Here is a 50,781-nt window from a genome sequence, read left to right as displayed (position 1 = left end):
ACGCTGGGCCACAGCGACATCGAAGTGGATGGCGACGGCGTTGCGCGCGGGCTGTACCTCACGGCCGGAATCGGGTCACCGCATTGGCCGGCGCTCGGCCTGGCGCTGGGCGCCCCCCCGGGGCCCCCGCCCCGCCGGGTAGCCCCCCCCCCCCGCCCCCCCCCCCCCCCCCCCCCCCCCCCCCCCCCCCCCCCCCCCCCGGCCCGCGGGGGGGGCGGCCGCCCCGCTCACAGCACCTTGAGGTCGAGCAGCTTCTTCGCCGGGCTTTCATCGATCAGCGCGTCGCCGTACAGATCGTGGTCGTCGCTTTCGGTGATTTCCACGTCCACGAACTGACCCACGCGCAGACGGGCCTCGTCGGCATTCTGGATGTGCACCAGGCCGTCGATCTCCGGTGCGTCGGCCTTGGAACGGGCCACGGCGATACCGTCTTCAATCGCATCCACCAGGCACTGCTGCACGGTGCCGATCTTGGCCTCCAGACGCGCGGCGGAGATCTCGGCCTGACGGGCCATGAAGCGGGCAAGACGCTCCTGCTTCACTTCTTCGGGCACCGCGTCGGGCAGGTCGTTGGCCGTGGCGCCGGTCACCGGCGAGTAGGCGAACGCGCCCACGCGGTCCAGCTGCGCCGCGTCCAGGAACGACAGCAGCTCCTCGAACTCGGCCTCGGTCTCGCCCGGGAAGCCGACGATGAAGGTCGAGCGCACGGTGATGTCCGGACACAGCTGGCGCCAGCGCTGCACGCGCTCCAGGGTCTTGTCGACCGCACCCGGGCGCTTCATCAGCCGCAGGATGCGCGGGCTGGCGTGCTGGAACGGAATATCCAGGTACGGCAGGATCCGGTTCTCGGCCATAAGCGGCACCACGTCGTCCACATGCGGGTACGGGTACACGTAGTGCATGCGGGTCCAGGCGTCCAGTTCGGACAGGCCTTCGCACAGCGACTTCATGCGGGTCTGGTAGGCCTTGTCGCGCCACATGCGCTCGGCGTACTTGACGTCCACGCCGTAGGCGGAAGTGTCCTGCGACACCACCAGCAGTTCCTTGACGCCGCCACGCACCAGCCGCTCGGCCTCGCGCAGCACTTCGTCGACCGGGCGCGAGACCAGCTTGCCGCGCATCGAGGGAATGATGCAGAAGCTGCAGTGGTGGTTGCAGCCTTCGGAAATCTTCAGGTACGCGTAATGCCGCGGAGTCAGCTTGATCCCGTAGTCCGGGACCAGGTCCACGAACGGGTCATGCTTGGGCGGCAGCGCCGCATGCACGGCCTCCATCACGCTCTGGTAGTCCTGCGGCCCGGACACGGCCAGCACGTCCGGATACGCCTCGCGGATCTGCTCCGGGCGCTTGCCCAGGCAGCCGGTGACGATCACCTTGCCGTTGGCGTTCATCGCCTCGCCGATCGCGTCCAGCGACTCGGTCACCGCCGAATCGATGAAGCCGCAGGTGTTGACCACCACCACGTCGGCCGAATCGTAGGAAGGAACAATGTCGTAGCCCTCGGCCCGCAGCTGGGTGAGGATGCGCTCGGAATCGACGAGGGCCTTCGGGCAGCCAAGGCTGACGAAGCCGACTTTGGGGTTCAGCTGGGACATGGAATCGCGGGACTCTGGGGGCCTGGGCCCACGCCGGAATGGCGGGGGGACCTGGGGCCGGAAACGGCGGCAAGTATACCGACGTTGGGCCCCCAGCCCTGAATGCATCGGCTGCTGCGGCAACGCCAACCGCCAACCCGTGCACGCCCGCGACACCCCGCTAACCTGCGCCGCACGGATAATGAGCGCCTGAACCAACTGGAGTCTGGCAATGGGTGAGTGGGTCACGATTGATACGCATCACGGTCCGGTCCGGGCCTGGCAGGCCACGCCGCAGGGCAAGCCGCGCGGGGGCCTGGTGGCCATCCAGGAGATTTTCGGCGTGAACGCGCATGTGCGTGAGGTGGCCGAAGGCTACGCCGCGGAAGGTTACGCCGTGCTTGCCCCCTCGTTCTTCGACCTGATCGACGGCACCGAGGCCGATCCCGACAGCCTGCCCTACGACCCGGACGGCGTGAAGCAGGGGCTGGAGCATGTGAACGCGCTGGGGGTGGAGAAGGCGCTGGAAGTGGTCCGGGCCGCCGCCTCGCGGCTGGCGCCGGCGGGCAAGGTCGGCACGGTGGGCTACTGCTGGGGCGGCAGCATCGCCCTGCTCGCCGCGTTGCGCCTGGGCCTGCCGTCGGTGAGCTATTACGGCGCCCGCAACGTGCAGTTCCTGGACGAAACGCCCAAGGCACCGGTCATGTTCCACTTCGGCGCCCACGACAAGAGCATCCCGCCGGAGGCCATCCAGGCCCACCGGGAGAAGCTGCCCAAGATGGACACCTTCGTCTACCCCGCCGATCACGCCTTTAACCGCAGCGTCGGACATGCGTATGATCCGGACAGCGCCGAGCTGGCGCTAAAACGCACCCTTGCCTTCTTTGCGGAGCATCTTGGATGAGCGATTTCGAACTGGATTCACGCCTGGCCACCAACAGCGTGTTGGTGGACCAAGGCCCGTTGTCGCAAGTGCGGCTGATGAACGACGAACGTTATCCCTGGCTGGTGCTGGTGCCGCGCGTGACCGGCATCACCGAATGGCTGGAGCTGGACGGCAACCAGCAGGACCTGCTGCGCACCGAATTGAACCGCTGCTGCCGGGCGCTCAAGGGCACCGACGGGGTCGAGAAGATCAATTTCGCCACGCTGGGCAATATCGTGCCGCAGCTGCACTTCCACGTGGTCGGCCGGCATGTCGGCGATCCGGCATGGCCGGCGCCGGTATGGGGCAATGGCCAGCCTCGCCCCTTCGATGCGGCGGTGCTGCAGGAGCGTGTGGCGATGTGGAAGGAACGGCTGGGATACTCGCCCCAGACCTGATTGGCCGTCTCCTTGAGAGCGGCAAGGCGGGCGGCAGCAACTGCCGCCCGACTCAACCGCAGCCTCCGTCTTTCAGGCGAAGGGCCTGAAACCGGTTGTCTCCTCCGCCAGGAACCCCGGCGAATTGCCACGGCAATACATGCCGTCGGGATCGGTGTAGTGCACGCCGTACATCGCCAGGTCGTTGAACATCTTGTTTCCTGCGGCCAACGGGCCGCGGTTTTCCATGGTCAAGGTACCCGCAGAGAGCATGTAGGCCCTGAAAACGGCCGCCACATCTATTTTGTCCTGGGTGGCCCACTTTCGGGCAATGGCGTCCTGCAACGGCGTGCAGCTGGCGAGGAACGGATCGACCGGGATCACTGGAAGCTCCGTGACCGACTGGGGGGCATCCTGGCTTGCAAGCCCGTTGCCTCCAAGAAACTTTGAAACGCCACCCGCGGGATCGGCGTCGCCGTCAGGCGCATCAGCGCTGAACCACAGGCCCTTCAAACTGTTGGCCAACAGCCCCGCCTGGACAACGTCGACCCCATCGCCCAGCGTGTCCAGCAGCTTCATGTTCTTGGAGCGTACCGCACCCCGTGCCAGCGGCTTCAGCGAGCGGGACAGGGTGGCCATCATGCCATCCACGCGTCGCCCGGTAACGAGGGTAAGTCCATCCAGGAATGCCGAGAGCTCCGGGCGTTTGTTCTGGATCACCATGGAGACGGTCGATACCCCTGCCATCGCGGTAGCGACCACACCCGCTGCTATCCGCAGAACAACACTTGACCCGCCGGTAAAGGGTGCCAATGCGATGCTGGCAATATTGGCGACCGTGCATACGATATTCAAAGGGTCGTTGAGAATGGGGTCTTCCAGGGAGCGTCGCTCGCTCCACACTTCGATCCGGTGCCCACGGGGGTCTCGATGATTGACCGGATCACTGCCGCAGTAGCTGTAGCGGTTGGCACCGCCCCAGCCGAACGGACTCCAGGAATCCGGCGACTGAAAGCGACAGCTTTGGGGGTCATACAGGCGATAGCCATTGCCCAGGTGATACAGCCCCAAGGGGTTCAATGGCTCACCCTTGAAGCCCAGCCACGTGACCCCGTCATTCCCGGGCTTGCGATAACCGTAGGGCGTGTAGCTGAAATAGGTCACGGTGTTGGTGGAAAGATCATAACTGGCGAAAATCGAGCCCTCCGCATCGCGCAGTTCAAAGCTGGTGGTAATGACAGCCTCGCCAGCAAGATCCTTCTTCGTATGAATCTGCTGCAGCAGGCAACCGGACGTTTCGCTCATGACGATTATCGTACGGTCGTGATACCCATAGGCTGTTGAACCCGACTTATCCACCCGTTGCCTGGCATAGATCCTATTTCCGCGATAGTGATATATCTCGCGACAATCACCGTGAACGGTCCCGCGAATACAGCCGAAGTCGTCGTACTGGAACTCATAGCTGCTGTCAGACGACGAGCCGTCGTAGCCCTTGACCTGACCGTTGGGGTGATAGGTTATTTTGTGGTCGCCGCACTCAACATCCCGGCCTCGATCATCGGCCCCCTTCGCCAACGCCCCCGGAATATTTGTGGAAAACTCAAACCTCCGCGTCACGTCGCCCTCAGCCGAATCCCCCGCAATTTCGGTTACGTTCCCAAGGGTGTCATAGGTGAACTCCTGACGTGTAAAGCCTGCCGAACCAGGGCCGAAAGCTTCTTCATCCGAGCAGGACCAGTCCTTCAGCCTGCCACCATCATGATATTGGTAGCTGTCGCTTCTACGCTCGACATCCTTGACGTTGAGCGTGCTTTTCTTTAAGCGGCCATCGCTCAATAGCGCGCGATCGATCGTTATCGTATCGAAGCCATCACAGGTGAAGGTTCGCTTGATCTCATTTCCCATCGCGTCATAGGCAAAGGTCACGACCATGTCTTTCGCTGCCGACAGGCACCTGATTGTCTCAGTCAGAATTCTCCCTTCGATGTCGTACTCAAATGTGGCTTCAGCCACGTCCGCAGCGTTGATCTTGCCGATCATGCCGCGCAGGTCATAGGTCAGTCGGGTCGTGTTCCCTGCGATGTCCTTGAACTGAACAAGGCTGCCCCGAAGACTGTACGTCGATTCGGAAGTAAGCCCCTCGTAAGTCTCGCTGTACGTAAGACTCGCGAGGTCCAGCGTGCTGGAAAATTGGCCACATTGCGCTGTCTCGACGTCCCGAAGGGCCGGCGAACTGGAAAGGCCGCCATCTCGTTCTGTGTCGAGCTCTCGATCAAAGGGAGAGGTAAGCTTGATAGGCAGTATATCGGGCGCAGCGCCCGGCAATTCGTCGTGCTTGGTTACCACATCTTGAATCACGAACTTTATTTCCAACTCCGGCAAGTTCGGCCTCAACGCTTCATCGAGATTATCGAAGTAAGGATCCTTAGGATTGTACGATGTGATTCGGATAGGAATTCTTGAAAACAAAGGGTGAACATCCGTCTGTACCTCTGGCTTTGTCTCCGGCTTCGGATCTGTCTTCACCTCTTTATCGGGTAGTGGCGTACTGCCTCCAAGAGTCTTGTAAAATAGGCACTTAGGGTCTGCCACACTGCTGTCACGCCCCCAATTCATGCCGCCGTCGGCATACGAGAACATGGTTTCTGCAAGCCCTTTGACCTGCAGCGCCGACACTCTGCCCAACCCGTCGCACTGCTGCGTCCCCAGCTCGACCTTGGATGCCCCCGCGGATAGGCTGGCCTGGGTGGCCACTGCCGCAGCGGTATGGATCGGGTATGTGTTCTTCACCGTGACATCCCCCGACACCAGCTGGGTTGCCCGACCGAACGCGTCGTACTGCCAGGTTCTGTCCTGACTGCCGGTCTGGGAGACTTTCGTGCAGCGGCCCGCCGCATCATGCTCAAGCGTCCGGTGCGCCAGCAAGGCCTCTTTGTCTTTCGCCGTCACGCTGAAGTACTCGATCTTCTTCAGCCACCCTTCGACGCTGGAGGTGGTGACGGTCTTCAGATAAGGAAATGCCTTCTCCTCCCACTCGGTCACCGTGCGCTTGGCGGCGTCATGTTGCCGATTGAATACACTCTTCCCCCGCGTGAGTGTCGTCAGGCCGCCCGGTGTGGTGGTGTACACATCCGTCAGGGTATCGATTTCCTCGCCCTTGCCGTCCCGCAGGGTTCGAACGACGGTGCGATTGCCATTCTCGTCGTACGACGAGACGATCGTGTGTTCCGTGAGCTTGTCGCCGTTGGCCAGGTAGTCGAATGTGCTCTGCTCCGCCACCCGGCCATGGTCGTCATATTTGATTGTCGACAGAACGTGGGTCTTGCCTTGCCGGACCATCTGCTCTTCGGTCTGACGCCCCAGGTCGTCGTACACGGTTCGATGCGAAGCCTCCGGAACCGCTGCAGCATTTTCGGCCGGCCCGGTTGATCCGGAAGGGCTGCCTTCATTGAGAACGCGCCCGGTCAACGAGGAGCATTTCATCGTCGTTACTGATTTCGCGCCATCCTCTGACTTGATTTCGGTCGTCACCGCAAATCCATCAGGCAGGTATGCACGCCTGATGAGCGTTTCAACCTTCGAATCCTTGACCTTCTCGCCCGCCCCGTTGATCAGGTGCAGCTCGATACGTGAGGGCAAGCCATAGTCCGCCGGCGCCGCGCTGTACTCAAAGGTTTCGACGGTCATCGTTCCCTTGTGGGACTTCAACTTCCAGCCGAGCGAATTTCTCCGCGCCTGCTGCTGGAGCGACTTGTAGTCCCCCTCAAGTCGCTTCACCATGATCGGAACAAGTTCCTTCAGGTTGTCCTTACGGACTTCAGACGCTTCCACAAGGCCGACGAATATCTGCTGGAACCGCGGCTCTTTCAGGTGGTGCAGCGTATTGAGCACATTCAGACCCCCCACCTGGTCGAGCGCCTTGCCCAGCTCGTTGCCGCCCAGGATGATGTGCTCGTCGCCGTATATGCTGGAGGTATCCATCTCGCCCGCCCCCGGCCTGAACAGCTCATCCGCCCATTTTTCCATGTCATCGCCGGCGGCGATCAGCGCTGCATATCGCTGGTTGAAGGAGTCAATCTGCTCGAGCTCGGGCTCAAGCACTGTCAGCACTTTCTCGATAGCCGGGGTGTCCCCATCCGTCAGGCTTTCCGCCCCCACCGCCCGCTTCGGCTTCACTGCTTTGTAGGAATAGAATTTCGCCTGGAGGAAGGACGCGGACGTGGCGCCTCTCCTGTAGATGACTTCCGACTCGACGAAACGATCAAAGCCGCAACGCTCCCCGGGGTACGAAAGCGGCACGGGGAGATTGTAGAGCTCCTTCCCCGGGCTGTAGCCCTTCGACTCCTTGCTGATGAACCGCTTCTCCTCCTTCCCCCAGGTCAGCCCTCTGTCGGTACCCGACGCCCAGAGCGCCTCGTCCACCGGGTAGAACAGATAACTCCAGAAATCGTTGTTGCTTACTTTGATCGCCTCGATACTCTGTTTCATGTGATGCAGGGTCGTGCAGTAGGTGTACTCCGTCACCAGGCCATCCTTCTCCAGTTGCAGCAGGTTTCCGTCGGTGTCCATCTCCCATTTCACCGTCACCTCCGACCCCGCCTGACCCTCCAGGGACTCGATGGTTTTGCCGATCGTGCGCCCCGTCTGATCGTCGAACGAGATGTCCTGCTCCACTACCCACGTCACACCGTACGCGGTGACTTCTTCTTTCGTCTGCCGCCCTGCTGCGTTGAAGTACTTGACCACCTTGGTCTTCGCCGCATCGTCGGTTTCGGCAGTAAACACCGCACTGTCCTTTGGACCGGCATAGGTGTACCGGGTCGTCAGGCCCTTCATCCCTTCAATGCTTTTTCGCTCGAGAGAAACGACTTTTCCGCCAGTACGGGAGACGGTTTCAGACGTAGTGGCCGTTGCCGAGACGGACGCCTTGATGGATTTCAGCGCCCCCTGGTCATACTCGATCTCCCGCTTGTGCTTCCGACCTCCTGCGACATCCACTGAAATGCTGGCCAGCCGGGTATTGAAGCTGTCCGGCGTGAGCGTCGTCCTGGTTCGCTTGCCATCACCATACTGATAGAGCGCAGCGCACGTTGCTTCAGAGGCGGGCAGGTCCAAGAACGACATGCTGTACTTCAGCTCATCCGCCCCACCTCCGGGAAACAGCTTGAAGTACGCGGGGCGGTTGAGATGATCACCATCGAATTCCAGCAGGGTGCGCGTGTCGTCCTTGATGGAGTGCAGGCGATAGAAGCTGTGGCGTGCCGTCGGGAGGTCGAGCCGACGGTCCTCGTGCCAGATTCGCCACTCGAATTTCAACTGATGCCCAAACGGGGTGGTAATGGATTCCAGAACGTATTCCTCACCGTCCATGGAATCAAGGAAATCAACCTTCCGCTTCCGGTACGCCTCGCGCTGCTCGTTGTACTTGTCGGGAATGAACTTGAAGTCCGAGTCTTCTTTCTCAGTGCTGGGCTCGGGCCCGACCTCCTTGAAGCTCTCCACCGTGCCGTCGCGGTGGTAGATGACCGCCCCCAGGCGCTCGATGTTGATGACAAAGGTCGGGGACGTCATTCGCGTACCGGTCATGATGAAGGTCGCGCCACTGGCCAGGGTGATCTCGAACGCCGGCTTCGATTGATGGACCGTCCTGCGAATCCGGGTCATGGCCAGGTGCCAGTCCTCTTCCGGGCCTCGATAGACAAGGTCCACGTCGAAGGTGGGGCCGACACGGTTATTGCCTACAAGGCGGGCAATGGAGATTCGGCCCGTGGCCAGCCCGCTGCGCGGGTCCACCTGGATGTGTGCGTCATTCAGGTGGTTCATCAGGTTCGTCTCGGACATGGCGTTGCACTCCAATCTTCAGTTGAAGGGTCAGGACTACGTCAGCCGGGGCGGGCAGAGGGATACTCACACCGCCGCCACCGATATCGCGAATCAAAGCAGTTTGAAACCCACGAGCGCCCGATGCACTCGGCCGGCGCCGAATACAACGGAGGGATCAGCGGTCTGGTTTGGCAAGGCCTCGTGGAGGAAGCACGAGATGCACGGTACGCCCGGGAAAACGCCTGCGATAAGCAATATCGGCAAAAGCAGTTTCGTCTGATGCGGCGCGTGGCCCCAGCCGGCCGGCGCATGCCGGAAGGGCAGGCCATGCACCGCCCTCGGCCCATGGCGCCGTGGTCAGGCGCTTGGCTTCAATGGGGGTGATATGTCGCGATGCAGAAGGAACGGCTAGGATATTCGCCCCAGCCCTAAGCGGACCCTGCCCCTGATGCGTTCCAATCTCGTCGCCGCCATCGTCCTGATCGTTGTTGGCCTGTTCCTGCTCGCCAGCAACCTTGGCTGGACCAACATGAATCTGGGTCGCCTGATCCTTACCTGGTGGCCGGTGATCCTGGTGGCGGTGGGGATCGGGTTGTTGTTCGGGCGGGGGAAGTAACAAAAAGCGCGGATTTCTCCGCGCTTTTTTTTGCTCGCGCCGCTCAGGTGCGCGGCAGCGTCACGCCGGTCTGGCCCTGGTACTTGCCGCCGCGGTCCTTGTACGAGGTCTCGCAGATGTCGTCGCTGTCGGCCTGGAAGAACAACATCTGGGCCACGCCTTCGTTGGCGTAGATGCGCGCCGGCAACGGCGTGGTGTTGCTGAATTCCAGGGTGACGTGGCCTTCCCACTCCGGCTCCAGCGGGGTCACGTTGACGATGATGCCGCAGCGCGCGTAGGTGCTCTTGCCCAGGCACACCACCAGCGTGTCGCGCGGGATGCGGAAGTACTCCACGGTGCGCGCCAGCGCGAAGCTGTTGGGCGGGATGATGCATTCGTCGCCGACGATGTCCACGAAGCTGCCCGGATCGAAGTGCTTGGGGTCGACGATGGTGGAGTTGATGTTGGTGAACACCTTGAACTCGCGCGAGCAGCGCACGTCGTAGCCGTAACTGGAGGTGCCGTAGCTGACGATGCGCTGGCCGTTGGCCTGCTTGACCTGGCCGGCTTCGAACGGCTCGATCATGGCCTGCTGCTCGGACATGCGGCGGATCCAGCGGTCACTCTTGATGCTCATGGGGGGTCCTGGGTGCGGGAATGGGCGATTCTAAACTCAGAGCAGCGAGGAGAGGATCGGAATGCTGGCGCGCGGCCGCTTGCCCACTTCCTCCACCAGCCGCTCGGCCGCGCGCAGATAGGCCTGCGCGGCAGGCGAATCGGGCGCGGCGGCGGTAATCGGGGTGCCCACGTCGCCCTGCTCGCGGATGCCGATGTCCAGCGGCAGCGAGCCCAGCAGCGGCACGCCGTACTGCGCGGCCATGCGCTCGCCGCCGCCCTCGCCGAACAGGTGCTCGATGTGGCCGCAGTTGCTGCAGGTGTGCACGGCCATGTTTTCAACAATGCCCAGCACCGGCACCTCGACCTTCTCGAACATTTTCAGCGCCTTCTTCGCGTCCAGCGTGGCGATATCCTGCGGCGTGGTGACGATCACCGCGCCGGCCAGCGGAATCTTCTGGGTCAGGGTGAGCTGGATGTCGCCGGTACCCGGCGGCAGGTCGATCAACAGGTAATCGAGGTCATCCCAGAGGGTGTCGTTGAAGAACTGGGTCATGGCCGAGGTGGCCATGGGGCCGCGCCAGATCATCGGCGTCTCGTCTTCGATCAGATACCCGATCGACATGGTCTCCACGCCGAAGGCGCGCAGCGGTTCGATCGACTTGTTGTCCGGGCTTTCCGGGCGACCGCTCAGGCCCAGCATCATCGGCACGCTGGGGCCGTAGATGTCGGCGTCCAGCAGCCCTACCCGCGCGCCCAGCCTGGCCAGCGCGACGGCCAGATTCACGGCCGTGGTGGACTTGCCTACCCCGCCCTTGCCTGAACCGACCGCGATCACGTTGCGAATGCGCGGATGGGGGGTGAGCCCCTTCTGCACCTTGCTGGCTTGGGGACGACGGGACGGACTGGTGCTCACTGCGGGGACTCCGGGCATGCCAAACGGTTGACCTCCCACTATACAGCCCCCTCTTTTCCACCCCTGCAAGGTTGCGCTCCGCCGGTAGTACGCAGCGATCCAGGTAGGAAATGTCCTGTCGTGTCTGAGGACTGTCCCGACAAGCCAACATGCCCCGAATCTGAACGGCGCGTGCGTCGCAAACGCGAGCTGCGGCACAAAACGGCCAAGGCACCCTTAATAAAAGTTGCCCTTGCAACTAGTTTTATGCCCTTCAAATTCAATGCTTTACATGACAAATGAGAACGAAAGACCGTCTTTGCCTATCTTGTCTTTATGACCTCTTGATGAACAGTTGACATGTATCGTTAAGGCCGTGTTAACCTCGGGTGATCAGCTCGTGAAGCTGGTGAACAGGGGGCAGTCACTGCCAAGACCTGATCCGAGGGCACACGGAGACGCCTGCTGGTCCATGTCACCGGTGTTTTGACGAAACGTTCGTTCCAAGGGGATCCACACATGATGAATCGCAAGTCGCTCAGCCGTAATCCGCTGAGCTTCGCACTGGCCACCGCGATGGTATTCGCGGCCTCGGCACCGGTCTTCGCACAGGACAGCAACACCGATTCCGAGACGAAGGAAGAAGCTGCGGCCAAGAAGAAGGCCACCGACCTGAGCACCGTCACCGTCACCGGCTCGCGCATCAGCCGTGACGTGTTCAATTCGGTCTCGCCAGTCCAGGTCGTGACCCGCGAAGAAACCACGCTGGCCGGCTTCAACTCGACCGCCGCCGCCCTGCAGAGCAACAGCGTCACCGCTGGTAGCGCGCAGATCAACAACTCGTTCGGCGGCTACGTCACCAACGGCGGCCCGGGTGCCAACACCCTGTCGCTGCGCGGTCTCGGCGCCACCCGCACCCTGATCCTGCTCAATGGCCGCCGCGTCGCGCCGGCAGGTTCGCGTGGTTCGGTCGGCTCGGCCGATCTGAACGTGCTGCCGAACGCCATGGTCGACCGCATCGAAATCCTGAAGGACGGCGCATCGTCGATCTACGGCTCCGACGCAGTCGCCGGCGTGGTGAACATCATCACCCGCAAGAACGTTGACGGCGTGGAAGTTGAGTTCCAGCACAACGCGACCGAAGGCGGTGGCGGCGATGAAACGCGGTACTCGCTCGTCTTCGGCAGCACCGGCGAGCGCTCGCACTTCTCCGGTTCGTATGAGCACTACCAGCGCAACGAAATGACCGTGGGCGACCGCGGCTGGGCCAGCTGCCCGACCGACAACCTGCGTGATATGGATGTCGGCAACTACTTCGGCAGCGGCGACTACATCGACCCGACCACCGGCAAGCCCAAGTGCTTCACGCTGGATTCGGGCGGCGTCACCATCAACACGCTGGGCACTGCCACGTTCAATGGCTTCAACCGCTGGCGCCCGAACCCGGCCGTCACCACCGGCCGCCTGCCGGGCTATGAAGGCGTGGGCTACTACGACCGCGACACCTTCGATCCGGGTCTGCTGAAGGAATCGCTGGTCTCCCCGGCCACCACCCACACCCTGTTCTTCCAGGGCGGCGTGGACATCGGCGCGCTGGGCGACGCAGAGTTCTACTACGAGTTCCTGGGCAACAAGCGCAAGTCGGAGCAGACCGGCTATCGCCAGCTGTCCTACGACTATTCCGTCGGCAACCCGCTGCTGGGCAACCTGTCCACCCTGCCGGCGTTCGCGCTGCCGAGCGAAACCTCCAACGGCCGCAATGTCGCTGCACGTACGTTCATCGGCTTCGGCAATGACCGCAGCAAGCAGACGGTGGACTTCTTCCGTGCCACCGCAGGCGTGCGGGGCTCGCTGGGTTCGGAGTGGAACTATGACTTCATGGTCAGCCACGCTGACTCCGATGCCGACTACACCTTCAACACCTTCCTGACGAACCGCCTTGCCCAGAGCCTGAACGTGGTCTCCAACGGCGCCGGCGGCTTCAGCTGCGTCGACCCGTCCAACGGCTGCGTCGCCGCTCCGATGCTCAACGCCCAGACCCTGTCGGGCAACCTGCCGGTGGCGTGGAAGAACTTCGTCTACACGCAGGTGACCGGCAACACCACCTATCAGGAATCGACCGCGAACCTGAACGTCAACGGTCCGCTGTTCGACCTGCCGGGCGGCTCGGCTGCCGGTGCGTTCGGTATCGAGTATCGCAAGGCCAAGATCGATGACACGCCGGCTGCTGATTCGATCAACCGCAACCTGTACAACCTGACCAGCTCCGACCCGACCCGCGGTAGCGACTCGGTGTGGGAAGCCTACGGCGAAATCGAACTGCCGCTGCTGTCGGGCGTCACCGCCGCTGAAGAACTGACCTTCAATGCGTCGGCGCGCTACACCGACTACCAGTCCTACGGTTCGGACACCACCTGGAAGCTGGGTGGCCTGTGGACCCCCGTCAAGTGGCTGTCGCTGCGCGCGTCCTACGGCACGTCCTACCGCGCTCCGGCGCTGTTCGAACAGTTCCTGGGCGCCACCAGCGGCTTCCTGGCCGCGTCGAGTGATCCCTGCAACAACTACGGCTCACGCAACCCGACCACACCGCGCTACATCAACTGCGCCTCTGAAGGCCTGCCGACCAACTTCACCGCCACCAACTCGGTGCGCGTGGATTCGATCGGCGGCGGCCTGGTCGGTGCGAACCTGAAGGCGGAAACGTCTGACGCGTTCACCGTCGGCCTGGTGTTCCAGCCGGAGTTTGGCAGCGGATTCGGCGACCTCTCCTTCGCAGTCGATTACTACGACATCGAAGTGGAGAACGGCGTGGCCCAGATGGGTGCCAGCTACATCCTGAGCACCTGCTACAACGGCACCACCGGCGACTTCGCCGCCAACAACGGCGTCTGCCGCCTGATCAGCCGCGCGGCCAACAACTCCCTGACGGTGCAGAACGGCTACGCCAACCTGGCCACCGACAAGGTGCGCGGCCTGGACTTCACCACCCGCTTCGTGCGTGACATCGGGCCGGGCGAATTCCGCGCCAATGTCCAGGTCTCGCGCTTCCTGGAGCAGTCCGGCAAGGTCTTCCAGGACGATCCGCTGGTGGACACCAACGGCCTGATCAACAACCCGAAGTTCACCGGCCAGCTGGACCTGACCTACAAGTTCAAGGAATGGCGCGCGCGTTACGGCCTGAACTGGGTGGACGACATGTCCAGCTACGCGTACTACGAGGAAGATCCCGCAACCTCGGCCTACGATCTGTCGGTGCCGAACTACATCACCCAGGACTTCTCGGTGCAGTACACCGCCGACAAGTGGCAGGCCACCGCCGGCGTTCGCAACTTCGCCGACAAGAAGCCGCCGACCATCAGCCCGGGTGCCGGCATCTACAACACCATCGGCAACGCCCCGCTGTACAGTGGCTATGACTACTTCGGCCGTACGTTCTTCGTGAACCTCAGCAAGAAGTTCTAAGCAGGCACCACCGGCCGCCGCCCTTCGGGGCGGCGGTCGCGTTTCCGGCAGGCTGCGCGCCTGCCTTCCCATCGCATGGACAAGTGAGACGTCGCATGAAGCACTACCTGCTGTTGGCCGCACTGGCCGTGGCTGCGCCGCTGCACCTCAACGCCAAGCCGGCCGTTCCCACCATCGAGCAACTGGCCGCCTTCCCGGCCATCTCCAGTCTTTCCGTCTCCCCAGATGGCACGCAGATCGCCGGGCTCCAGGCCCGTGGCGAAGAGCGCGTGATCCTTGTCTGGAAGACCGCTGACCTGAACGCCCCGCCCAGCACCATCGGTGCCGGCCGCATGAAGTTCCAGAGCGTACGCTTCATCAAGAACGGCCTGCTGGCCGTCACGCTGTGGCAGCCGTACGACCTGCGTACGGATCGCGTCAACAAGACCTTCATCAGCAAGTTCTTCATCACTGATACCGAAGGCAAGCAGTGGAAAGAGCCGATCAGCGTACCGCGCGCCACGAGCCGCAGCGAGGAGCTGGAACAGGCGCTTTCGAACGCGACTGTGCTCGATACCCTGCCCAATGATCCGGACCACATCCTTGTGGTCAACGGCGTGGGCAGCAACTCCGGCGACGTGTACAAGGTCAACCTGCGCAGCTTCACCTCCCAGCGCATCCAGAAGACCGAAGAACGGGTCGCCGGTTACCTGACCGACCTCAACAGCGAACTGCGCGCCCGCCTGCGTCAGGACGTGGATGGCGTGGGTGCCTACGTATCCACCGAATTCCGCAACCCCGCCACCAATGCCTGGGAAGAGCACTTCCGCTCGCACGTGAAGGACCGCGATATCACCCAGGTGGTGGGCTTTGCCGACGACCCGAACATCGCGTTCATCCAGAGCAACGTGGGCCGCGACAAGACGGTCATCTACGAATACGACATCGCCGCGCGCAAGCAGAAGGAAGTGCTGTTCGAGCACAAGTTCTTCAATGCCGGCAACGTGGTGCTGAACCGCTACAAGGGCGTGGACGGGGTTCCGTTCGGGGCGCTGCTCGGCGTGGGCTACAGCGGCCCGCGCGAGAATGAGATCCAGTGGACCGCCCCCACCTTCAAGGCCCTGGAACAGGGCCTGCGCCAGGCGCTTGGCATCACGGCGAGCGACGTCACCCTGGTGGATCCGGCTACCGGCCAGCGCGCCACCACGCAGCTGGACACCGGCAAGTCGGTCCGCCTGCTCGACTACAGCGCCGACCTGAAGACCTTCCTGGTCGCGGTGTCGGGCCCGGCCAATCCGCCGGAATACTATCTGTTCAACAACGGCAAGCTGACCCTGCTGGCCAAGTCCTACCCGCAGATCGACCCGGCCGCACTGGGCACCACCAAGCTGGTCTATTACAAGGCCCGCGACGGCCTGGACATTCCGGCCTTCCTGACCACCCCGAACACCGAGCTGTGCGGTGCCGGCCCCTGGAAGGCAGTGGTGCACCCGCACGGCGGCCCGTGGGCCCGCGACGGCATGGACTTCGACGGCTCCATGTGGGTGCCGTTGATGGCCTCGCGTTGCATGGCCGTGCTGCGCCCGCAGTTCCGCGGTTCGGCCGACTGGAGCCGCCGCCTGTGGATGGCCGGCGACGCCGAGTGGGGCCAGAAGATGCAGGACGACAAGGATGACGGCGCCAAGTGGATGATCGAACAGAAGGTCGCCCAGCCCGGCCACATCGCCATGTTCGGCTTCTCCTACGGTGGCTACTCCGCGTTCGCCGCCTCGGTGCGCCCCAATGGCCTGTACAAGTGCGCCATTGCCGGTGCCGGCGTATCGGACATCAAGAAGATCTGGTCGCGGTTCTACACCAACCCGTTCTTCCGCCAGGCGCAGGCCAAGACCGTGGACGGCCTGAACCCGCTGGATAAGGCCGGTGAGATGAAGATTCCGCTGATGATCTACCACGGCGACCGCGACCGCACCGTGCCGATCGAGCAGTCCGAGTGGTTCGCGGCCAAGGCCAAGAACTCGGGCCAGCCGGTCGAGTTCCACGCCATCGCCGATTACGCACACGGCCCGGCCTGGACCCGCGCGATCATGGGCGACCAGCTCAAGCTGATCGACGACTACCTGGGCAAGGGTTGCGGCGGCGGCGGGTTGTAAGCAAGTCCCCCCGACCAACGGTCGGGGGCTACCGGAAAGGTCACCCCCACCAACGGTGGGGTGCTACCCGCGCAGGATCACCTGCGCCGCATTGTGCCCCGGCGCGCCGGTCACGCCGCCGCCGGGATGCGTGCCGGAACCGCACAGGTACAGCCCGGGCAACGCCCCGCGATAGCCGGCCTGGCCCAGCATCGGGCGGGCACTGAACAACTGGTTGAGGCTCAGCGCGCCGTGGAAGATGTCGCCGCCGATCAGCCCGAACGTGCGTTCCAGATCGAGCGGGCTGAGCACCTGCCGGCCCAGCACCAGCGCGGCGAATCCGGGCGCATGCTGGTCCACCGTGGCGATCATCAGGTCGGCCACCTCTTCACGATGGTCGTCCCAGCTGCGTCCGTCGGGCAGCACCGGGGCCACATGCTGGCAGAACAGGCTGGCCACGTGCTGCCCGGGCGGCGCCAGCGTATCGTCCAACGTGCTTGGAATGAGCATCTCCACGATCGGCGCGCGTGACCAGCCGTACGCGCGCGCGTCGCTGTAGGCGCGGTCCATATAGGCCAGCGTCGGCGCGATGATGATGCCGGCGGTGAGGTGGTCCCCTGCCCCGGGCAACACCGTAAAAGAAGGCAGCCCCGACAGCGCCACGTTCATCCGGAACGTGCCGGAGCCACAACGCCAGTGCGCCATGCGTTCGCGCGTGGCGGCCGGCACTTCGTCCGGCGCAAGCAACTGCTCGTAGAGCAGTTTGGGATTGACGTTGGCCACTACCGCATGGGCGCGGATCACCTCGCCCTGCAGGGTTTCCACGCCTACCACGTGGCCGTGTTCCACCAACACCCGGCGCACCCCGGCGTCGGTGCGTATCTCCGCTCCCGCCGCGGTTGCCGCGCGTGCCATCGCCTGGGTGATCGCGCCCATGCCGCCGATGGCGTGGCCCCAGGCGCCCTTCACACCGTTGCTTTCGCCGAAGGCGTGGTGCAGCAACACGTAGGCCGACCCGGGCGCGTCCGGGCTGGCGTAGTTGCCGACGATGCCATCGAAGCCGAACAGCGCCTTGATCGGTTCGCTTTCGAACCAGCGGTCGAGATATTCGGTGGCGGAGATCGTGAACAGGTCCAGCAGCTCCTGGCGCAACGCCGGTGCCAGGCCGTGCAGGCGGCGCCCCAGCCGGCCGGCCTGCCAGAGCGCCGGCAGCTGCGTCAGCCAGTGGCCCTCGCCCACGTTCGGCGGCGCCTGCAGTGCCAGTTCGCGCAGCACATCGGCGAAGGCTTCCAGGCGTTGTTCGAACACAGGCAGGCGCTCGGCATCGCGCGTGGAGAAGCGTGCCACCTGCGCGCGTGTCAGCCCGGCGCCGGCCAGCAGGTAGTCGTCGTCCAGCGGCAGGAAATTATTGATGCGTCGTGGCACCACGCGCAGCCCATGCCCGGCAAGGTCCAGCTCCTGGATGATGCGCGGCTGCAGCAGCGACACCGTATAGGCAGCCACCGAGTTACGGAAACCGGGGTGAAACTCCTCGGTGACCGCGGCGCCACCGACGACCGCACGGCGTTCCAGAACGAGCACCCTCTTGCCGGCCCGGGCCAGATAGGCCGCGCAGACCAGGCCGTTGTGCCCGCCGCCGATGATGACCGCATCCCACGCACGCGTCGTTGAAGTGCCCATGCCCGGTTGTATACACCGGCACCGGGGCGCTTGTCCCGCGCTGGCGAGCGGCTTTGCCGCAACCGGTCTTCAGCGTGATGGCGGCTGAACGCCGATGCAGCTTGCCTTCGGGCATGACCTTCGACACCCTTGCAGGCCGGGCCAGCGGCGTATCGTCTGGCCCACGGTCCCGTTGGGGCCCACCCTGAAAGATTCTTCGGCCCGGAGGCCATACTAGTGATCTCTCGCACTCCCAAGATTGTTCTGCTGACCCTGGCCGTTTCGGCCGCGCTGGTCGGCTGCGGCAAGAACGAAACCCCGGCTACGGACAGCGCGGCCTCCACCGCCACCCCGACTGCCGCCGCCCCGGCCGCCACCGAGTTCAAGCTCGACGAAGCCAAGCTGCCGGCCTACAACGCCTTCCACCCGTCCGACCTGGACAAGAGCCTGGACGCCTGCACCGCGTTCGGCGACTACGTCAACAGCAAGTGGCTGGCCGCCAATGAAATCCCGGGCGACCGCACCAGCTGGGGCGCCTTCACCATCCTGGACGAGCGCTCGGTCGCCGTGCAGCACCAGCTGGCCGAACAGGTCGCGGCGGTGAAGAACCCGACCGGCATCGAGAAGATCGTCGGCGACTTCTGGGCCACCGGCATGGACGAGGCCAAGATCAACGCGCAGGGCATCGAGCCGATCAAGGCCGACCTGACCGCCATCGACGGCCTGCAGGACAAGGACGCCATCGCCAACTACCTGCGCACCAGCGCGGCCAAGGGCGAAAACCTGCTGTTCGGCTTCGGTCCGGAAGCGGACTTCAAGAACTCCAGCATGAACATGGCGTACGCCAGCCAGGGTGGCCTGGGCCTGCCGGACACCACGTACTACACCGACGCCAAGAACGCCGACAAGCTCAAGGCGTACGAGGCCCACGTGGCCAAGGTGCTGGAACTGTCCGGCGTGGCCGCCGCCGACGCCACCAAGCAGGCCGCGGACGTGATCAAGTTCGAAACCCGCCTGGCCAAGGCCTCCAAGTCCAGCGAACAGCTCTCGCGCGACGTCTCGCTGTACTACAACCCGGTCACCGTGGCCGACGCCGACAAGCTGACCCCGAACTTCAGCTGGAGCAAGTTCTTCGAAGCGCAGGGCATCGCCGCGCCGGAGAAGTTCTCGCTGGCCATCCCCAGCTTCCACCAGGAAGTGAGCAAGGCGCTGGCCGATACCGACCCGTCGGTGTGGCGTTCGTACCTGCGTTTCCACACCGTGGATTCGGCCTCGCCGTACCTGGCCGACGCGTTCGTGCAGGAAAACTACGACTTCTACGGCAAGACCCTCAACGGCCAGAAGGAAATGAAGGCGCGCTGGAAGCGTGTGCTGGGCACCATCGAAAACGATGCCGGCGAAGCCTTCGGCCAGCTGTACGTCAAGGTCGCCTTCTCGCCTGAAGCCAAGGCCAAGATGGAAGAGCTGGTGAAGAACCTGGCCGCCTCGCTCAAGGAGCGTATCCAGGGCCTGAGCTGGATGAGCGATGAGACCAAGGCCAAGGCCATCGCCAAGTGGGAAACCTTCACCCCGAAGATCGGCTACCCGGACAAGTGGCGTGACTGGAGCGGGCTGACCACCGGCCGCGACAGCTACTTCGGCAACGTGCGCGCCGCCAACGAGTTCAACTACAAGTTCGCGCTGGGCAAGATCGGCAAGCCGGTCGACAAGACCGAGTGGGGCATGACCCCGCAGACGGTCAACGCCTACTACAACCCGCTGCAGAACGAGATCGTGTTCCCGGCCGCCATCCTGCAGCCGCCGTTCTTCGACCCGAAGGCCGACGACGCGCTGAACTACGGCGGCATCGGTGCGGTGATCGGCCATGAAATGACCCACGGTTACGACGACCAGGGTGCCCGCTTCGGGCCGACCGGCAACATGGAAGACTGGTGGACCCCGGGCGACAAGAAGAACTTCAGCGGCCTGACCGGCAAGCTGGTGAACCAGTTCGACGGCTACAAGGTCGGCGACCAGGCGGTCAACGGCAAGCTGACCCTGGGCGAGAACATCGCCGACCTGGGCGGCCTGGCCACCGCCTACGACGCCCTGCAGAAGGCCAGTGCCGGCAAGGAAGACCCGAAGGTCGACGGCTTCAGCCGCGACCAGCGCTTCTTCTTCAACTGGGCCACCGTGTGGCGCACCAAGTACACCCCGGAAAACGCCAAGGTCCGCCTGGCGACCGACCCGCACGCCCCGGCCGCGTTCCGTGCCATGGGCGCGCCGTCGAACCTGCCGAGCTTCGCGGCCGCGTTCGAGTGCAAGCCGGGTGCGCCGATGGTCCGCGCCGGCGACAAGCAGGTGGTGATCTGGTAATCCATCGCGCCCTGGCGTGATGCGTGAAAGCCGACGGCCCGGGGGAAACCCCGGGCCGTTTTGTTTGCATGCCGCGTTTTCATCGGGTCTTGCTATAGTTCCGCGGTCTTCAATCCTTCCGGATTTGTTCCACATGCCCAACCTTCGTCCGCTTGCCATTGCCCTCGGCCTCGGCCTTGCCACCCTGGTCGTCACCGATGCGTCCGCCGCACCGAAGAAGAAGGCCGCCGGCCGCGCGCCTGCCGCCAGCGCGCAGTGCAGCGACTTCTACGAAGCCAACAATTCGGCCTGGCTGAAGGCCAACCCGGTCCCGCAGACCGGCGCGACCACCGCACTGGGTCAGCTGGCCGAGCGCACCCGCCTGCAGCAGCGCGAGCTGCTCGATGGCGCGATGAAGGCGCCGCAGGGCAACGTGCAGAAGCTGCTCGGCGACTTCTGGGCCAGCGGCCTGGACGAGGCGGCCGTGGAAGCCGATGGCTCCAACCCGATCGCCCCGCTGCTGACCCGCATCAATGCCATCAAGAAGGCCAAGGATGTGCCGGCGTCGATCGCCGCGCTGCACCAGGTCGGTATCCCGGTCGCCTTCAACTTCGCGCCGGACGTGGACCTCAAGGCGCTGGACCGCCACATCGGCTACTTCATGCAGGGCGGCATGGGCCTGCCGGACCCGGCCTTCTACACCCGCACCGACGCCGATACCGTGGCCCTGATGGCCCGCTACCGCGCCTACGTCAAGCAGATCCTGGCCCTCACCGGTACGCCGGCGGCCAATCTGGACGCCGAGTCGCAGGCCGTGATCGCGCTGGAAACCGAGCTGGCACGCAACGCGCAGTCGCTGGCCGGCATCAACAACCCGTTCAACAACTACGCGCCGATCTCCACCAAGGAGCTCAACAGCCGCTTCCGCAACCTGCAGCTGGATGCGTTCCTGAAGGCGCAGGGCGTCAGCGACGACCTGGTCTCGCTGTCCGACCCGGAGCTGTTCAAGCAGCTCGACGGCATGGTCACCCGGCTCAAGCCCGACCAGTGGAAGGCCTACCTGCGCTGGCGCGTGGGCGATGCGATGGCCCCCTACCTGTCCAAGGCCTACCGCGATGCGGAGTTTGAATTCCGCGGCCGCGTGATCCGCGGCGAGACCCTGGCCCCGGCACGCTGGGAGCAGGTGCTCGACGCCATGAACGTGGCCGCCGGCCCGATGGTGGGCCGTGAGTACGCGGCGCGCTACCTGTCGGCCGACGACCGCCGCCAGGCGGCGGTGATCGTCGACAAGATCCGCGAAACGCAGATCGACGCGGTCAAGCGCAGCACCTGGCTGAGCCCGGAAGCCAAGACCGAGGCGCAGGCCAAGCTGGCCGCGCTGAAGATCGAAATCGGCACCCCGCTGCGCGATCTGGACTACAGCGTGCAGCCGATGGGCCGCGGCAGCTTCGGCGGCAACATGCTGATCGCCTCGACCTGGCGCCACCGCGAGGAAATGAAGCGCATCGGCAAGGGCAACGCCGACCGTCGCTGGGACGTGCTGCCGCAGCAGCCGGCACTGGCGTATGACATCGCGCAGAACCGCCTGATCGTCACCGCCGCGGTGCTGCAGGGCCCGGTGTTCAACGCCAAGGCCGATACCGCCGACAAGTACGGCAGCTACGGCGCGCTGGTTGCCCATGAGCTGAACCGCGCGATCGACGCCAAGGGCGCGCTGGTGGATGCCAACGGCACGCTGCGCAGCTGGTGGACGCCGGCCGACAAGACTGCATGGAACCTGCTGGGCAAGCGTGTCGCGGCGCAGTTCAGCGCGTACGAGTTCCCGGGCGTGAAGGGTGCCAAGGTCAACGGCGAACTCACCCGCGAAGAGAACCTGGCCGACCTGGCCGGTGTGGAGCTGGCCTGGGCCGCCTACACCTCGGCCGAGCCGGCGGCCAAGCCAGCCGCGCAGCAGGCATTCTTCCGCGCCTGGGCCAACCTGTGGCCGCAGCAGTTGTCGCCGAACGAAGCCGCCCAGCGGCTGACCTCGGACACGCTGGCGCCGGGCAAGTGGCGCAGCAACGGTCCGCTGTCCAACCTGCCGGCCTTCGGTGCCACCTTCAGCTGCAAGCCGGGCCAGCCGATGCAGCGTGTGGACAACGACCAGATCAAGATCTGGCGCTGAGCCCAACGGTGATGGAATAAAAAAGGGGCGCCTACTGGGCGCCCCTTTTTTTTTGTCTGATCGTAGAGCCACCCCATGGGTGGCTGCGTCTTCATCCGGCAGCGCGAAGCCACCCATGGGGTGGCTCTACCCCTCGGGCAGCAACGAGCCGCGATACGCGACGATCAATCCGACCACCGGCGCGGCAATCTCCACATTGAACACAAAGCGGCCGTCCACCTCGGTCTCGAACGTGGTCCCCTTCGGCAGCAGCGCCTTGGGCAGTGGTATGCCCAGGAAGGACCAGCGGCGCGGCACCAGGGTCAGGCGATTGCCTTCCACCACCAGTGCCAGCGCAACGTCGATCAGGCCGAAACGCTCCATCAGCAGCGCGTCGTTGCGCCCTGCCCCGCGCCGTTGCCAGGACGAGAAACGCCGGCCGCCGAAATCGCGCGTCCAGCGCTCGCCGCCGTTTTCCGGCGTGAACGTCACGGTCACCGGTACATTCGCGCCGGCTGCCGGAAATCCGATCACCGCCGCGATCATCCGCGCCAGCACTCCGGTGCCGCGACGGATCTGCGATACCCCGCTCCAGCGGTGCGCCGTCGTGCCGAGGTGCAGGGCCTGCACCTGCGGCGGCAACGTCGCAAACGCGCTGCCGAGCACCTGCCGATACAGGCGGGCGCCCGCCTCGTCGCGTCGGAAGCCGGTATGGATCGAACGCCCCTCGAACAACGCCTCGTAATCGGACAGCTCCAACGCGTGGGTCGCCGCACGCGCGCCCGGCGCGGGTCGCTCGCCGGCGAGCAGCTTGCGGATCACCGCCTCGATCGCCATCGAGGGAATGTAGGGACCATCGTCGCCCTCGGCCAGCAGGTGCCAGCTCAGTTCGCAGGGCTGGCCGTCGCGCAGGCCCTGTGCGCGCACGTACATGCCGCCGCGGTGCTCGCCGAACTTCATCAGGTTGAGCACTGCGTAGAACAGGCGCGACAACGGCACCAGAGATGGCAGCCGCAGCCGTGCCCGCGCCTTGGCCAGCAGGTTGAGCACCCGGTGCAGCACTTCCGGCACCGGGCCGGCGCCCATCCAGATGTCGGTCAGCGTGGGGTGCTCGGGCGGAATCACCTGCAGGTCGGGCACATCCACCAATGAGAAATGCAGGTTGCGCAGGGGCAGTTTGCCCGGCACCGCGATCGTGAAGCGCCGGCTCTCGGCCAGGCCTGCGCCGTGACCCGGCCGCCCGCCGCGCTGCAGCTTCACCGGCGCGCCGGCGTAGCCCACCACCGCGCGCATCACGTTCAGGCCGATGCCTGCATACGGCGACGGCGCGATGCCTCCCTCCACCGAGACAATCTGCATGGTCCGGGCCATCTCACGCAGCACCGCCGCCGTGAGCACCGGGAAACTGCTGACGCCGGCGAGCACGAACACGTCGGCCGCGCGTGCCTGCGCATCGAATTGCGCCACGCCGAACACGAAGTCGGCCGCGTCGGCGAAGTCCACGTAGGAAACACCCGCAGCAATGCAGGCTTCAATCACCTGATAACGCTGCTCGCCATACTCCTGGAACGGCCCGGAGGCATCCACCACCAGGCCCGGGCGCTCGGCCTGGAGCGCGGTGTGGATCTGCCGCCGGTCCATCGCAAGCGGGCGCACCCGCTGCGCGCCCTCGTAGCTGTCGCAGAAGGCCTGTGCAGCCTGCGCGTTGCGGCCGCAGATAAGCAGTTCAATGCCTGAAAGATCCGCCAGCAAGCGGGCCAGGCGCCCGCCAAACACTCCATAACCGCCCAGAATCAGGATCTTCAAGATCACGCCATCCCTGCTGCTGAATTCGCTTGCGCTACTTTACCCGGCGCAGGTGGTTGGGCCGACGCGGCCCACCCGGCGGGCGCGGCTTGAACGGCGGCTGGCCGCGCCAATAACGAATCAGCAGCCAGCCGAAGATCATGCCGCCCAGGTGAGCGAAATGGGCGATGCCCGGCTGCCAGGACGTGGCGCCCATCACCAGCTCGGTGATGCCGATCAGGATCACGAAGGTGCGCGCCTTCATCGGGATCGGCGGGAACAACAACATGATCCGCTGGTTCGGGAACAGCATGGCGTAGGCCAGCAACAGGCCGAAGATGCCACCGGAGGCACCCAGCACCGGCGCCGGGTCGGCGATCATGGCGCCCACCAGCAATTGGCACAGGCCCGCACCGGCCACGCACACCAGGTAATAGAGCAGGAAGCGCTTTTCGCCCCACGTCTGTTCCAGCGGCGAACCGAACATGAAGAGCGCCAGCATGTTGAAGAACAGATGGCCGAAGCCGCCATGCAGGAAGCCATACGTCAGCAGTTGCCACGGCTGGAAATTGCCGCCCGGCGAGAACGGGTCGAAGCCGCCGCGCAGGGGCTGCAGCATGAACGGCTCGAACGTGCCGTAGCCGAGCAGGAAGGGCTGCTGCAGCAGGAACAGCACGACGTTGGCGATCAACAGTGCCTTGGTAACGGTGGGCAGGCGCGGAAACATGGGGTCATCCTTTGGAACCGCGCCCATCATAGCCGCGCCAACGGCGCGGCGTGGTTCAGACCGGCCCCCACAACGCAGCATCCAGTTCATCTTCGGCGCGCGGCATGTGCTTCACCCGGCCGCGCTCCATCGCCACCCCTTCGGCACGCAGCCGCTGGCTCTGCTCGCGCCAGCCACGGGAGCCTTCCGGCATGGCAATGCGGCCGTCCGAGCGCAACACCCGGTGCCAGGGCAGGTCCGGGTCGTCGTTCATGCCCAGCACGCGCGCCGTCAGCCGCGCCCGGCCAGGCAGCCCGGCCTTGGCCGCCACCTGTCCGTAGCCCATCACCTGCCCGCGCGGAATGGCGCGGATCACCGCCAGGATGCGTGCCCGCGCCTGCGCGGCCGGGTCGTCGGCCGGATCCGCCGGCTCGGCACCCGCCCGCGCTTTCACGCGCGGACGCGGCTGACCAGCAGCACCCCGACCAGCACCAGCGCCGTCCCCAGGATCTGCCCGGGGCCCATGGGTTCGTCGAGCAGCCATAGACTCATCACGATGGTGGACACAGGGCCGAGCATACCCACCTGGGCGGCCAGCGACGAGCCAATCCGCTTTACCGCCAGCATGATCGCCAGCACCGGCAGGACCGTGCAGACCGTGGCGTTGACCAGCGACAGCCAGTACACCGGCTTGGGCTGCTGGAACAACACCGGCAACGGGTGCAGCACCGCGAAGTGCAGCACGCACAGCACGCAGGCCACGCAGCTGGCATAGGCCGTGAGGCGGATCGCCCCGATCCTGGCCACCACCTGCCCGCTGCCGAACAGATACAACGCGTAGCTCAGCGCGCTGGCGAACACCAGCGCACTGCCCAGCACAATGCGCCCGCCTTCCAGCTGCAGGTCATGCCCGAACGCCAGCAGCACGCCCAGGTAGCTCAGGGCCAGCGCGACCAGCTGCCAGCGGCCGGGACGTTTCTTCAGCAGCACCAGGCTGATCAGCAGCACCAGAGTCGGGTTGAGGTACAGAATCAACCGCTCCAGGGTCACGCTGATGTACTGCAACCCCTGGAAATCCAGCAGGCTGGACAGGTAGTAACCGGTGAAACCCAGCCACAGCACCCGCCCGCGATCGCCCCAGGACAGCGCCGTGGCGCGGCGGGCCGACCACACGGCCAGCATCGCGAAGAATGGGAACGCCATCAGCATGCGCAGCGCCAGCAGCGTGGTGGCGTCCACGCCGTGGCGGTACGCCAGTTTGACGATCACCGCCTTGCCGGAGGCGGCAATAGCGCCGATCGCGGCGAGCAGCACGCCGGAGGCGGCGAGGCGTGGGGACGAGGTGGGGAGCGCGTGCGACATCGGGGGTATTGTCGCATCTGCACCGTCGCGTATCGCTACCGCTTGGGTGGCTGAATCGCGTATCGCCATCGTTTGGATGGCTTCATCGCGCATCGCCATCGTTTGGATGGCTTCATCGCGCATCGCCATCGTTTGGGTGGCTTCATCGCGCATCGCCATCGTTTGGATGGCTTCATCGCGCATCGCCATCGTTTGGATGGCTTCATCGCGTAGAGCCACCCCATGGGTGGCTGCCTATCCGTCGGGGATCATGAACGCCGGACGCGCGGCTTCGGATGGATGTCAGCCGCGGTAAGCGATCAGTACGCGTTGTTGGTGCGGTTGCTGGGTTTGTGCCGCGCTTCGCGCGGTCGCCAGGCATGGCCAGGCGCTACGAGTTGTTACGGGCGCCGGGTAACGCGCGGTTGTGTTGATGCGCGCTAGCGCATCAACACGATCTCTTCTGCGCTAGTGGGGTGAATGGCCACGGTGTCGTCGAACTGGGCCTTGGTGGCGCCCATCTTCACCGCTACGGCGAAGCCCTGCAGGATCTCGTCGGCCGCTTCGCCGAGCAGGTGCACGCCCACTACCCGCTCCTCCTCGCCCACGCAGACCAGCTTGAACAGGCTGCGCTGGGTGCCGTCGGCCAATGCCTGCAGCATCGGGCGGAAGTTGCTGCGGTAGACGCGCACGTCGCCGTGGCGGGCGCGGGCCTCTTCCTCGCTCAACCCCACCGCGCCCAGCGCCGGGTGCGAGAACACGACGCTGGCCACGTTCTCGTAATCCATCTTCGCCTGCGGCTGGCCGCCGAACAGGCGGTCCATCAGCTTGCGCGCCGCGGCGATCGCCACCGGGGTCAGGCCGACCTTGCCGGCGATGTCGCCCACCGCATGCACGCTGGGCACGGCCGTGGTCTGCCACGCATCGACCTCTAAGTCGCCCTTTTCACCAACGACAATCCCCAGCGCCTCCAGGCCGAGGCCACCGCTGTTGCCGCGCCGGCCGGTCGCGAAGAACACCTGGTCAAAACGCGGCTCGGACGGGCCATCATGCCCGTAGGCGATGAGGTCTTCGCCGTCGCGACGCAGTTCGCGCAACCGATAGTTGAAATGCAGCTGCACCCCCTGGTGGCGCAGGTTTTCGGCCAGCTGTGCGGTCAGTTCCGCGTCGAAGCGTTCCAGCAGGCGCTCGCCGCGCACCAGCAGCGTCACCCGGCTGCCCAGCGCCTGCAGCAGGCCGGCGAGCTCCACGGCGATGTAGCCACCGCCGACGATGGCCACACGCGCCGGGGCGCCACACAGATTGAAGAAATCGTCCGAGACCGACCCCAGTTCCGCCCCCGGAATATCCGGGCGCTGCGGGTGCGCGCCGGTCGCGATCAGGATGTGCGCGGCGGTAAGGTGCACGCCATCGCTGCAGGCCACCGTATGCGCATCCACCAGGCGCCCCTTGCGCGGCACCCGCACCACCTTGTTCTCGTCCAGGCGCTTGAGGTAACTGGCGTGGATGTTGGCGATATAGGCCTGGCGATGCACCACCAGTTCCTTCCAGTCCAGCGCCGGCCGCACCGGCACGTCGAAGCCCATGGCGGCGGCCAGGCCGATTTTTCCGGAGAGATCGGCGGCCAGCCACATCGCCTTCTTCGGCACACAGCCCACGTTGACGCAGGTACCGCCGAGTTCCCCCGGTTCCAGCATCGCCACGCGCTGGCCGTGTTGGGCGGCACGGAACGCCGCCGCCAGTCCACCGGAGCCACCCCCGAGAACGATCAGGTCATAGTCGTATTGCGTTGTCATGGGCGCCAGCATGCCATGTCCGGCTGCGCGCCAGACGTGAGGAGCAGCAGGAATTCTTCAGCGCCGCAGCGGCGGCCATTGGCCATAGGTCATCGCGCGCCAGATCCATTCCAGCGGACCGAACCGGAAGTAGCGCAGCCACACGTGGCTGAGCAGCACCTGCACGGCGAACAGCAGCACCGCGAAGGGAATCTGCCAGGCACGTGGCATGGTCTCGAATGCGCCCAGCCCGTAGCCGTAGAACAGCCAGGTGCCCACCAGCGACTGCAGGATGTATTGGGTGAGGGCCATCCGGCCCATCGGTGCCAACCCGCGCAGGTGATCCCGCCACCGCACGATCCAGGCCAGGTAACCCAGGCACATCAGCAGGCTTGCCACCGACGACAGCGCATACGCCGCGCCGGTGCTGGCGGTGAACGTGCCCGGCGCCAGGTACGGCACCCAAGCGGCGCTGGCCAGCATCAGCACCAAGCCACAGGGCAGCGCGATCCAGCGCAGCCGCCGGTACAGGTGCTCGAAACGGGCCGGGTCGGCCAGCGCGCCGCTGCGCGCGAACCAGCTGCCGAGCAGGAACATGCCCAGCACTTCCGGGCCGACGATCAACGCGCCGGACAGCGACGTGCCCAGGTCGCTCACCCGCTGCGCCACCGCCTGGGCGAAGCTGCCATGCCCATACACCTGGCGCTGCAGTTCGATGGTCTGCTGGCCCTGCGCGATGGCGGAGCGCAAGGCGGTGTCATTGTTGCCATCGACCTGCGCCGACAGCCCCAGCAGCGCGCCCATCAGCAGCATCAGCAGCGCCGCGCACAGGTAGGTGGCCACCCCCATCGCCGGCAACCAGCGCTGCGGTGCCTCGCGGCAGGCCAGCAGCGGCAGCGACACCAGTGCATAGATCACCAGGATGTCGCCGGACCAGACCAGCAGCGCATGGCACAGGCCGATCAACAGCAGGCCCGCGCTGCGGCGCAGATAGAACGAAGTGAAATCGCGTCGCGCCGCTTCGGCACGCTGCGCCATGATCGCGAAGCCCGCACCGAACAGCAGCGAGAACAGGGTGAAGAACTTGCCCTGCACCAGCACGTAGACCAGCGCATCGGCCCAGTAGTCCAGCCCCTGCCAGTGCGGGTCGATGCCGGTGAAGGCCAGGTCCAGCGGCCCGCTCAGCGCCTCCATGTTCATCAACAGGATGCCCAGCAGCGCGACGCCGCGCAGGATGTCGATGACATCGATGCGATCGCTGACCGCTACCGGCTGGAGGGGGGAATGGGCAGACTTCACGGGCGACTCATGGACCAGGCCGGACAGTATGCCGTCGCGCCGGAGTGCGCGCCCGGCAGTGCGGGGAGCCGAATGCACAACGGCCCGCCGAAGCGGGCCGTTGCATCACACGGACGAAGCGGTACTTAGTGCTGGTGGCCGCCGTCGCCGTGGACGTGGCCGTGTTCCAGTTCTTCGGCCGACGCTTCGCGCACGTCCACGATCTCCACCGAGAAGTGCAGGTCCTTGCCGGCCATCGGGTGGTTGAGGTCCACGTCGACCACGGTCAGGCCAACCTTCTCGACCGTCACGGCGCGCGGGCCGAAGTTGGTCTGCAGCACCACCTGCGAACCCGGCACCAGCTTCTCGTTGCCGAAGTGCTTCTTCGGCACGCGCTGGGTCAGGCCTTCCTTGCGCTCGCCGTAGGCGTCGGCCGCCTTGACGTCCACCTCGAAGGTGGCGCCGGCTTCCTGGTCGATCATGGCGTTTTCCAGGCCCGGGATGATGTTGCCGTGGCCGATCAGGATCGCCAGCGGATCACGGTCCTTCGAGCTCTCGATCGGCTCCTGGCCCTGCTCGGCAACGGTGTAGTGGAAGCGGACGACGCGGTCTTTTTCGATCTTCATGCGGAACTCTTGTGCTGAGGCTGCCAGGGCAGACGGGTGGGACGGGTTGTCGCCCGCCAGGTACGCCGCCATCATGACGGCCATCTAAGGCCGCGCATTATCCGGACATCACGCACATGACGCCAGTTCCGCGCTTGAACCGCTCTGTTGCCCGGGTCGCCGCCCTGCTCGCCCTGGCCCTGCTGGCCGCCTGTGGTGGCGGCAAGACCACCCGCCCCAGTGCCCCACCGGCCTCGACCCAGGTCTGGCCGACGGTGGTGCCCAGTGACCCGCAGGCCGCCAACGCGGTGCTGATGCGGGCCATCGGCCTGGTCGGCACGCCCTACCGTTACGGCGGCAACACGCCCGAGTCCGGCTTCGACTGCAGCGGGCTGGTCACCTATGTCTACCGGGAAATGCTGGACCTGAAGCTGCCGCGGACCTCGCGCGACCTGGCCGCGGTGCAGGGCCCGAAGATCGACCCGCAGCGGCTGGCGCCGGGCGACCTGGTGTTTTTCGGCGACCGCGGCAACGTCTTCCACGTCGGCATCTACGTCGGCGAAGGTCGCTTCGTGCACGCCCCCAGCACCGGCGGAACGGTGCGGCTGGACTCGCTCGCCGGGAGCTACTGGAAGCAGCACTACACGGGGGCGAAACGCGTCCTTCACTGAAATGAACAGGGGAAACGGTCAAAAATGTGAGGCCGATCACATTCATGTAAACGGAAAATTAACGAAATTTGTACCTAATCACACGTCTTACACGGCATCATCACCCATCGTTTTTATTCAGTGACCGCCGCGTGACGACAGCCGACCTGACGTACCAAGGCCAGACCGCCGCTTCCAGGCGTTTCGCCCACCCCGCTTTTCTCGCCGTTGCCTTGTGCCTCGCCAGCGTTCCGGCCTGGGCACAGACCGCGCCGACGGCCGTCAACGACGCCGCGCCGGTTGCCACCGCGAACCCGGTTGAAACCCCCGCCGCCGTCAAGCCCAAGGCTGACGCGCCGGCCCGCAGCAAGGCCGATGCCGCTGCCAGCGCCACCCTCGCCGCCCTGCTTCCGCACCTGGCGTCGAATGACACCATTCCCCTGATGGACCGTTCGGCGATGTTCGCCGGCGATCTGAGCCGCCTGCTGGCTAACTACGACGCCAGCACGGGCGCCACCGGCGCCGTGGTCGGCGGCGAAGCCGACAATGGCAAGGTGCAGTCCCTGCTCCGCCGTGCGATGACCCTGCTGGGCACGCCGTACCGCTGGGGCGGCACCTCGCCGGACAGCGGCTTCGACTGCAGCGGGCTGGTCGGCTATGTGTTCCGTACCGCCCTGGGCATCGAGCTGCCGCGCGTCTCGCGCGAAATGGCGCATGACGGCGAAGCCCAGCTGATCAACGACCGCAATGCCCTGGCTGCCGGCGACCTGGTGTTCTTCGGCCGCAAGGGCCGGGTGGACCATGTCGGCATCTATGTCGGCGAAGGCCGCTTCCTGCACGCGCCGAGCACCGGCAAGGACGTCCGCGTGGACAGCCTGGTCAGCGGGTACTGGAGCGGCAAGTTCATGCAGGCCCGCCGCGTCGAGCTCTGAGCCGGGCCGTTGCACCGCCCCGCCTGAAGGCCGCTGCCCCCGCAGCGGCCTTTTGCGTTGTGGGGGTCGCGGGTGGCCGCTGGGGGCGGCAGTCGGCGTTGTTGTTTCTGTCGTTGCAGAAATTCCCTGCATCCGGCGCGCCCCGACCAATGAAGGAGGGGCCGTTGATCCCGGCGTGGGGCGGCACGCCCGGGGGACGCTGACCAGGAGAACCGCCCGGGAACTTTCCTTTGAAGGTGACGCATGGCGGCAGTCCCTGATTTCCCGGCCCGGTGTGTAATCTGGTTTGGGCACCCCCACGCGGCAGAACGTGCCGCATTGGCTGCGGCTGGTTGGCAGGTGCGCGGTGTGGCCAGCAACGAATGCGTGGCCATCGGCATGCGCAGCAACGACCTGATCGTGGGGCTGCTGGACCTCCGTGGCGATGCGCCCGGCAATCTGGATCATCTGCAGGCGCTGCTGGACCAGCACCGGCACATGCGGCTGCTGGCGATCCTGCCGGGCGGCGCGCGTGCGCCTGACGCGCAGTTGCAGGCGCTGTTGGCCTGCTGTGTGGAAACCTATACCGCGCCGCTGGAGGTGGCGCAGCTGGTGCAGCACCTGCTGCGCCTGGCCGATGGCGAGCAGGCGCAACCGTCCGGAGCGCAGTCGCTGGTCGGGGACAGTGCGGTGCTGCAGGTCGCCCGGGCGGCACTGCGCAAGTTCGCGCCGGTGGAGTTGCCGGTGTTGATCACGGGTGAAACCGGTACCGGCAAGGAGCTGGCGGCGCAGGCGCTGCATGCGCTGTCGCCACGCCATGCGCGCCCGTTCCTGGCGGTGAACTGCGGAGCGATTCCTGCGGCGCTGGTGCAATCGGAACTGTTCGGCCACGAGCGCGGGGCCTTCACGGGCGCGGCGACGCGGCGGCTGGGGTTGTTCGAGACGGCCAGCGGCGGGACGGTGTTCCTGGACGAGATCGGCGACCTGCCCCTGGACGCGCAGACGAATCTGCTACGGGTGCTGCAGGAGGGAACGATCGAGCGGGTCGGCAGCAACCATCCGCAATCGGTGGACGTGCGAGTGGTTGCGGCCACGCATGTGGATCTGGAGCAGGCGGTGGAGCGCGGGCAGTTCCGTCGCGATCTGTTCTACCGGCTCAATGTGCTGCGTCTGCCAATGCCGCCACTGCGCGACCGCGGCAGCGACATTGTGCTGCTGGCGGAGCATTTCCTGGCCAGTTTCCGCAACCGTCACGTGACGCGCGCGCGCGGTTTCACGAGCGAGGCGCGGCAGGCACTGCTGGGCTTCAATTGGCCGGGCAATGTGCGCGAGCTGCTCAACCGGGTACAGCGCGCGGCGATCGTGAGCGAGGCGGAGTTGATCGGTGTCGCCGAGCTGGAGCTGTTGCCGCCGCAGGTGGAAATGCCGCAGCGCCTGCTGCACGACGCACGCCAGGCGGCAGAGCGCGAGGCGCTGCTGCGCGCGTTGCGCCAGAACGCATTCAACATCACGGCCTGCGCCCGCACGATGCAGGTCTCCCGCGTAACGGTCTACCGCCTCTGCCGCAAACACCAGCTCGCCCTACCCGAGTTGCGTTGACGGGCGTTGCTGCCAACGTCAAATGCCTTGGTCTGCGAGTCTTTCTGGCTTGGGCCGGCGGCGGCGGGTTGGCGGGACACGCTGCAAGTACATCCATGTAAGCTCGTTCACGCCATCCATGGCGCTCTACGGCCCCGCCAACCCACCCCCGCCGACCCTTTGACAGTTGGCCGGTGGCCATGGCAAACACGGCACGCTCGTAGAGCCACGCCATGCGTGGCTGCCTCGCAAAAACGCGAGATAACTTAACCAGCGCAATCCCAAAATGCATCCGCCCAAGAGCCCCCTTGATGTTCAAGGGGGTGCGCCGACAGGCGCGGGGTTTAGGAGGAATGCGTGGACCTCCCGGAACGGGAGGTGCGCGCCAACGGCGCAGGGTTTAGGTGGAATGCGTGGACATTCTTTGAGCGCGCGCGCTCAAAGAATGTACGGAACTTTGAATGCCAGCGTGAAGTCCGGCGAGTCCGGCGTCAGGCCGATGCCCAGCAGGCTCACTATCGTGGTGTTCTGGTTGAGCGCGTAAGTGATGCCGAGGTTGAGCGTGGCGGCGTTGGCATCGCTGCCGACGATCTTGACCCATTGGCCGCCCTTGAAGCGGGTGGAGGCGCGCGCGCTGAGCTTGTCGCTGAAGGAGATGCTCAGGCTGGTGCGTTCGTTGAAGGCGAAGGCCACGCCGGCGCCGAAGTAATAGGAACCACCCAGCTTCACGTCACCCGGGTTGACGGTATCGGGGTTGGCGTCAAGGTCGTCGAAGCTGTTCTCGAAGGAATGGATGTAGCCAAGGTTGGCGAAGAGGATAGCCGGGTCGGCGGTCTTGACCGCCGACAGGCCGACGTTGGCCTGCCAGACGCCGTTGCCGGTGGGCTGTTGTTCGGGAACGGCGAAGCGGATGAAGTCGTCGTCGTCGCGCTCAAGCACTTTCCAGCTGAGGCCGTAGGGCTCGCGGCCGGTGGGCGCGGTGGCGCCGACGGTCAGGACGGTTTCCGGCCAGCGGCCATGTTCGGAGAACAGTTTGTAGTTGGCACTGAGGCTGACGTCGCCGATGCCGTTGCCGGTGGTTTCTTCCTGCGCGATGGCGGCGGCGGAACCGCCGGCGCCGCCCTTCTGGAAGACGGTCTTGCGGGCCAGGTACGGCACGTCCAGGTTCAGTGCCAGGCGCGGGGTGAGCCCCCAGCGGGCGGCCAGGTTGTAGGTCAGGGTGTCGGACTCGACGTTCTCGATGGCGATGTTGCCAAGGAAGATCGCGTCCAGCGCCAGGAAGCCGTTGAGGGTGAGCTGCTTGCGGTCGTAGCGCGCGTAGGTAAGGCTGTTTTCGAGGGTGAAGCGCCGCGTGAACAGTGTCGAGGTCTGCTGCTTGACGTCGTCGACGCTGCGCCGTGATGCCTGCTTGGCCTCCTGCGCTTCGGCGGCGCTGCTGGCGTAACCGTCGCCGGTGGGTGGTGCGGCCGCGCTGGTGGGTGGCAGCGGTACGGGGGCTGCGGCGCCGGCGATGGGGGCGGTCTTGCCGTTGAGGCGGGCCTGCATGGCCTGCACCTGCATGTCCAGTTCGCGCAGGCGGCGCACTTCCTGGGCGTAGTTGGACTTGAGCAGCTCAAGCTGCTGGATCAGTGCCTTGACGTCGGCGTCGTCCTGCGCCGTCCCCGGCGCGCTCTGCGCGCGCGCCGCGGTGGAAACCATCAGTGCCAGCGCCGCCAGCGCAAGCGGTGTCATGCGTATCGAGGTGTGCATTGCCTTGCCCCACGGTGTGTTGTCATTCCCCCTGCCCGGCCTGACTTACTGGCCGGGCCCCCTGCCAACGCCGCGGACCATCGACATCGCCTGGGCCACGTTCTGGTTCAGCGAGCCACTGCTGGCCAGGGTCTGGCGGACGAGATCGATCTGCATGCGGTTGCTGACGGACTGGCCGTCGCTGGCGATCGCGATGCTCTGGCCGACGCTGCCGTTGCGGATCCACTGCTGGACCGCACCCACGCCCTGGATCTGCAGCTGCACGCTGGCGCTGTTGCCGTCACGCTGCGCCACGGCACTTACACCGCCCTGCTGCGCGGCGGCCTGCGGTGCGCTCTGTTCGGTGGTGGTGGTCGGCGCGCTGCCCTCGCGGACGTTCAACTGGGTGGCATTGCTGGCCACGTTGTTGTCGCCGGCTACCTGCACGCTCTGGGTCAGGCCCGCCACGTTCTGCAGGCCGCTGGAGTCGACGCTGCGCCCGGGTGTGACCGGCAGCGGTGCATCGGGGGCGGTCACGGTCACGCTGGGCGTGAAGCTGACCTTGGGCGTGGTGGCGTTGTGGCTGAAGTCCATGCCGAGCGTCAGTGCACTCTGCGCCGACTGGTTGCCGGCCTGCCACTGGGAAATCATGGTGACGCCGAACCAGGCCACGGCATTGCCGTTGACGGTGTAGCGGCCGCGCATGAGGTTCAGTTCCGGATCGGGGATCTCACTCAACCCCTTGCCGGGTCGTCCCTGTTCCTGTGCTTTCGGTGCATCGGCGGCCTGCGCCGGGGCGATTCCCAGCAGGGCAAGCAGCAGGGCACTGTGCGTCCAGATTGCGATATTCATGGTGCCTCCTAGAACAGATCGGCATGGGTGAAACCGAAATCCACCAGTTCCGCGTCGGTGATCGGTCCCTGCCGTGCATACAGCGAACGCGCACTGGGTCGTTCGCCAGGCTGCAGCAACACGGTGTTGCGATCGAAGTCGCTACCGACCACGACGAACACGGCGCGCGACGGCCATGCCTCGAGAAATTCATTGATGGGCAGGCTGCGGTTGCCCAGGATCGGGTCGGCCACATCCACCACGTCATCGCGGACCTGCTTGAGGACCACGAAATGGCGGAAGCCCCGCACATCCATCAACACCAGTCCGGGCACGCGCAGCGAGCGCAGGCGCTCTTCGTTGACGCGGTAACCGCGCCCGCGCATGCCCAGGGATTCCACGTAACGCTTGATGTCCAGCAGCGAGAAGCCCCGCTGGTGGACCAGTTGCGGGTCGGAGACCCCCATCATGCCTTCGATGACCGTGCCCTCGTCGGCGTCCAGGTGGTAGGCATAACGCAGGATCGTGGCCAGGGCGGCCGCACCGCAGCTGTAGTCGGTCTTCTGCCGCACCACGTTGCGGAAGCGGCGTTCCTGCATGCTCTCCACGCGTTGGGTAAACACCGCACCGTTGGGCAGCACGCCGCTGAAGGGGACGTCACCGGCGCGCGAAGCGCCCACCGGCAGCATCAACAGCGACAACGCGCAGCATACGGCTCGGGTCGACCACATCGGCATGGCTCCGGAAGAAGGAAGGAGCCCCTGCCCCAAAGGGGGAGGATGGAACAGGGGCTCCCGGGGAACCCGGCCATTGGCGGATGGCCGGGTTTGTTGCGCTCTACGTGTGTTGCTGGAAAAAGCGGACAGGCTTATTCGCCGCCACCCGGGGTCGGGGCACCGGTGGACGGCTGTGCCACGGCGAGGGCCAGGCTGTTGGCCTGCAGGTTGCCGGTACCGGCAGCCACGTTCACGCCGATGTTGCCGGTGGCGCCGCGGAACGCATCGCCGGACAGCGAGGCGTTGTTCTCGGCACGTTCCACCACCCAGCGGGTGGTCTGCACCGAGCCGCTCAGGCTGGCCTGCAGATCGGCATAGCCCACTTCACCGTAGGCCAGCACGCCGCGCTCGTCGGTATCGAAGGCAATGCCACCTGCACCCTCGTTGTACGGGTTGGCGGTTGCGCCCTGGGCCTGCGAATCCATGTCGATGTGCCCGGTCTGGTTGCCACTCGGATGGGTGTCACCACTCCAGGTATCCGGGTAGAAGTTTTCCTTCTGGTAGGCGTTGCCGCGACCGGCATAGGCGCCCAGACCAATGGCCGCCGTGCCGCCACGGACCGTGCCGCGCAGGGTGACCTGGGTGGTGTCATGCATGGCCTTCACGTAGCCCTCGTTGGACACGTCATTGCCGGTGGAGACCTGGTTCGAGCTGATGCTCGCGGTGGCCATGCGGGCGGTGGAGACCGACGCGGCCAGCGCGTTCTTCTGCTCGTTGTTGTTGCCCGCCGCACTATTCACGCCAATGTTGCCGCTGGCATCGCGGAAGGCATTGCCGCTGAGGCTGGAGTTGTTGACCACACCATCGTTGTACGTGGTGTTGCCCGAGCCGTACTGGTTCACGTACACCTGCGCATCGGACATGCCGAAGGTGAACGAGGCATCGGCGGCGGACAGCGAGGCGGCGTTGTCCTGGGCATTGTTGTCACCCGCGGCGGTGTTGAAGCCGAGGTTGCCCGAGGCGTCCTGCGCCACGTTCTCGCTGATCGACGAGTTGTTCTCCAGCAGCTTGTTGGAGCCCTCGTTGTCGGTGACCGACTGGCGGTTGTCGATGATGGCGATCGCGGCCGAGTCGACGTTCAGGTCACCCGACACGGTCGGACGGCCGCGGAACTGTACGTCCGCACCCACCTGCAGGTCGGACTCCAGGTTCACGTCCACGCCGTGGTTGTTCTTTTCCTTGCGCTCGTCGGCCTGGATGTTGCTGTTCTTCTGGACGTTTTCGTTGACCGAGACATTGCGCGTGTGGTTCACGTTGCTGGTGTCGTTGTAGGTCTTGGTCGTGGTCTTGGTGGTGGTGTCGCTGTCGGTGTTGGTTGTGCTGTTGTTGCGTACGCGGGTACGCGAATCCCAGTCGTTGCGGATGTTGGTGTCGATATCGGTGTCGATATTGGTGTTGATGTCGGTATCGACATCGGTATCGATGTTCGTGTTGATGTTGGTATCAACATCGGTGTTGAGGTTGGTGTTCGCGTTGGTGTTGAGGTTGGTGCGGGTTTCCCACACGTTGTGGATGTGGTTGATGAACGCACTTGCGTTCTGGTTGTCCTGTGCGGAGGCGGATGCGGTGGCCGCAACGGCGATGGCCAGCGCAAGTACCGTCTTGTTCATGGTGTTCATGGTGTCCTCTCTCTCTTCACGACAATCGGGTGGATGGAACTACTCACGGGGTGGACTGCACCGAGATGCCCAGTTGGTTGGCGGTGACGTTGCCGGTACCCGCGATCTGATTGAGTTGCAGAACCCCGTCGAAACCCTGCAGCGCGGTGTCCTCCACGGCGACACTGCGGGTTCCGACGGACCGACCACTGCTGGCGGTGCCCTGCCCCCCTGCTGACGCAAGCGCCCCTGACGCGGCCAAGGCCTCGTCGTTCGACTCGCGTATGCCCTGTTGCGCCAGCGTGGCGGTGACGACGTTGAGCGTCGCGTTGCCGGTTCCGCTGGCCTGATTGATCATGGCGACGCCGCTGGCACCCTGGAGTGCCTGCCCGCCGATGCTGGCGTTGGCGTCAAGCACGCCGTCGGCACGCACACGGTTGTTGTTGATGCGCTGGCGCGCATCGACGGTGATCTGCGCGTTGTCGCCGCTGGCGATGCCGAGCAGGTTGGCCTGCAGGTTGAGGTCGCCGGCGGCCATGTTGACCACCATGGCGCCGTCGGCGCCGCTCAGCGCACGGCCGTCCAGGCGGGTGTGGTTGAGGTAGGTGAGCATGGCGACGTAGTCGTCGGCCTGCTGCGCATACAGCGGCAGCGGCAGGACCCACAACAGCCCCAGCGACAGCAGACCGGCGGCGCGCTTCATTTGCCGGGCCCGCCTGCAGGCTGGCCGAGCGGGAACTGGGCCAGTGCGCCGCGCACCTGGTCGCCGATGCCGCGGGTGGCGTTGCCCACCGCGCCCATCGGGCCGCCGATGCTGCGGCCGAGCGAGCTGCCGGAGAGCACGCCGTTGTCGGTAACCTTGCCCAGACTGGTGCTGACGGTGTTGCCGGTGACGCGCTCGACGGTGGTCTGGTGATGCGCCATGCCGGCGCCGGTGTTGGACCCCAGCGATGCGTAGTCGTCGTCGCTCAGTTCGTCCATGCCCGTCGAGGTGCCGAGCGCACCGGCCACTTCACGCTTGGGCGAAGGATCGGCGATCAACGCCATGCCCGGAGGCGCAGGCCGGTAGGCAGGGCGTGCGGAGACGTCACGCAGCAGCACCATCTCACCGGGTTGGGCCTTGACCCCTTGCCGCGCACCGGAGGCCTGCACGGCGGCCGGCGCCATCACGGCAATCGCCAGCAGCCATGCCGCCGCGATCCCCTTGTTGCGTACACCAACGCTGTCCATTGCGAACTCCCGAGTACATGCGGAGGGGATGGAGCAGCAATCGTGCCAAGTTCGAAAGCGCCTGTTTCCGGGGCTTTCGTGCGCATGGGTGCGCCTCCGTGCAACGCAGGTGTTACACCCGCGTGCAGGTTCACACGACCTGAACACGGGCGAGCCACGTGCAGGAGCCGCGATAACATTGGCTTTACAGTTGGGTGTATCAGGGCTGTTACACCGCGCGATACAGGTGTCACAGCGCGCAGTCAGACAAACGAAGACGGGCCGGTTTCAGCCGGCCCGTTGCATGTGTACATAACCGTTGGGTCTAGGACGTGCGCTCGTCGCCTTCGTCCACGCCAAGATTGGTGGAGGGATTGTCGTAGACCTGGCGGTCGAGCAGCCCGGTTTCCTTCGCCACCAGCACCGGCACCAGCATCTGGCCGGTCACATTCGTCATCGTGCGCATCATGTCCAGGATGCGGTCGATCGCATACAGGTAGCCGATCGTTTCCAGCGGCAGGTTGGCTGCGCTCAGCACCACCGTGGCCATCACCACCGCCGTGCCCGGCACGCCGGCCGTGCCGAAGCTGCCCAGTACCGAGGCGATCAGCACCACCACGTACTGTTCGGGCGTGAGTGGCACACCGGTGTACTGCGCGATGAACACCGCGCACAACGCCGGGTAGATCGCCCCGCAACCGTCCATCTTGATGCTTGCACCCAGCGGCACCGCGAAGGACGCGTAGTCCTTGTTGACGCCCAGGTTGTGGGTGATCGAGCGCATCGCCGCCGGCATCGCCGCGAAGCTGGACGAACTGACAAAGGCCACCTGCATGCCCGGCGCGGCACCGCGGAAGAATTTCAGCGGGTTCAGCCCGTGCGCCAGCAGCAGGCCGCCGTAGACCACCACGATATGCAGCGCGCAGGCCACATACAGTGCCAGCACGAAGTTACCCAACGGCAGCAGCTTCTCGAAGCCGTAGCTGCCGACCAGCCCCGCGATCAGGCCGAAGGTACCCAGCGGCGTGATCTCCAGCACGAAGCGGGTGACCTGGATCATGATCTCGCTCATCTGCCCGGTGAGCTTGCGCGCCTCGGCGACCTTGTCGCCCAGCTTCACCATCGCAAAGCCGAGCAGGCCGGCGAAGAAGATCACCGGCAGGATCGAGCCCCGGCCGGCGGCCAGCACCGTCTCGCCGGCCGCGTTGACCCGGGTCCCGATCCCGCTGAGGGCGTAGAACACGTTAGACGGCACCACATCCATCAGCACCTTCACCACGCTGGGCACGTCGCGCGGCGTGTAGCCGTGGTCCATGCTCAGGCTCAGCGCGCCGGTGCCCGGCTGCATCACCGTGCCCACCGCCAGTCCGATACCCACCGCGAGCGCGGCGGTAATGATGAACCACAGGAAGGTGCGCCCGCCCAGCGCCGCCACCGACTTCTGGCCGTGCAACGAGGAAATCGCATTGATCACCGCGAAGAACACCAGCGGCACCGCGATCATCTTGATCAGCGTGACGTACAGATCGCCCAGTGGGCCGAACCAGACCTCGGCGGCGGGGCCGAGCAGCCAGCCGGCCAGCGCGCCGAGCACGAAGCCGCCGAGTACGCGCTGCCAGAACGGGATCCGCAGCCAGGCAGACACCAGCGTCATGAGCATTCCAGGGAGAGAGTGACAGCCCCTCACCTTAGCCCAAGCCGGCGGCCCGAACGAGACGCGCAGGGAAAATCAGCGTGTCATCGGCGTGCCTTGCGGCGTTCTGCATAATGAACGCCCGTTTCATTCATGAGATTCACGCCTTCATGTCCCGTTTCACGCCTCTTGTGGCGGCCGTTGCCACCACCCTGCTGCTCGGCGCCTGCGCCACGTCCGTCCCCAAGACCGGCGCCAACGCCGGCACCATTCAGGTCGATGTACCGGCGGTGGCCCATCCCGCCGGTGAAACCCCGCAGTGGTGGTACCGCAGTGGCGCCGCCCGCGCCGCCGGCAGCGGCGCAATGGACGGCCGGGCCAAGAACGTGATCCTGTTCCTGGGCGATGGCATGAGCCTCACCACCGTGGCCGCCGCGCGCATCTTCGAGGGCCAGCGCAACGGCAATCCGGGCGAAGAGAACCTGCTGTCGTGGGAGCGCTTCCCGGCTACCGCGTTCAGCAAGACCTACAACACCGACTCGCAGACCCCCGACTCGGCCGGCACCATGACCGCCATCACCACCGGGGTGAAGACCCACATGGGCGCCATCGGTGTCAGCGCCGGCAGCCGCAGCGACTGCGCCGACAGCCTGGGCAAGGGCCTGCTGACCTGGCTGCAGCTGGCCGACAGTGCCGGCATGGCCACCGGCGTGGTCACCACCGCACGCCTGACCCACGCCACGCCGGCGGCGACCTATGCGCACTCCCCGGAGCGCAACTGGGAAAACGACGCCGACCTGCCCGAAGCCGCCAAGGCGGCGGGCTGCAAGGACATCGCCCAGCAACTGCTCGACACCTCGCGCTACGGGCGCGGCCCGCTGGTCGCACTGGGCGGCGGACGCGCCCAGTTCACCACGGTGGAAGAGACCGATCCCGAGTACGACGACAAGGTCGGCCTGCGCCTGGACGGGCGCAGCCTGGTCGGTGAATGGAAGCAGGCGCACCCGCAGGGCGCCTACGTCTGGAACGCCAAACAGTTGCAGGCCGCGGCCAACGCGCCCGCCATCCTGGGCCTGTTCGAGCCGGACCACATGCGCTATGAAATCGAGCGCAAGGACGACCCCTCGGGCGAACCCAGCCTGGCCGAGCTGACCAAGGCGGCCATCGCCAATCTGGCCAAGCACCAGGAAGGCTATGTGCTGATGGTGGAAGGCGCGCGCATCGACCACGCCAACCACAGCGGCAATGCGTACCGCGCACTGAGCGATACGGTGGCGCTGTCCGACGCGGTGCGTGCGGCGGTCGAGGCCACCTCCGACCAGGACACGCTGATCATCGTCACCGCCGACCACTCGCACACGCTGAACTTCGTCGGCTACCCGGCGCGTGGCAACCCGATCCTGGGCAAGGTGAAGGACAAGGGCGGCGAAGACGGTGCGGGCGCGCTGGACCTGGCACGCGATGGCACGGGCCTGCCCTACACCACCCTCAGCTACGCCAATGGCCCCGGTTTCACCGGCGCCACCAACCAGCAGCCGGCGGGTCCCAAGACCTACCCGCACAACCCGACCAGTTTCGACCCGGCCACCGGCCGCCCGGACCTGACCCATGTGGACACCGAGCACCCCGATTACATGCAGGAAGCGCTGGTGCCGATGAAGAGCGAGAGCCATGGTGGCGAAGACGTCGGCATCTGGGCGCGCGGCCCGGGCAGCAAGGCGGTGCGCGGCACCATGGAACAGAACGCGATCTACCACATGATCGTGCAGGCCACCCCGCGCCTGCGCGAGCGGTTGTGCGAGGCCGGCACCTGCGACGCCAAGGGCGTGCCGGTGGAACTGCCTACGCCCAAGGCGTTCGAGCGCAAGGCCGCAGGCAACTGATGTCGCCGGCACACCTGCGTGGGGTGCATCCATCGCGGTGGATGTGGTTCGGCGTACTGGCGGCAGTGCTGCTGCCGGCGTTGGGATCTGCCCAGGCGCCGGCCTGCCAGCGGCTTACCGAGGAATACGGGTTGCAGCCGCTGGCCGGCTGCCACCTCGACCAGGGCCGGCCGGTGCTCGATGCCGCGGCGTTGGCCCGGCTCGATTACGATCCGCACGGACTGGCCGCGGTGTACGCGGCCGACAGCTTCCACTATGTGACCCGCCAGGGACGCACCCAGGCGGTCATCACCTGGGACAACGGGCCGGACTACCTGGAAGAAGGCCTGCTGCGCGGCCGCGTGGGACCGCGCATCGCCTATTTCAATGCCGCGCTGGAGCAGGCGGTGCCGGGCACCTTCGATTTCGGTTGGCCGTTCGCCGACGGCGTCGCCCAGGTCTGCAATGGCTGCCGCCCCGGAACGCCGGATGGAGACGGGCACACCCCGATAGAAGGCGGCGAGTGGTTTGATATCGACCGACACGGCCGCCGCGTTCCCGACACGGCCAGCCCGTGAACTCCGGTGATGGCGGCCCGTGCCGCCAGGGCCGATACTGCCGCTCTGCCTCACTGCTCCCACTCAATGTCCACTGCCCTGCCGCCCGCGCCTGACCTGCCCACCCCTGTGCTGGTGGGCTTCAGTGGTGGGCTGGATTCAACGGTCCTGCTGCACTGGTTGGCCCAGTCCGCCGTGCAACGCGCGGCGGGGCTGCATGCGGTGCATGTGCACCACGGTCTGCAGGCCGATGCCGATCGCTGGGCCGCACACTGCGAAGCCGTCTGTGCGGCGTGGTCGATCCCATTGCAGGTGGTCCGGGTAGCGGTGCCGCGCGACAGCGGCACGGGGCTGGAGGCCGCCGCCCGGCATGTCCGCCGCGAGGCGTTCGCACGGGTGCTGCGTGACGGCGAGCACCTGGCACTGGCACACCATCGCGACGACCAGGCCGAGACCTTCCTGCTGCGCGCCCTGCGCGGCTCGGGCGTGGATGGGCTGGCCGCCATCCGCGCGCATGCGCCGTTCGCGGCCGGGTCGATCTGGCGGCCGCTGCTGCAGTTGCCGCGCGGCGATCTGATCGCGCATGCCGAGGCGCACGGGCTGCAGTGGATCGAAGACCCCAGCAATGCCAGCGATGCGGCCGACCGCAATTTCCTCCGCCTGCGCGTGCTGCCACTGCTGCAGGAACGCTGGCCGCAGGCGGATGCGGCGTTCGCGCGCAGCGCCGAATTGAGTGCGCAGGCGCAGCGCCTGCTCGATGCTTCCGACCACGACGCGCTGCGACGCTGCACGGTCTCGCCCGGCGTGCTCGACTGCGCGAAGCTGCAACGGCAACCGCGCGAACGGCGTGCGCGGCTGCTGCGGCAATGGGTGCGCAGCGCGGGGCAGCCGCCGCTGCCGGCGGCGGGGGTGCACGCGATCGAACGCGAGCTGTTGCCGGCCTCCCACGACGCCGACGCACAGTTCGCCTGGCAGGGCGTGCGCATCCGCCGCTGGCGCGGGGAGCTGTACCTGCTGCCGATGGCCCTGGCACTGCCGCTGGACTGGAGCGTGCACTGGGATGGGGCCAGCCCGCTGGAACTTCCCGACGGCGGCGAGCTGGCGCTGGTCGGCAGCAAGCGGCTGGGTGAACCGGTCCAGGTCAGCGCGCGTCGGGGTGGCGAGCGCATCCAGCTGCCCGGCCGCAGTCATTCCCACGCGCTGAAGGACCTGCTGCAGCAGACCGGGCTGCCGCCCTGGCAGCGCCGCCAGCTGCCGTTGCTGTACGCGGGGGAGACACTGCTGGCCGCCGGCGACCGGGTGATTGCCGCGCCGTTGCAGCAGTGGCTGGATGAACACAGTGCGCGCCTGCGCTGGACGCCGGGCGCGGCGTGAATTGACCCTTCAGTGCTGGCGCATCACACTTGCCGCATGTCGAAAAAAACCCCCACTGATGCCTCCCCGGTCGCCCACTTCGAGCAGTCGCTGGAAGAACTGGAGCAGCTGGTGGAGAAGATGGAAACCGGCGAAATGAGCCTGGAGCAGTCGCTGAGCGCCTACGAGCGCGGCGTCGGCCTGTACCGCCAGTGCCAGCAGGCGCTGGAACAGGCCGAACTGCGCGTGCGCCTGCTCAGCGACCCGGCCCGCCCGGAAGCCGCCGAGCCCTTCGACCCGCCCGGCCATGACGGTTGAAGCCACGTTCGCGCGTTGGCGCGACCGCATTGAAAGCCAGCTCGACGCCAGCCTGCCTTCCCCTGACCACGCGCCGCAGCGCCTGCACCAGGCGATGCGTTATGCGGTGCTGGGCGGCGGCAAGCGGATGCGCCCGCTGCTGGTCTATGCCAGCGGGCAGATCTTCGGCGCCGACGAGAATGCGCTGGATGCACCGGCAATGGCGGTGGAGCTGATCCACGCCTATTCGCTGGTCCACGACGACCTGCCGGCGATGGACGACGATGCGCTGCGCCGTGGTCGCCCGACCACGCATATCGCGTTCGACGAGGCCACGGCGATCCTCGCCGGCGACGCGCTGCAGACCCGCGCCTTCGGCCTGCTGGCCGACGCGGCGCTGCCGGCGCTGCTGCGCGTGCATTGCCTGCAGACCCTCACCCACGCCTCGGGCGCGGCGGGCATGTGCGGCGGCCAGGCGCTGGACATCGATGCCACCGGCCACGCGCAACCGCTGGCAGACCTGCAGCGCATGCACGCGCTGAAGACCGGCGCGCTGATCCGCGCGGCGGTGCGCATGGGCGCGCTGTGTGGCGAGGCGTCGCACGAAGACGTGCTGCAGCTGGACGATTTCGCCACGGCACTGGGCCTGGCCTTCCAGGTGCGCGATGACATCCTGGACGTGGAAGCCAGCTCCGAGCAGCTGGGCAAGACGGCCGGCAAGGACCAGGCACAGGCCAAGTCCACCTTCCCGGCGTTGCTGGGCATGGATGGTGCCAAAGCGGAACTGGCAGCGCTGAGCGAGCGCATGCACCACAGCCTGTCCGGTTACGACGAACGTGCCGATGCCTTGCGCGCGTTGGGTCGTTTGGCGGTGGAGCGAAACCACTAACGTCCAAAGCTTTGGTCTGTGGGCGCCTCTGTTTTGGGCCGGGGGGGGGGGGGGGGGGGGGGGGGGGGGGGGGGGGGGGGGGGGGGGGGGGGGGGGGGGGGGGGGGGGCGGGGGGGGGGGCGCGCCCCCCCCCCCCCCCCCCCCCCCCCCCCCCCCCCCCCCCCACCCCCCCCCCCCCCCCCCGCCCCCCCCCCCCGCCCCCCCCGCCCCCCCCCCCCCCCCCCCCCCGCCCCCCCCCCCCCCCCCCCCCCCACCCCCGCCGACCCTTCGACAGCTGGTCGGTGCTCAAAGGAAACGCGGTAGCTACCGACCGTTGGTCGGTACCGCAGCCACGCATGGCGTGGCTCTACGCCAGCGCGCGATGCGCGCGTGCGAATACGAAGACGCGCGGATGCGCAGCCCGGTTGGGACCCAACGAATGCCGGGAGGGTTCGGTACCGCAGCCACGCATGGCGTGGCTCTACGTCAGCGCGCGTGCGCGGCGGGAAGATGCGCACGGTGCGAACGCACGGATGCATGGATGCATGGATGCATACGGTGCCCATACGCGGATACGCGGATACGCGGCGGTAGGATCGGTTCCCAAACGATTGCCGACCATGCCCATCGCCCCCTTAACGCATGATCTGAAACGAAGAAGATGCAGTTGCCGACCAACGGTCGGCGCTTCCGCTTTTCGCTTGATCACCGACCCACTGTCGAAGGGCAGGCGGGGGTGGGTTTGCGGGACTGTAGAAAACATGGATGTTTTCTACAAGCCTCCACGGATGGATTCACGGCGTGTCCCGCAAACCCACCGCCGCCTGCCCAACACGGACACATTCGCAGACCAAGGCTTCGGCTTCGGCTTCGGCTTCGGCTTCGGCTTCGGCTTCGGCTTCGGCTTCGGCTTCGGCTTAGAGCTTAAAAAAAAACGCCCGGCATTGCCGGGCGTTTTTGCATTCCTGCAGAACAGGAATTACTTGATCAGGCGCAGGGTGAACGGGTAACGGTAGGCTTCACCGTTGTTGGCCTTCACTGCGGCAATGATGCAGAACACGATGTTGAGAATGCCGACCAGCGGGGCCAGCAGGCCGCCGATGATCACGATCATCAGAATGAAGCAGATGATCATCGCCAGCGTGATGGTGATCTGGAAGTTCAGCGCTTCCTTGGCCTGGTCAATGACGAAGCCCTTGCTGCTGTCGTCCTTGCTGATCAGCCAGATGATGAGCGGGCCGATGAACCAGGTGAAGATGCCGAGCAGGTGCGCGGCAAGCGCCATCGTGCGCTGGTCGCTGGGAACCGGGCCGGCGCTGGTCGGCGGCGGCGGCGGGGCGGTAATGTTGTCGAACTCGCTCACGTGAAACTCCTTGTCCAGTGTATGGGTGGTGCATGGCAGGCTCCCCGCCTGCCGAGGCAGCTGGAATAGGATACGTCAATCGTTACCGGCAACGGTCATTCGTCCCACCAGGATCGAGCCGACCCGCACATGCGAGCGCGGGTCGATGTCGCTGCCCACCGCCTCGATGCTGGCGAACATCTCCTTCAGATTGCCGGCAATCGTGATCCCGTCCACCGGGTACTGGATCTCGCCGTTCTCGACCCGGAACCCGCCGGCGCCGCGCGAATAGTCGCCCGTGATGCCGTTGACCCCCTGCCCCATCAGCTCCGTCACAAGCAGGCCTTCGCCCATCTGCCGCGCCATCGAGGCCAGGTCGCCCGCATTGGGCTTCACCAGCAGGTTGTGCACCCCACCGGCATTGCCCGTGGTCACCAGGCCCAGCTTGCGCGCGGAATAGCTGCCCAGCACATAGCGCTGCAGCACCCCGGCCTCGATCAGCGCCGAATTGCGGGTGGCCACCCCGTCGCCGTCGAACGCGCTCGAGCGCAGGCCCCGGCGCAGCAGCGGCTGCTCCTCCACCGCGAACCAGTCCGGGAACAGCTGCGTGCCCACACTGTCCAGCAGGAAACTGGCGCGGCGGTACAGCGCCCCGCCCGATACCGCACCCAGCAGGTGGCCGATCAGCGAGCGCGCCACTTCCGGCGCGTACAGCACCGGCATCTGCGCCGTGGCCATCGAACGCGGCTGCAGGCGGGCCAGCGTGCGTTCGGCCGCGCGGCGGCCGATCGACGCCGGGTCTTCCAGGTCCTCGCGGGCCAGCGCGCTGCTGTACCAGCCATCGCGCTGCATCCCGTCGCCCTGCCCCGCGATCAGCGCACAGCCGACCGAATGGTGGCTGCTGCGATCGCGGCCGATGAACCCATGCGAATTCGCATATACCGACAGGCTGGTGGCCGTGGCCGCCGAGGCCCCGTCCGAATTGCTGATGCGCGGGTCGGCCTCGCGCCCGGCCGTTTCACAGGCCAATGCCAGGTCCACCGCCTGCTCGGCCTGCAGCGCCCACGGGTGCCAGCCGTCCAGGTCCGGGAACTCCCGGGCCATCAACGCCGGGTCGGCCAGACCGGCGGCCTCGTCGTCCTCGGTATGCCGCGCGATCGCACAGGCCTGCGCCACCGTGGACTCCAGGCTGGCCGCCTGCAGGTCCGCCGTGCTGGCGCTGCCCTTGCGCTGGCCGAAATAGACTGTCACCGCGATTCCGCGGTCGCGGGTGGATTCCACCGTCTCGACCTCGCCCAGGCGCACATTCACGTCCAGGCCGCGCTCTTCACTGCAGCTCACTTCGGCCTGGGTGGCGCCCAGCGCCCGGGCCCGGGCCAGCAGCTGCTGGGAGATGTCGGCCAGCTGTTCCAGCCGCTGCAGGCTGTCATCGGCGGCAGTGGCTTCAGGGGAGATCACGTTCAATGCTTTATCCTGTACGGGTGAGTGCCTGGCGCAACGCGGGGCACAGTTTACGGATGTGGAAAGAAGACGATGCGCGGACGCGACGAAGAAACCGGTGAATTCCTAGACATCAGCCGCAGCCAGAACCGGCGCGACGCGCTGGACGTGCTGGCCCTGGGCGAAAAGCTGGTGGCCCTGACCCCGGCCCAGCTGGCCCGCGTGCCGGTGCCGGAAGACCTGCTGCCGCATATCGCCGAAGCCAAGCGGATCACCGCGCATATCGCCCACAAGCGCCAGCTGGCGTTCCTGGCCAAGCACATGCGCCGCGAAGACGACGCCGTGCTGGACGCGATCCGCGATGCGCTCGACGTCAACAGCGAAACCTCGCGCCGTGAAGTGGCCGCCCTGCACCGCGCCGAAGACTGGCGCGAGCGCCTGCTCAAGGACGGCGACACCGCGCTGAGCGCGCTGCTGGAGGAGTACCCGCACGCCGACCGCCAGCAGCTGCGCACGCTGCTGCGCAACGCCCAGGCCGAGAAGGCCAAGAACAAGCCGCCGCGCGCGTTCCGCGAGATCTACCAGGTGCTGCGCGCCCTGCTGCTGCCGGCCGCGCTGGGCCTGGATGCGGTTGCGACCGACGACGACGCCGACGACGCGGACCAGGACCGCGACGACGACAACGCCGACGATTGAGGGGCGGCTGGCCCAGCCGTGACCGGGCATGAAGGACAGGCGCATCCGGCGATCAGGCCTGGGTGCCGCCCACGGTGATGCCGTCGATCAGCAGCGACGGCTGGCCCACGCCCACCGGCACGCTCTGCCCATCCTTGCCGCAGATGCCCACGCCCTGGTCCAGCGCCAGGTCGTTGCCGATCATGCGCACCTTCTGCATGGTTTCGGGGCCGTTGCCGATCAGGGTGGCGCCCTTTACCGGCGCGGTCACCTTGCCGTCTTCGATCAGATAGGCCTCGGTAGCCGAGAACACGTACTTGCCGCTGGTGATGTCGACCTGGCCGCCACCGAAGTTGACCGCGTAGATGCCCTTCTTCACCGAGCGGATCATCTCTTCCGGCTCGTGCTGGCCGGCGCGCATGTAGGTATTGGTCATGCGCGGCATGGTCATGTGCGCAAACGATTCGCGGCGGCCGTTGCCGGTCGGGGCCACGCCCATCAGCCGCGCGTTGAGCGAATCCTGCATGTAGCCGACCAGGATGCCGTCCTCGATCAGCGTCGTGCACTGCGTGGGATGGCCCTCGTCGTCGATGTTGAGCGACCCGCGGCGACCGTCCAGCGTGCCGTCGTCCACGATGGTCACCCCGGGCGCGGCCACACGCTCGCCGACACGGCCGGCATACACGCTGGTGCCCTTGCGGTTGAAGTCGCCTTCCAGGCCATGCCCGACCGCCTCATGCAGCAGCACGCCCGGCCAGCCCGGGCCCAGTACCACCGTCATCACCCCGGCCGGGGCCGGCACGGCTTCCAGGTTGACCAGCGCCTGGCGCAGCGCCTCGCGCGCGAAGGCCTCCGGGCGCCCGTCGGCGAACAGTTCCTCATAGCTGTAGCGCCCGCCGCCGCCGGAATAGCCGGACTCGCGGCGGCCGTGCTGTTCCACGATCACCTGCACATTGAGCCGCACCAGCGGGCGGATGTCGCCGGCCAGCACGCCGTCGCTGCGCGCGATCAGCACCGTATCCACGCCACCGGACAGGCTCACCATCACCTGCTGCACGCGCGGGTCGGCGGCACGCAGGTATCGGTCCAGGCGCTTGAGCATCTCCACCTTGGTCTCGTTGCCCATGCCGTCGATCGGGTCCAGCGCCGGGTACAGCGCGCGGGCGTTGCCGCGCACAAGCGCGCGGGCCGGCTGTGCGCCGCCATCGCGCGAGATCGCGCGCGCGGACTGCGCCGCGGCCAGCAGTGCGTCGCTGTGGATGTCATCGGAATAGGCGAAGCCGGTCTTCTCGCCGGCGATGGCGCGCACGCCCACGCCCTGCTCGATCGAATGGGCCCCGTCCTTGACGATGCCGTCCTCCACGCTCCAGCTCTCGCGGCGGGCGTGCTGGAAGTACAGGTCGCCAAAGTCGATACCGGGCCCCAGCAGGGTGCCGAAGGTACGGTCCAGCCCGGAAGCATCCAGCCCGG

The 50,781-nt window shown here is 66.1% G+C and carries 40 protein-coding genes (1 of these 40 only partly in view); 18 read left to right on the top strand and 22 right to left on the bottom strand.

The genetic code is table 11. From position 1 onward, the window contains the following. Positions 1 to 227 precede the first annotated feature (227 nt). Complete coding sequence (gene rimO / locus ACOZHM_RS13985) at positions 228 to 1,595, bottom strand: 30S ribosomal protein S12 methylthiotransferase RimO (protein WP_421569921.1); 1,368 nt, start codon at positions 1,593 to 1,595, stop codon at positions 228 to 230. Between the two features lie 211 nt (positions 1,596 to 1,806). Between rimO and ACOZHM_RS13980 the strand changes: the two genes are divergently transcribed. Both ACOZHM_RS13980 and ACOZHM_RS13975 read left to right on the top strand, forming a co-directional pair. Beyond that, the gene (locus ACOZHM_RS13980) at positions 1,807 to 2,478 is read left to right on the top strand and encodes a dienelactone hydrolase family protein (protein ID WP_421569920.1); all 672 of its coding nucleotides are present in this window, start codon (positions 1,807 to 1,809) and stop codon (positions 2,476 to 2,478) included. Next, complete coding sequence (locus ACOZHM_RS13975; RefSeq protein ID WP_421569919.1) at positions 2,475 to 2,897, top strand: HIT domain-containing protein; 423 nt, start codon at positions 2,475 to 2,477, stop codon at positions 2,895 to 2,897. The genes ACOZHM_RS13980 and ACOZHM_RS13975 overlap by 4 nt, the downstream gene beginning before the upstream one ends. Before the next feature lie 72 nt (positions 2,898 to 2,969). Here ACOZHM_RS13975 and ACOZHM_RS13970 read toward each other — a convergent pair whose 3' ends face one another. Next, on the bottom strand, positions 2,970 to 8,720 hold the full coding sequence (locus ACOZHM_RS13970; protein ID WP_421569918.1) for an RHS repeat-associated core domain-containing protein: 5,751 nt from the start codon (positions 8,718 to 8,720) through the stop codon (positions 2,970 to 2,972). 430 nt (positions 8,721 to 9,150) lie between these two features. On the opposite strand from ACOZHM_RS13970, the gene ACOZHM_RS13965 reads away from it, so the two are divergent. Then, the gene (locus ACOZHM_RS13965) at positions 9,151 to 9,318 is read left to right on the top strand and encodes a LiaI-LiaF-like domain-containing protein (protein ID WP_259205760.1); all 168 of its coding nucleotides are present in this window, start codon (positions 9,151 to 9,153) and stop codon (positions 9,316 to 9,318) included. 43 nt (positions 9,319 to 9,361) lie between these two features. Here the strand turns inward: ACOZHM_RS13965 and dcd are convergent, their stop codons facing one another. Next, the gene (gene dcd, locus ACOZHM_RS13960) at positions 9,362 to 9,934 is read right to left on the bottom strand and encodes a dCTP deaminase (RefSeq protein WP_282246624.1); all 573 of its coding nucleotides are present in this window, start codon (positions 9,932 to 9,934) and stop codon (positions 9,362 to 9,364) included. 36 nt (positions 9,935 to 9,970) lie between these two features. Then, positions 9,971 to 10,846, bottom strand: coding sequence for an iron-sulfur cluster carrier protein ApbC (gene apbC, locus ACOZHM_RS13955; protein ID WP_421569917.1), 876 nt, complete (start codon positions 10,844 to 10,846; stop codon positions 9,971 to 9,973). 480 nt (positions 10,847 to 11,326) lie between these two features. On the opposite strand from apbC, the gene ACOZHM_RS13950 reads away from it, so the two are divergent. Continuing rightward, positions 11,327 to 14,269 carry a TonB-dependent receptor plug domain-containing protein gene (locus tag ACOZHM_RS13950; protein WP_421569916.1) on the top strand — a complete coding sequence of 981 codons (2,943 nt, stop codon included), beginning with the start codon at positions 11,327 to 11,329 and terminating at the stop codon, positions 14,267 to 14,269. A 95-nt stretch (positions 14,270 to 14,364) separates the two neighbouring features. Next, positions 14,365 to 16,398 (top strand): alpha/beta hydrolase family protein, encoded by a 2,034-nt coding sequence (locus ACOZHM_RS13945; RefSeq protein ID WP_421569915.1) that lies wholly within the window; start codon positions 14,365 to 14,367, stop codon positions 16,396 to 16,398. Positions 16,399 to 16,461: 63 nt separating this feature from the next. On the opposite strand, the gene ACOZHM_RS13940 is transcribed toward ACOZHM_RS13945, so the two are convergent. Further along, positions 16,462 to 18,057: a phytoene desaturase family protein gene (locus ACOZHM_RS13940; RefSeq protein WP_421569914.1), complete on the bottom strand. Its 1,596-nt coding sequence runs from the start codon at positions 18,055 to 18,057 to the stop codon at positions 16,462 to 16,464. 219 nt (positions 18,058 to 18,276) lie between these two features. Here ACOZHM_RS13940 and ACOZHM_RS13935 point away from each other — a divergent pair, with 219 nt between their 5' ends. Beyond that, positions 18,277 to 20,391: a M13 family metallopeptidase gene (locus tag ACOZHM_RS13935; RefSeq protein ID WP_421569926.1), complete on the top strand. Its 2,115-nt coding sequence runs from the start codon at positions 18,277 to 18,279 to the stop codon at positions 20,389 to 20,391. Between the two features lie 133 nt (positions 20,392 to 20,524). Next, entirely contained in the window at positions 20,525 to 22,534 is a 2,010-nt protein-coding gene (locus ACOZHM_RS13930) for a M13 family metallopeptidase (protein ID WP_421569913.1), read from the top strand. A gap of 126 nt (positions 22,535 to 22,660) precedes the next feature. Here the strand turns inward: ACOZHM_RS13930 and ACOZHM_RS13925 are convergent, their stop codons facing one another. From ACOZHM_RS13925 to ACOZHM_RS13910, 4 genes are read right to left on the bottom strand one after another with little or no spacing between them, the layout of a single operon-like run. Next, entirely contained in the window at positions 22,661 to 24,319 is a 1,659-nt protein-coding gene (locus ACOZHM_RS13925) for a DUF4166 domain-containing protein (RefSeq protein ID WP_421569912.1), read from the bottom strand. 34 nt (positions 24,320 to 24,353) lie between these two features. Then, on the bottom strand, positions 24,354 to 25,025 hold the full coding sequence (locus ACOZHM_RS13920; protein WP_421569911.1) for a rhomboid family intramembrane serine protease: 672 nt from the start codon (positions 25,023 to 25,025) through the stop codon (positions 24,354 to 24,356). Between the two features lie 55 nt (positions 25,026 to 25,080). Further along, on the bottom strand, positions 25,081 to 25,548 hold the full coding sequence (locus tag ACOZHM_RS13915; protein ID WP_421569910.1) for an MGMT family protein: 468 nt from the start codon (positions 25,546 to 25,548) through the stop codon (positions 25,081 to 25,083). Further along, positions 25,455 to 26,366: a DMT family transporter gene (locus ACOZHM_RS13910; protein ID WP_421569909.1), complete on the bottom strand. Its 912-nt coding sequence runs from the start codon at positions 26,364 to 26,366 to the stop codon at positions 25,455 to 25,457. The genes ACOZHM_RS13915 and ACOZHM_RS13910 overlap by 94 nt, the downstream gene beginning before the upstream one ends. A 72-nt stretch (positions 26,367 to 26,438) precedes the next feature. On the opposite strand from ACOZHM_RS13910, the gene ACOZHM_RS13905 reads away from it, so the two are divergent. Next, the gene (locus ACOZHM_RS13905) at positions 26,439 to 26,579 is read left to right on the top strand and encodes a hypothetical protein (RefSeq protein WP_421569908.1); all 141 of its coding nucleotides are present in this window, start codon (positions 26,439 to 26,441) and stop codon (positions 26,577 to 26,579) included. Positions 26,580 to 26,785: 206 nt separating this feature from the next. Here ACOZHM_RS13905 and gorA read toward each other — a convergent pair whose 3' ends face one another. From gorA to ACOZHM_RS13890, 3 genes are all read right to left on the bottom strand, one after another. Next, positions 26,786 to 28,141 carry a glutathione-disulfide reductase gene (gene gorA / locus ACOZHM_RS13900; RefSeq protein WP_421569907.1) on the bottom strand — a complete coding sequence of 452 codons (1,356 nt, stop codon included), beginning with the start codon at positions 28,139 to 28,141 and terminating at the stop codon, positions 26,786 to 26,788. 57 nt (positions 28,142 to 28,198) lie between these two features. Beyond that, positions 28,199 to 29,446 (bottom strand): DUF418 domain-containing protein, encoded by a 1,248-nt coding sequence (locus ACOZHM_RS13895; protein WP_421569925.1) that lies wholly within the window; start codon positions 29,444 to 29,446, stop codon positions 28,199 to 28,201. A gap of 98 nt (positions 29,447 to 29,544) precedes the next feature. Further along, positions 29,545 to 30,024, bottom strand: a complete 480-nt coding sequence (locus ACOZHM_RS13890) for an FKBP-type peptidyl-prolyl cis-trans isomerase (RefSeq protein WP_421569906.1) — start codon at positions 30,022 to 30,024, stop codon at positions 29,545 to 29,547. 116 nt (positions 30,025 to 30,140) lie between these two features. Between ACOZHM_RS13890 and ACOZHM_RS13885 the strand changes: the two genes are divergently transcribed. The 3 genes from ACOZHM_RS13885 to ACOZHM_RS13875 all read left to right on the top strand — a co-directional run bounded on the left by ACOZHM_RS13885 (position 30,141) and on the right by ACOZHM_RS13875 (position 33,163). After that, complete coding sequence (locus ACOZHM_RS13885) at positions 30,141 to 30,674, top strand: C40 family peptidase (protein WP_421569905.1); 534 nt, start codon at positions 30,141 to 30,143, stop codon at positions 30,672 to 30,674. A gap of 146 nt (positions 30,675 to 30,820) precedes the next feature. Then, positions 30,821 to 31,585: a C40 family peptidase gene (locus tag ACOZHM_RS13880; protein WP_421569924.1), complete on the top strand. Its 765-nt coding sequence runs from the start codon at positions 30,821 to 30,823 to the stop codon at positions 31,583 to 31,585. Positions 31,586 to 31,828: 243 nt separating this feature from the next. Beyond that, entirely contained in the window at positions 31,829 to 33,163 is a 1,335-nt protein-coding gene (locus tag ACOZHM_RS13875; RefSeq protein ID WP_421569904.1) for a sigma-54 interaction domain-containing protein, read from the top strand. Positions 33,164 to 33,580: 417 nt separating this feature from the next. Here ACOZHM_RS13875 and ACOZHM_RS13870 read toward each other — a convergent pair whose 3' ends face one another. The 7 genes from ACOZHM_RS13870 to ACOZHM_RS13840 all read right to left on the bottom strand — a co-directional run bounded on the left by ACOZHM_RS13870 (position 33,581) and on the right by ACOZHM_RS13840 (position 40,938). Then, positions 33,581 to 34,891: a transporter gene (locus ACOZHM_RS13870; protein ID WP_421569903.1), complete on the bottom strand. Its 1,311-nt coding sequence runs from the start codon at positions 34,889 to 34,891 to the stop codon at positions 33,581 to 33,583. Positions 34,892 to 34,936: 45 nt separating this feature from the next. Next, positions 34,937 to 35,722, bottom strand: coding sequence for a hypothetical protein (locus ACOZHM_RS13865; protein ID WP_421569902.1), 786 nt, complete (start codon positions 35,720 to 35,722; stop codon positions 34,937 to 34,939). A gap of 8 nt (positions 35,723 to 35,730) precedes the next feature. After that, positions 35,731 to 36,432, bottom strand: coding sequence for a C39 family peptidase (locus tag ACOZHM_RS13860; RefSeq protein WP_421569901.1), 702 nt, complete (start codon positions 36,430 to 36,432; stop codon positions 35,731 to 35,733). A gap of 137 nt (positions 36,433 to 36,569) precedes the next feature. Next, complete coding sequence (locus ACOZHM_RS13855; RefSeq protein WP_421569900.1) at positions 36,570 to 38,096, bottom strand: adhesin; 1,527 nt, start codon at positions 38,094 to 38,096, stop codon at positions 36,570 to 36,572. 43 nt (positions 38,097 to 38,139) lie between these two features. Continuing rightward, on the bottom strand, positions 38,140 to 38,778 hold the full coding sequence (locus ACOZHM_RS13850; protein ID WP_421569899.1) for a hypothetical protein: 639 nt from the start codon (positions 38,776 to 38,778) through the stop codon (positions 38,140 to 38,142). Next, positions 38,775 to 39,305 carry a hypothetical protein gene (locus tag ACOZHM_RS13845; protein WP_421569898.1) on the bottom strand — a complete coding sequence of 177 codons (531 nt, stop codon included), beginning with the start codon at positions 39,303 to 39,305 and terminating at the stop codon, positions 38,775 to 38,777. Before ACOZHM_RS13845 ends, ACOZHM_RS13850 begins: the two co-directional genes overlap by 4 nt. Before the next feature lie 304 nt (positions 39,306 to 39,609). Next, positions 39,610 to 40,938: a dicarboxylate/amino acid:cation symporter gene (locus ACOZHM_RS13840; protein WP_421569897.1), complete on the bottom strand. Its 1,329-nt coding sequence runs from the start codon at positions 40,936 to 40,938 to the stop codon at positions 39,610 to 39,612. A 149-nt stretch (positions 40,939 to 41,087) separates the two neighbouring features. Between ACOZHM_RS13840 and ACOZHM_RS13835 the strand changes: the two genes are divergently transcribed. The 6 genes from ACOZHM_RS13835 to ACOZHM_RS13810 all read left to right on the top strand — a co-directional run bounded on the left by ACOZHM_RS13835 (position 41,088) and on the right by ACOZHM_RS13810 (position 46,864). Continuing rightward, entirely contained in the window at positions 41,088 to 42,800 is a 1,713-nt protein-coding gene (locus tag ACOZHM_RS13835) for an alkaline phosphatase (RefSeq protein ID WP_421569896.1), read from the top strand. After that, the gene (locus ACOZHM_RS13830) at positions 42,800 to 43,357 is read left to right on the top strand and encodes a WG repeat-containing protein (protein ID WP_421569895.1); all 558 of its coding nucleotides are present in this window, start codon (positions 42,800 to 42,802) and stop codon (positions 43,355 to 43,357) included. The genes ACOZHM_RS13835 and ACOZHM_RS13830 overlap by 1 nt, the downstream gene beginning before the upstream one ends. A 66-nt stretch (positions 43,358 to 43,423) precedes the next feature. Next, positions 43,424 to 44,710, top strand: coding sequence for a tRNA lysidine(34) synthetase TilS (tilS, locus tag ACOZHM_RS13825; protein ID WP_421569894.1), 1,287 nt, complete (start codon positions 43,424 to 43,426; stop codon positions 44,708 to 44,710). Between the two features lie 36 nt (positions 44,711 to 44,746). Next, positions 44,747 to 45,007 (top strand): exodeoxyribonuclease VII small subunit, encoded by a 261-nt coding sequence (locus tag ACOZHM_RS13820; RefSeq protein ID WP_421569893.1) that lies wholly within the window; start codon positions 44,747 to 44,749, stop codon positions 45,005 to 45,007. Next, positions 44,997 to 45,875, top strand: a complete 879-nt coding sequence (locus ACOZHM_RS13815) for a polyprenyl synthetase family protein (RefSeq protein WP_421569892.1) — start codon at positions 44,997 to 44,999, stop codon at positions 45,873 to 45,875. The genes ACOZHM_RS13820 and ACOZHM_RS13815 overlap by 11 nt, the downstream gene beginning before the upstream one ends. A gap of 740 nt (positions 45,876 to 46,615) precedes the next feature. Next, positions 46,616 to 46,864 (top strand): hypothetical protein, encoded by a 249-nt coding sequence (locus ACOZHM_RS13810; RefSeq protein ID WP_421569891.1) that lies wholly within the window; start codon positions 46,616 to 46,618, stop codon positions 46,862 to 46,864. Here ACOZHM_RS13810 and ACOZHM_RS13805 read toward each other — a convergent pair. Together ACOZHM_RS13805 and pmbA are read right to left on the bottom strand one after the other, a co-directional pair. Then, positions 46,834 to 47,217, bottom strand: a complete 384-nt coding sequence (locus ACOZHM_RS13805) for a DUF4870 domain-containing protein (RefSeq protein WP_421569890.1) — start codon at positions 47,215 to 47,217, stop codon at positions 46,834 to 46,836. The genes ACOZHM_RS13810 and ACOZHM_RS13805 overlap by 31 nt on opposite strands. A 75-nt stretch (positions 47,218 to 47,292) precedes the next feature. Continuing rightward, positions 47,293 to 48,660 carry a metalloprotease PmbA gene (pmbA, locus tag ACOZHM_RS13800; protein ID WP_421569889.1) on the bottom strand — a complete coding sequence of 456 codons (1,368 nt, stop codon included), beginning with the start codon at positions 48,658 to 48,660 and terminating at the stop codon, positions 47,293 to 47,295. Positions 48,661 to 48,729: 69 nt separating this feature from the next. On the opposite strand from pmbA, the gene yjgA reads away from it, so the two are divergent. Next, positions 48,730 to 49,332: a ribosome biogenesis factor YjgA gene (yjgA, locus tag ACOZHM_RS13795; RefSeq protein WP_421569888.1), complete on the top strand. Its 603-nt coding sequence runs from the start codon at positions 48,730 to 48,732 to the stop codon at positions 49,330 to 49,332. 52 nt (positions 49,333 to 49,384) lie between these two features. Here the strand turns inward: yjgA and tldD are convergent, their stop codons facing one another. Next, on the bottom strand, positions 49,385 to 50,781 hold the 3' portion of the coding sequence (tldD, locus tag ACOZHM_RS13790; protein ID WP_421569887.1) for a metalloprotease TldD. Its footprint extends 49 nt past the window's final position; the window shows 1,397 of its 1,446 coding nt (coding positions 50-1,446); its start codon lies off the right edge, out of view; its stop codon occupies positions 49,385 to 49,387.

Origin of the sequence: Stenotrophomonas sp. PD6 (assembly GCF_049199305.1) — a bacterium.
In the GTDB taxonomy this organism is placed as follows: domain Bacteria; phylum Pseudomonadota; class Gammaproteobacteria; order Xanthomonadales; family Xanthomonadaceae; genus Stenotrophomonas.
Note: the sequence above shows the minus strand (reverse complement) of the source record. Positions and strands in the feature narration are given on the sequence as shown.

What these genes read in the sequence shown, in the direction of transcription:
- rimO (WP_421569921.1), bottom strand. Translation starts at nt 1,595, where the DNA reads ATGTCCCAGCTGAACCCCAAAGTCGGCTTCGTCAGCCTTGGCTGCCCG.
- ACOZHM_RS13980 (WP_421569920.1), top strand. Translation starts at nt 1,807, where the DNA reads ATGGGTGAGTGGGTCACGATTGATACGCATCACGGTCCGGTCCGGGCC.
- ACOZHM_RS13975 (WP_421569919.1), top strand. Translation starts at nt 2,475, where the DNA reads ATGAGCGATTTCGAACTGGATTCACGCCTGGCCACCAACAGCGTGTTG.
- ACOZHM_RS13970 (WP_421569918.1), bottom strand. Translation starts at nt 8,720, where the DNA reads ATGTCCGAGACGAACCTGATGAACCACCTGAATGACGCACACATCCAG.
- ACOZHM_RS13965 (WP_259205760.1), top strand. Translation starts at nt 9,151, where the DNA reads ATGCGTTCCAATCTCGTCGCCGCCATCGTCCTGATCGTTGTTGGCCTG.
- dcd (WP_282246624.1), bottom strand. Translation starts at nt 9,934, where the DNA reads ATGAGCATCAAGAGTGACCGCTGGATCCGCCGCATGTCCGAGCAGCAG.
- apbC (WP_421569917.1), bottom strand. Translation starts at nt 10,846, where the DNA reads ATGCCCGGAGTCCCCGCAGTGAGCACCAGTCCGTCCCGTCGTCCCCAA.
- ACOZHM_RS13950 (WP_421569916.1), top strand. Translation starts at nt 11,327, where the DNA reads ATGATGAATCGCAAGTCGCTCAGCCGTAATCCGCTGAGCTTCGCACTG.
- ACOZHM_RS13945 (WP_421569915.1), top strand. Translation starts at nt 14,365, where the DNA reads ATGAAGCACTACCTGCTGTTGGCCGCACTGGCCGTGGCTGCGCCGCTG.
- ACOZHM_RS13940 (WP_421569914.1), bottom strand. Translation starts at nt 18,057, where the DNA reads ATGGGCACTTCAACGACGCGTGCGTGGGATGCGGTCATCATCGGCGGC.
- ACOZHM_RS13930 (WP_421569913.1), top strand. Translation starts at nt 20,525, where the DNA reads ATGCCCAACCTTCGTCCGCTTGCCATTGCCCTCGGCCTCGGCCTTGCC.
- ACOZHM_RS13920 (WP_421569911.1), bottom strand. Translation starts at nt 25,025, where the DNA reads ATGTTTCCGCGCCTGCCCACCGTTACCAAGGCACTGTTGATCGCCAAC.
- ACOZHM_RS13915 (WP_421569910.1), bottom strand. Translation starts at nt 25,548, where the DNA reads ATGGCTGCTCGACGAACCCATGGGCCCCGGGCAGATCCTGGGGACGGC.
- ACOZHM_RS13910 (WP_421569909.1), bottom strand. Translation starts at nt 26,366, where the DNA reads ATGTCGCACGCGCTCCCCACCTCGTCCCCACGCCTCGCCGCCTCCGGC.
- gorA (WP_421569907.1), bottom strand. Translation starts at nt 28,141, where the DNA reads ATGACAACGCAATACGACTATGACCTGATCGTTCTCGGGGGTGGCTCC.
- ACOZHM_RS13890 (WP_421569906.1), bottom strand. Translation starts at nt 30,024, where the DNA reads ATGAAGATCGAAAAAGACCGCGTCGTCCGCTTCCACTACACCGTTGCC.
- ACOZHM_RS13885 (WP_421569905.1), top strand. Translation starts at nt 30,141, where the DNA reads ATGACGCCAGTTCCGCGCTTGAACCGCTCTGTTGCCCGGGTCGCCGCC.
- ACOZHM_RS13875 (WP_421569904.1), top strand. Translation starts at nt 31,829, where the DNA reads ATGGCGGCAGTCCCTGATTTCCCGGCCCGGTGTGTAATCTGGTTTGGG.
- ACOZHM_RS13870 (WP_421569903.1), bottom strand. Translation starts at nt 34,891, where the DNA reads ATGCACACCTCGATACGCATGACACCGCTTGCGCTGGCGGCGCTGGCA.
- ACOZHM_RS13865 (WP_421569902.1), bottom strand. Translation starts at nt 35,722, where the DNA reads ATGAATATCGCAATCTGGACGCACAGTGCCCTGCTGCTTGCCCTGCTG.
- ACOZHM_RS13860 (WP_421569901.1), bottom strand. Translation starts at nt 36,432, where the DNA reads ATGTGGTCGACCCGAGCCGTATGCTGCGCGTTGTCGCTGTTGATGCTG.
- ACOZHM_RS13855 (WP_421569900.1), bottom strand. Translation starts at nt 38,096, where the DNA reads ATGAACACCATGAACAAGACGGTACTTGCGCTGGCCATCGCCGTTGCG.
- ACOZHM_RS13850 (WP_421569899.1), bottom strand. Translation starts at nt 38,778, where the DNA reads ATGAAGCGCGCCGCCGGTCTGCTGTCGCTGGGGCTGTTGTGGGTCCTG.
- ACOZHM_RS13845 (WP_421569898.1), bottom strand. Translation starts at nt 39,305, where the DNA reads ATGGACAGCGTTGGTGTACGCAACAAGGGGATCGCGGCGGCATGGCTG.
- ACOZHM_RS13840 (WP_421569897.1), bottom strand. Translation starts at nt 40,938, where the DNA reads ATGACGCTGGTGTCTGCCTGGCTGCGGATCCCGTTCTGGCAGCGCGTA.
- ACOZHM_RS13835 (WP_421569896.1), top strand. Translation starts at nt 41,088, where the DNA reads ATGTCCCGTTTCACGCCTCTTGTGGCGGCCGTTGCCACCACCCTGCTG.
- ACOZHM_RS13830 (WP_421569895.1), top strand. Translation starts at nt 42,800, where the DNA reads ATGTCGCCGGCACACCTGCGTGGGGTGCATCCATCGCGGTGGATGTGG.
- tilS (WP_421569894.1), top strand. Translation starts at nt 43,424, where the DNA reads ATGTCCACTGCCCTGCCGCCCGCGCCTGACCTGCCCACCCCTGTGCTG.
- ACOZHM_RS13820 (WP_421569893.1), top strand. Translation starts at nt 44,747, where the DNA reads ATGTCGAAAAAAACCCCCACTGATGCCTCCCCGGTCGCCCACTTCGAG.
- ACOZHM_RS13815 (WP_421569892.1), top strand. Translation starts at nt 44,997, where the DNA reads ATGACGGTTGAAGCCACGTTCGCGCGTTGGCGCGACCGCATTGAAAGC.
- ACOZHM_RS13810 (WP_421569891.1), top strand. Translation starts at nt 46,616, where the DNA reads ATGGATGTTTTCTACAAGCCTCCACGGATGGATTCACGGCGTGTCCCG.
- yjgA (WP_421569888.1), top strand. Translation starts at nt 48,730, where the DNA reads ATGCGCGGACGCGACGAAGAAACCGGTGAATTCCTAGACATCAGCCGC.